This is a genomic window from Amycolatopsis sp. NPDC005003 (assembly GCF_053600695.1).
Genome location: NZ_JBSGAI010000010.1, coordinates 170,858 through 226,500, shown reverse-complemented (window position 1 = coordinate 226,500; position 55,643 = coordinate 170,858). Strand labels below are relative to the sequence as shown.

Sequence of the window (55,643 nt, the reverse complement as noted above, 5' to 3'; positions counted from 1 at the left end):
GTGTCGCTGACGAAGGCGAGCAGGTCGGGCCCGATCCCGCAGAGGTTCAGCACCGTGGCGCTCTTCGCCGTGGCACCGTAGCCGACGACGCGCTTGCCCTCGTCGCGCAGCTTTTCCAGCAGACCGACCAGATCGGCGCAGTTCTGCCGGACGCGGTCGCCGAACCGCCGGAGCGTCTCGAAGTCCGCCAGCTTCCGCGCTTCTTCCTCGGCCCGCAGCGCCGCGACGGCGGGGGCCGGGGTCCGGGCGCCGGGAAGCGCGAGGGTGTAGCGCACTTCGCCGCCGTGCACCGGCAAGCGCTCGGCGTCGACCAGCTCGAGCCCGTGGTGTTCGGCCATCGCCTGCACCGACTGCACGGTGAAGAAGAAGAAATGCTCGTCGTAGATCTGGTCGAACGAGGTGCGCTCGACGATGTCGGCGAAGTACGGGTCCTCGAACACGAACACCCCGCCCGGCGCGAGCAACCTCGTGACGCCACGCAGGATCGACCCCATGTACGGGATGTGGCACAGCGTGTTCGCCGCGTAGATGACGTCCGCCCGGCCCTCGGTGGCGGCGATGTCCTCGGCCGTCGATTCCTCGAAGAAGGCGTTGCGGACGTTGATGCCCTTCGCCGCGGCCAGCTTGGCCACGCCGCCGGACGGCTCGACGCCGAGGTGCCGGATCCCGGCTTCGGCCAGCGCCTTGAGCATGACGCCGTCGTTGCAGCCGAGCTCCACCACGAACGGGTCCGCTCCGGTGAGCTCGGTGGTGCGGAAGCGCTCGGCCAGCTTGCCGAAGTGCTCGCGCATGAACGTCGACCCCGAGGACAGGTAGGGGTAGTCCTCGTGGAACATCTTGTCCCGCGGCACCTCCGCCATGAGCTGCACCATCGAGCACGACTCGCAGATCCCGGTCGCGAGCCGGAAGAAGAACTCCTCGCCGGGCCGGGCGGGATCGACGAACGCGTCGGACAGCGGCTGGCGCCCGAAGTCGAAAAACTCGTGGACTGTGCCGTCGCAGATACGGCACTGGGACGTGGCCGGCATTTCGTTCTCCTTGTCCTCGAACCCGGACTGCGTGGAAGACCACCGATTCTGCGGCAATAATCCACGAAGTCCACCCGGGTTTCAACAAGCGGCAATTGCCGTTCGCGGCACGGGTCGCCGATGATTGTCCACGGCTCGCCGACGGTGCTACCTTCGCAGCAAATCACCTGCGCGGCCGGCGGCGAACTGTCCCGCCGGCGGGACGCACCCGGAGCCGGATCGGCACTGACAAGGGGGTTGCCAGCTGTGTTGTTGCAGAAGGACGAAGTGACCAGGACGCTCATCGAGACGGCCAGGATGATTTACGAGGAGCAGGCCGACGACGGAAAGCCACCGGCCTCGATCCGGGACCTCGACTCTTTCAACCTGGTCCAGATCGTGCTCGAACTGGAGAACATCTACAACATCAAGCTGTTCGAGGACCTGCAGCCGTACCGGTCCGGCGAAGGCTATCGGAACGGCGATTTCGAGGAATTCGCCGAAATCATCGTCACCATCGCGGCGAAACAGAACACCGGCGCGATCGCGGCGGAAAACTGAAGGAGCGGCCGTGACGGACGGTGCCTCGAAGCCACTGGTGGTCGTGCTCGGCGCCTCCGGCCTGCTGGGGACGGCGGTGACCAGGGAACTGGCCGCCCGCCCGGTGCGGCTGCGGGCCGTCGCGAGGCGGCCGGCCACCGTGCCGCGCGACCCGGTGGCCGAGGTCGAGGTGCGGACCGCCGACCTCACCGAACCCGGCGAACTCGCCCGGGCCGTCGCCGGCGCGGACGCGGTGGTGCACCTGGTCGCCTACATCACCGGCGCCCGGACCTGGCGGGCGGCCGACGAAGACGACGCCGCGGAGCGGGTGAACACCGGCCTGGTGCGCGACCTGCTCGGCGTGTTCCGGCGGCACCGCCCCGCGCCGCCGCCGGTGGTGGTCTTCGCCGGGTCGACCTCGCAGGTGGGCACCGGCGGCTCCGGCCTGCTCGACGGCACCGAGCGGGACGCGCCGCAGACCACGTACGACCGCCACAAGGTCGCCGCCGAGCTCGCGCTCGAGGCCGCGACCGCCGCGGGCGTCGTGCGCGCCACCACCCTCCGGCTGCCCACGTTGCTGAGCCGGGGAACCGACGACCCCGCGCTCGACCGCGGGGTGGCGGCCACCATGATGCGGCGCGCGCTCGCCGGCGAACCGCTGACGCTCTGGTTCGGCGGGACGGCCCGGCGGGACCTCGTCTGCGTCGACGACGCCGCGCGCGCGTTCGTGGCGGCGCTGGAGCACGCGGACCGGCTCGCCGGGCGGCACTGGCTCCTCGGCAGCGGCACCGGGACCAGCATCGCCGAACTGTTCACGCTCATCGCCGACGTGACCGCCGGGCACACCGGAAAACCACCGGTGGAGATCGTGCCGGTCGGCGATCCCGGCGGCTCGGTCCCGACCGACGCGGTGGACTTCGTCGGCGATCCGGCGCCGTTCCACGACATCACCGGCTGGTCCGCCCGCGTTCCGCTGCGCGCGGCGCTGGCGGACCTGGCCGCCGCACTCACCCGCGATCCCGCCGCACCACTGCGCTGAGCGGTGCCGAGCCCGGGTCGTCCAGAGAGGAAAGCCATGCGTGTTCTGTTCACCTGCTACGCGGAGAAGACCCACTTCCTCGGCATGGTGCCGCTGGCGTGGGCGCTGCGCGCGGCCGGCCACGAAGTCCGGGTCGCCAGCCAGCCCAAGCTGACCGACGTGATCACCCAGGCCGGCCTCACCGCGGTGCCGGTCGGCACCGACCACAACCTCTGGACGGCGGCGAACCGGTTCCTCACGAAGCGGTTCGCCGAGTTGAACCCGGAGGGCTACGAACGCATCCGCCGCGGGGTGTTCCCGCCGTTCGACATGCCGGACGACCCGGCCGAGGTCACGTGGGAGTACCTGGACGGCGCCAACCCCGAGATCCTCAAGGCGGTCCGGAACGCCAACCACTCGATGATCGACGAGCTGGTGGACTTCGCCGGCTTCTGGCAGCCGGACCTCGTCCTGTGGGAGCAGGCCAGCTTCGCCGGCCCGATCGCGGCGAAGGCGTGCGGCGCGGCGCACGGCCGGTTCCTGTGGGGGCTGGACTTCTACGGCCGCTGGCGGACCCGGTACGTGCGGGAACGAGCCTTGCGCCCGGACGAGCGGAGCGCCGACGTGCTGGCCGACTGGCTCGGCGCGGAGGCCGCGAAGGTCGGCGCCGAGTTCTCCGAGGACATGACCACGGGCCAGTTCGGCGTCGAGCAGCTCCCCGTGTCCCAGCGGGTGGAGACCGGCCTGCACTCGGTGTCCGTCCGCTACGTCCCCTACGGCGGTCCCGCCGTCGTCCCGTCCTGGCTGTGGGAGCCGCCGGCCCGGCCGCGGGTCGCCATCACGCTCGGCCTGACCTCGTCCGAGAGCTTCGGCGGCTACATGGTCGACGTTCAGTCCATTTTGGACTCGCTGGCCGACCTCGACGTCGAGGTGGTGGCCACCGTGGCCGAGAACGAGCAGCACAAACTGTCCCGTGTCCCGGACAACGCGCGGGTGGTCGCCTACGCGCCGCTGCACGCGCTCGCCCCCACCTGCTCGGCGATCGTGCACCACGCCGGGGCGGGCACCATGGCGACCGCGACCGTTTCCGGGGTGCCGCAGCTGATCCTGCCGGACCAGCAGGACGGCTGGTACACCGCCCGCCGCCTCGCCGAACTGGGCGGGGGCCTGGTGATCGAGCCCGTCGACGCCACCGGGGCCGCGGTGCGCGAGGCGGTCGAGGCCCTGCTGACGGAACCGTCCTACCGGGACGGGATCGGACGGCTGCGCGCGGAGATCCTCGCCACACCGGCCCCGGCCGGCATCGTCGGCGAACTGGCCGAACTCACCGAAAAGTACCGCGGCTGACCACCGTTCCGACCATCGACCACAAAGGACACAACCCGTGCGCGTGCTCTTCGTGACCTATCCCGAGAAGATCATGTTCCTGGGCATGGTGCCGCTGGCCTGGGCCCTGCGTGCCGCGGGTCACGAGGTGCGGGTGGCCAGCCAGCCCGGGTTGAACGACGTCGTCACCGAGGCCGGGCTGACGGCGGTCCCGGTCGGCCGGGACCACGGCCTGTACCGCGTGCTCGGCATCGAGCCCGAGAAGCTCGCCGCCGCCCGCGCCGGGTTCCCGCGGCCCTACGACGTGGTCGACGTGCCCAGGAAGCGCATCTGGACGTACCTGAACAAGGGGTTCGACTTCGCGGTCACCTGGTGGCACAAGATGGAGAACGTGCCGATGGTCAACCCGCTGGTCAAGTTCGCCCGGCACTGGCAGCCGGACCTGGTGCTGTGGGAACCCACCAGCTTCGCGGGGGCGATCGCGGCCAAGGCCACCGGCGCCGCGCACGGCCGGATCAGCTGGGGGCTCGACGTCTTCGGCGTGGCCAGGCACCACTTCCTCGAGGTGATGCACCGGCAGCCGGCGGAGCACCGCGACGATCCGCTGGCGAACTGGCTCGGCGGGCAGGCCGAGCGGTTCGGTGCGGAGTTCTCCGAGGACATGATCACCGGCCAGTTCACCATCGAGCAGATCCCGCCGTCCCTGCGGATGCCCGCGCCCGGGCTCCGCTACGTCGACCTGCGGTACGTCCCGTACGGCGGGCGGGCGAGCGTGCCGGACTGGCTGCGGCGACCGCCCGAGCGTCCTCGCGTGCTGCTCACCCTCGGGTTGAGCGCCATCGAACGGTTCAGCGGCTACACCGTGGACCTCAAGGAGATCTTCGGGTCACTGTCCGATTTGGACATCGAAGTCGTCGCCACCATCGCCGACCGGGTGCGGGACGAGCTGGGCACCCTGCCGGGCAACGTCCGGGCGGTCCCGTTCGTGCCGCTGCCCGCGCTGCTGCCGACCTGCTCGGCCGTGATCAACCACGCCGGGTTCGGCACGCTGTGCACCACCGCGCTGAACGCGGTGCCCCAGCTGGCCCTGCCGGTGCACTTCGACGAACCGCGGCTGGCGGCCTCACTCGCCCGGCAGGGGGCCGGGCTGACGATCCATTCCGACGAGGCGACCGGGGACCGGGTCCGCGACCACCTCGTCCGGCTGCTGGACGAACCCGCCTTCCGCGAGGGCAGCGCCCAGCTGCGCGACGAAATGCTGGCCATGCCCGCCCCGAGCGACTTCGTCGGCGAGCTGGAAGACCTGGTGTCCGAGCACCGCGCCCGGACCTGAGCGGCGGAGGAGAACCGACGATGACCACCGGTAGCCAGGGAACCGGACCGCTGCCGGACGTCCGGCTCGGGGTGTCCCGCGGGCTCACCTACGGGATCCACACCGAGCCGGACGTCTTCATGCCGGTCGTGCGGGAGCTGGGAGCCCGCGCCATCCGCATGTACCTGTACTGGTCCCAGATCGAGCCGGAGCCGGGCCGGTTCGCCTGGGACGCCGTCGACGCGATGCTGGACCAGATGACGGACTCCGACGAGCTCTGGGTCACCGTGTACTCCACGTCGACCTGGGCGACCCGGGACCCGAACCCCACGCTCCCCGCTTCCCCCGCCCTGGACCTGGCCCAGTACCGGCGGTTCGTGCGCGAGCTGGTCACGCGGTGCCGCGGCCGGGTCCGGATGTGGCAGTGCGACAACGAGCCGTGCGTCGACTTCCTGTGGACCGGTTCCGCCGCGGACTATCTGGGTCATCTCGAGGTCTTCTGGCAGGTCGTGCGGGAGGTCGACCCGCAGGCGCTGGTGGTCGTCGGCGGCGTTCCGCCGGACGCGCTCCCCGTCGAAGGCGAGCAGGTCGACGAGGTGGCCGTCGCCTACGTCGAAGCGATCGTCGCCGGCGGCGGCGCCTGGTTCGACGTGTTCGACGTCCACCCCTACGGTGATCCCTACCTGACCCCGGTGATCGTCGAGGCCGCGCACCGGATGCTGGCGGAGCACGGCCTGGCCAAGCCGGTGGTGCTCGGTGAGTACAACGGTCCCTTCCCGTTCGCGCTCCCCCAGCTCAGGCCGCGCCTCTCGGGTCTGCTGGGTGGCGTCGGAGCGACGGAGGAGCCGGCCGGGCCCGACGACGGCACGGTCGAGCAGCAGTGGCGGGCGACGGCAGAGCCCGCGATGGTCGCGCTCTACCGGCGGATGTCGGTGATGCCGCCGTTGCTGCAGATGTTCATGGTCGGCTGTCCCGCGGAGCTGGAGGAGAAGCGCCACCGGTGGAACTGCCGCGACCTGGTGATGCGCAACCTGCTGGCGCTGTCCGCGGGAGTGCGCCGGACCGCCTGCTGGCAGCTGGGCCCGGACCGGCCCGGTCCGCGGAACCCGTACCAGGTGATGGAGCTGCTGTTCGGCAAGTTCGACCTGGTGGGCTACGAGGGCGAGAAGCTCGGCCCCCGGTACCCGGCCGGCGAGACGCTGGCCCTGCTGACCGAGCGGCTCGACGGCACCCGGCAGGTCGCCAGGATCGACGTGCCGGGCCGCGAAGACGTGTTCCTGTTCGAGGTGGACCGGGCCGGCCGCGGCCCCCTGCTGGTCGCCTGGCACCGACGGGACCCGTTCGACGGCGAGGACGAGCCGCCGGTCCCGTTCGACTGGGCCTGGTCCGCACCGGCCCCGGCGGCGACGGACGCCTTCGGCAAGCCGGTCGCGGTCGAGGTCCGCGCGGGCCGCGTCCACCTCCCCCTTTCGCTGACGCCGGTCTTCGTCGAGTAGCCCCGCCGCAACCCCCGACGCCGAGCCCCACCGGAGGTCCGCCCCGGTGGGGCTCGGCCGTGTTCGTTCTCGGAGGGCCCACCACGGTTCACGACCATCCGTTGCCGGCCGGGACGCACCGAAGCCCACCGGAGTGAAAGTCCGGTGGGCTTTCGGCCGTTTTCGGGGCCGGGCGAGGCGGCGAAGTACGCCCGCTCGTGCTTCCGGTTGCCGGTCCGGCATGGCTGCTCGCCCTTGACGCCGGTGCCGGTGGTTGCGGGGTGACCGAGGCGACGCCGGCGTCGGCCGCGAGGTATCGAGTTGGTGCTCGCCCGAGCGAGGCGCGTGGCCCTTCGCGATCGTGGTCGGCTTGCGGCGGCCGACCTTGACGAGACCGGCCGGGCCGCCGCAGCGGGAGAGGATTCCAGCACCGCCGGATGCGAGGTCCGCGGGCCGATGGCCTGTTCGAGGGCGCCGGTGTCGTGGCGAGCCGGCGACCACGGCTCCCTCGCCGGGAGCCGCGACCGGGCTCACCCCGCCGCGCGCTGCTCCGTGTCGTCGGACACCAGCAGCTGCGTGGTGGCCAGCTCGTTGTACAGCGGGTCCGACTTGATCAGCTCGTGGTGGGTGCCGACCGCCCGCACCTTTCCCGCGTCCAGCACCACGATCCGGTCGGCCTGGACCACAGTGGACAGCCGGTGGGCCACCACCACGACGGTGAGCTCGCGCGCCGCCTCGGCGACGGTTTCGCGCAGGGCCAGCTCGTTGACCGCGTCCAGCTGCGAAGTCACCTCGTCGAGCAGGAGCAGGCGTGGGCGCCGCAGCAGCGCCCGTGCCACCGCGACCCGCTGCCGCTCGCCGCCGGACAGCGTGTTGCCCCGGTGGCCGACCGCCGTGTCCACGCCGTCCGGGAGCTTCGCCACCAGCCGGTCGAGGCGGGTGCGCTGCAGCACCCGCTCGATGTCCGCCTCTTCGGCGTGCGGGACGCCGATCAGCAGGTTCTCCCGCAGCGTGCCGGCCAGCACCGGGGCGTCCTGCTCGACGTAACCGATGGACGCCCGCAGCAGGTACAGGGGCCAGTCGCGGACGTCGTGGCCGTCCAGGAGGATCCGGCCGCCGTCCGGTTCGTAGAACCGCTCCAGCAGCGCGAACACCGTGGACTTGCCCGCCCCCGATGGCCCCACCAGCGCGGTGATCCCGCCGGCCGGCACGTCGAAGGTCACCTCGTGGTGCACCAGCTGCTCGGTCCCCGGGTACCGGAAGGCGACCTCCTGGAAGCTGACCGACGCCGGCGCCTTGTCCGACGGCCCGCCGCCCGCGAAGCCGTTCCCGTTGGCGATCCGCGCCAGCTCCGCCTCCGGTTTCGGCTCGACCTCCAGCTGCTGCACCTCGCGGATGCGCCGCGTGGAAGCCAGCCCGGCGCTGAGGTTCGACGCCGCCTCGAGCACGGACCCGACCGGTTCGAGCAGGTAGAACAGGTACAGCAGGAACGCCACCAGCGTGCCGATCTCGATGTCCCCGGTCGCCACCCGGGCGCCGCCGATGCCCAGCACGACCAGGAACGACACGTGGATCGCCAGCGTGGCGCAGGCCCCGACCAGCCCGTGCAGCCAGGCGAGCCGCACGCCGTACTTCCACGCCGTGGTCGTCGCGTCGACGGCCCTGGCCTCTTCCCGCGGCTCCAGCCCGGCCGCCTTGATCATCCGGAAGGCGCCGAGCGAGCGTTCGAGGGTGCTGCTGATCTCGCCGACGGCCGTCTGGACCCGCTCGTTGTACCGCGCGAAGAACGGCACCACCAGCCCGATCAGGACGCCGGCGAAGGCCAGCACGCCCAGGGTCGCCAGCACCAGCACCGGGTCCATCAGGAACATCATCGTCACGATGCCGGCGAACATCAGCAGGCCCCGGCCCGAGTCCACGAGTGCCTGGCTCGCCACCTCCCGCAGGAGCGTCGTGTCCGCGGTGACCCTGGACATCAGGTCACCGGGCTGGAACTTGGCCGTCTGCGGCACGCGCAACCACAGGATCCGGCCGACCAGGCGGCGCCGGGAGTCGCGGACCACCGACTCGGCGCTGCGCCCGAGCAGGTACGAGCCGATCGTGGTGATCAGCGCGCCGAGCAGCACGGCTCCGGTCAGCAGGAGGATCGGCCCGGTCACCGCCCGGCCGTCGGAGAGCGAGTCGATGAGCTCCTTGGTCACCAGCGGCTGGACCAGCCCGATCAGGCTGCCGACCGTGCTGAGCACCCCGCCCGCCAGCACCAGCTTCCGGTACGGGCGGAGGTAGGAGAACAGCTCCCGCCACGCCGACGGTTCGAGCACCGAACCGCCCTCCGCCGTCTTGCTCGTTGTCACCTGGCACCTCCTGGCCTGGGTGTTGCCGACGTGTTCGTCCCGGGCAGCGCCGCCGCGGTCTCGGACAGCAGCCGGGCCGCGGCGCGCACCTCGGCCGCCATCGGCCGGTCGGCCGCCAGCGGCGGCGATATCTCCGCCAGTGCCGCCCAGGGATCGCCGGCCGCTTCCCGGCCCAGCGACGCGGTCAGCTGGGCGACGCCGACCGCGAGGGAGCCGACGGCCAGCCAGGCCAGCTCGGCCGCTTCGGCGACCGCGGTGGCGCCGTTGAGCGCCATCGGCACGTGGTCCTGGTTCCAGCCGTTGGTGGGCAGGCTCGTCAGCGAGGCCGGGTAGACGTGCTGCCGGATCCGGGCGATGAACGAGGTCGCGCTCAGCTGCACCCCGGCGAGGCCGCAGCCCCGGCCGGGGCGCGGGGTGAGCATCGGCGGCAGCCCGCCGTTGGTCGCCGGGTCGCAGAGCAGCGCGAGCTGCCGCTCGGCGAGGTAGGCCACCTGGTGCAGCACCAGCCCGGTCTGGTCGGAGCAGAACCCGACCGGCATCGCGTGGAAGTTGCCGCCGTGCAGGACGGCTCCCTCATGGGTGAGCGGGTTGTCGGTACAGCCTTCGGCCTCGCGCAGCAGCACCTCCCCGGCGAACCGGAGCTGGTCCAGCGCCGCGCCGAGCACCTGCGGGGCGCAGCGCAGGCTGTAGGGCTCCTGGAGCGGCCGGTGCGGTGACCGCTCCGCGTCGGCGGGGAGCTCGCGCCGCACCCAGCCGGCCACCTCGGCCTGCCCGCGTTGACCGCGGGCCGCGCCGACGCCGGGGTGGTACGCCTCGGGGTTCGCCCCGAGCAGGTCCGCCACCCGGCCGGTCAGCAGCGCCACGGCCCGCACGAGCCGCAGGGTCGTGTCCTGGTTGAGGATCGCGAGGGCGAGGCTGGCCCCGGTGCCGTTGACGAAGGCGAGCGCCTCGCGGACCGGCCACTCGACCGGCTCGGCGCCCAGCTCCGCCAGCACCAGCGCGGCCGGCTTCGTCGACCACCGCTCGTCGGCGTCCCGCACCCAGGCCTCGCCGATGCCGGCGAAGGTCTGCGCCGCGTAGGCGAGCGGCTGCAGGTCGCCACTCGCGCTCACGGTCCCTTCCCGCGGGATCGCCGGGACGAACCCGCGGTTCCACAGGTCCGCGAGCCGCTGCCAGAAGTCCGGCGAAACGGCGGAGTAGCCCTTGCGCATGCTCTCCAGCCGCAACCGGACGATCAGCCGGCAGGCCTCCGGCGCCAGCGGCCGCCCCTGGCTGGTGCCGAGGTGGGCGAGCAGGCTGCTGCCCTGCTCCGCCTCGGACTCCGCGTCGAACCACACCAGCGGCCCGAAACCCCGGGTCAGACCGTAGACGGGCCGGCCGGCCGCGAGCGCTTTGTCGACAGCGTCCGAACTCGTGCGCATCCGGTCGACGTCGGCCTCGTCGCACGCTTCGAGCACCACGCCGTGGTCCGCGCCGCGGACCAGCTCGGCCAGCCGCCGCTGCGCGCTCACCGTCCGGTGCCCGTGCCGTCGGTGCGGGCGGGCGGCACCCGGCGGGTCTTGCCGGTGTCCGTGCGGTCGATCCGGTCGAGCACGAGCACCTTCCTCGGCAGCACCCCGAGGTGCCGGCGCACCGCCTGGACGTCGACGTCGTGCCCGGCTTCCGGGACGACGAGCAAGTCGACGTGCTCCCCGGTCAGGTCGTCCGCCGCGGGGACCAGCGCCAGGTCCGCGCACGGCAGGACGGCGCGCAGGGACCGCTCCAGCTCGTCGAGGTTCAGCCGGCGGCCGTTGACCTTGACCAGGCTGCCGCGCCGGCCCACGAAGGAGAACCCGCGGGCGCCGACCGGGCGCACGAAGTCGTCCATGGTCAGCTCCGCCGGCCGTGGCCGGCCCGGGACGGCGGCCAGCCGGGGACCGGCGATCCGGAGCGGCACCTCCGCACCGGTGTCCTTTTCGGACAACAGGCGGACGTCGTCGAACAGTTCCCACGGCGGGTTCCCGCCCGTCCACTCCCGTTTCGCCACCCCGCCCGTCTCGGTGGACCCGAACACTTCGGTGACGCTGACCCGGCCGGGGCCCGCCGCGGCGAGGAGGCCGGCGGCGGAGGCGGGCAGCGTCGCCGTGCTGTGCAGGACGGCCACGTGGTCCTTCGAACGCACCCAGGAGATGTTCCGGCGCAGCAGGGAAAACACCCACGGGATCGCCACCACCGCCCACCGCGCGCCGCCCTCCGCCGGCATCGGCCCGAACAGGTCCGGCCGGTACCACCCGGGAACGCCCAGCCGGGCCGGCACGAGCACGGTCGCCAGCAGGCCGAAGATGTGGCGGGGCGGGGCGAAGGACAGCACCGCGTCCGGCTTCCGCGGCCGCAGCAGGTCCGCCAGCAGTCCCGCCTCCGCCCACAGCTGGTCGAACGTGCGCCGCCAGACGCGGCCGGGGCCGGTGGTGCCGGAGGTGCTCAGGTCCACCGGGTCCGGGAACACCCGCCGCGCGAGTGCTTCGGCGTCGAGGGCGGAGGAGTCCCAGCGGACGAGCCACGCGCGGTCCGTGATCCGCGGCGCGGCCAGGTCCGCCGAAAGCAGCTCGGCCGGCGTCAGTTCGGTCCACATACTGGCACTCCTCGTGCGGAGGGGATGATTCGGGAAACGCGGATCCGGCGCGGGAATCGCCGTCTCGCCGGCGGGACGGCGTCCTAGGGGCGGCCGCCGGACGACCTCGCGACGTCCATCACGTAGCGACCATACTGGGATTTCCGCATTCTGCGCCCCAGCTCGTGACACTCGTCGGCGGTGATGAAACCCATGCGCAGCGCGATTTCCTCGAGGCAGGCGACCCGGACACCCTGGCGGTTTTCCAGTACCTGCACGTACTGCCCCGCCTCGAGCAGCGACTGGTGCGTGCCCGCGTCGAGCCAGGTGAAGCCGCGGCCCAGCGTGGCCATCCGCGCCCGCCCGGCGTCCAGGTAGACCCGGTTGACGTCGGTGATCTCCAGTTCGCCGCGGGCCGACGGCCGGATCGTCCGCGCGATTTCGACGACGTCGGAATCGTAGAAGTACAACCCGGTGACCGCGTTGTTCGACCGCGGCCGCGCGGGTTTCTCCTCGATCGAAACGAGGTTCCCGCGCTCGTCGACTTCAGCGATCCCGTAGCGCTCGGGGTCGGAAACGGGATAGCCGAAGAGCGTGCAGCCGTCCAGGTTCTTGCGCGTGTCCCGCAGCAGGCTGCCGAACCCGGCGCCGTGGAAGATGTTGTCGCCCAGCACGAGCGCGCAGTCCTCGCCGCCGACGTGGCCGGCACCGACGAGGAACGCGTCGGCGATGCCCCGCGGCTCCGGCTGCTCGGCGTAGCTCACGTCGAGGCCGAGCTGCGTGCCGTCGCCGAACAGGGCGTGCAGCGACGGCAGGCTGGCCGGGGTCGAGATGATCAGGATGTCCTGGATCCCGGCCAGCATCAGCACCGACAGCGGGTAGTACGCCATCGGTTTGTCGTAAACCGGGAGCAGCTGCTTCGACGTGGCGAGGGTGAGCGGGTGCAGGCGGGTGCCACTGCCGCCTGCCAGCACGATGCCTTTCATCGGCATTCCATTCAGTAGGAGTTTCCGGCGACGGCCTTTTCCAGGTCCGGCACCAGTTCGGCGGGCGAGGGCAGCGCGAGCATCTCGGCGCGCAGCTGCCGGGCACCCCGGGAGAAGGACGGCTCGGCCAGCAGCCTCGTCACCAGGTCTCGCACCTGGTCGCCGGTGGCCCCGGCCATCGGCAACGCGAGCCCGGCACCCCGGTCGGCGATCCGGCGGGCGAACGGCGGTTCGTCGAACCGCTCGGGAACCGACAGCGGCGGGACGCCGTAGTACAGCGTCGTGCAGAGCGTGCCGAACCCGGCGTGGTGGACGGCCGCCGCGCAGCCCGGCAACAGTGCGTGCAGCGGTACCGAGGGCACCACCCTGGTGTTCGGCGGCACCCGGCGGAGGCTTCCTTCTTCGCCCACCGTCGCGACCAGCTCGATGTCGAGGCCGGCGAGCGCGTCGACGACCTCCGGCACGCCGAGCGCGTGTCCCCCGAAGTGCTCGCCCGCGGTCACCCCGAGGGTGAGCGCCACCCGCGGCCGCTCCGGCTCGCGCCGCAGCCACGGCGGCACGACCGCGTGGCCGTTGTAGGGCAGGAAACGCATGCGCAGGTAGTGCAGGCCGGCGGTCATCCGCAGGGTGTCGGGCAGCTGGTCGATGGTGAACTGGCCGACGGCGAGGTCTTCGGTGAACCGGCCGCCGTGCCGGCCGATCCGCGCGTCGAGCCACTCGGCGAGCGGATCGGCGCGCTCGCCGGGTGACCGCGTCTCCAGCAGGTCCAGGTAGCGCTCGCGGGTGACGCCGAAGATGTCCATTCCGGACAGGAGCCGCCCGTGCGCCGCGCCGCACAGCTTCGCCGCGACGGCGCCCGCGTAGCTGTTGGGTTCCCAGACGACCAGGTCCGGCCGCCACCACCCGGCGAACGCCACCAGGTCGTCGACCATGGTGTTGTTGACGAGTTTGTACCAGGTGCGCACGAGGTTGTCGTACATGGTGTTGAGGTGCGCCCACCCGAGCTGCTCCGGCGCCTGCTCGGCCAGGTCGAAGGGCAGGATCCGGGTGCCGCGAACGGCTTCGTGGGTTTCCGGGTCGAGCTCGGCGAACCGCTTGCCGAGAAACCGGTTCACGCTGCGCCACAACCGGTGGTCCCGGCCGGCCGGAACGGCGGTCAACCCGGCGCCGGCGATGACGGAGGCCAGCTCGGGCTGGCTGGCGACGCGAACCTCGTGCCCGGCCGAACGCAGGGCCCAGGCCAGCGGAACCATCGGGTAGAAATGCGACCTCGCCGCATAGGTGACAAAAAGAACCCGCATGGATTTCCTCTCACGGATATACCCGTCGGAAAGGTCCCACCTGGAAGACCGGTTCTTTATATCCCGGCTTCGCGCGCCGTTTCAAGGAAGTGGTTGCCCGCTTCGGAAAACGGCGGTGTTCGTGTCTCGCCGGCGAGACACGAACGCCGCTTTCGCCCACCGCGGACCGGAACCGCGGGCCGGCGAGGCGGCCAGGCAAAGCCGCGGCCGCCGTTGTCCCGGCGGCTGTCATGGGGTATGGGGACGGGGGAATCCGACGCGGAGAGGCAGCTCTCCGGCTACGCCGGCACCGCACTACTGGCCATTCTGGCGATCTTCGGCGCACTGTTGCCGGCGGGCGGCATCCGCGAAGTCGTCCGCCAGAACGGGGCGGCGGGAGTGTTTTCCGCCCAGGTGCCGACGCGGAAGGCATCGGTGTACGAGCCCCGACCGGCGCGCGGTACGTCATCGTGTTCGGCGCCCTGCTGGTGCTGATCGGCGCGCCCGGAGCGAGCTACCGGATCGTCCGGGCCCGGCGGCGGAAACCGGGGCCGCGAGGCGGCGCGGCTACTGCCTCGCGAGCGCCCACGGCATGAGCTTTTCGGCGAGCGCCCGGCTGAACGGGCGGACCAGTGCCTGCAGTTCGGCGCAGGCGGATTCGCCGATGTGCGCGTAAGGGGTCACGCTGTTCTCGTCGGTCGCCCGCTCGATTTCCGCCCGGCGGGCCGCACCCTCGGGCGTGAACACCGGCTCGGCGTCGCCGGTGAGCCAGTCGCGCTCGCGCAGGCCTGCGACGGCCCCATTCCAGTCCTCTTCGGACCACGACCGGGAGGTGCGCAGCGTTTCGGCGGGGACGGCACCGGAGGCGGCGTGGGTGACGAGGGCTTCGATGCCGCTCAGGCCCGCCGTCAGCAGGGCGGCGACGTGGGCGTCGCCGCGGTACTCCCGGAGCAGGGTCTGCGCGTGCCACAGCACCAGATGCGGCTCGGTGGGCCACGGGAGGGCCGCGTGGCCGGCGAACAGGGGGCGGCCGGTGACGTCGTCGGCGACGACCTCGGCGGCGTCCCGCAGGAGAGCGGCGGCCCTGCGCATCTCCGGCGAGCCGATCGCGTCACCCAGGACGCCGCGCAACGCCTGGTCGGCCGCGGCGTACCGCGCGGCCAGCACGGCCGCCGGGTCGGTGGCGGACCAGGCGGTGGTGATCGACTCCCGGACGAGGGCCGGGTTGAAGTTGTAGAAGGTCGCGATCACGACCGGGGCCGGCACCGCGCCCAGCGCCGCCGACCTCGACGCGAAGTAGCCCGCCCGGCCGGTGAGACCGAGTTCCCGGTAGGCGGCCGCGGCTTCCGGGGCGAAGTAGATCATGCCGTGGTAGGGCTCGATGAGTCGCCAGGTCCGGCGCGCCGCTTCGATCACGCGGGCCAACATACCATCCGGTCGGTACGGCGTGCGGAGGAAATGATCACGGCTCGCATGATCAACACCCTGGGTGACCGGCTGCGGGGAACTCCTCACCCGGACAGGAGGTCGACAGGCCGGAACCGCCGGGCCGGATCACCGTCGTCGGTGCCGGCCTCGTCCGGACGGCGGAACTCCCGGACGGCGTGGTAGCCGACGGCGATGAGCATGGCGAGCTCGAGCGCGGCGAGAACGCGGAAGTCGACCGGACCGACGGCGCGTTCGCCGCCCGGGGATTCGAAGATCCCCGGAATCGCGCTGAGGAGCGAAACGAACTGCACGCCGATCGGCACGTACCACAGGCGCCGGGGGAAGTAGAAGGCCAGGACGACCGTGAGGAGGTCGGCGAGGTAGAAGTACCGCTCGTGCATGGAAGGCAGCACGTACGGCACCAGGATGACGAACACGGTGCCGATCAGCACGATCCGTGGGCCCGTCGGTTCGACCCTCGCGAGCAGGAGCAGCAGGCAGACCGTCAGCACGAGCAGGGCGGTGACCAGGACCCCGGCGTTGTGCATGACGCCGGTGTCCCGGACGCCGCGGAAGAACTGCCAGACCGACGGCGCGTTGAGCGTCATCTCGGGGTAGAGGCCGGACTGACGCGGGTAGATGGTCAGCAACCGGATCGGGTCGGCCCCGAGCAGGATCGCCGGGAGGTCGAGGGCCAGGTAGACCGCGGGAATGGCCAGCAGGGCGCGCCAGGGCACCTGACCGAGCAGGACCACCGCCAGCAGCAGCGGCAGGATGAAGATCGCCTGCAGCTTGAAGGACACCGCGAACCCGATGAAGGTGCACGCCCACCACGGCTGCCGCCGGAGGAGGTGGTAGACGCCGCCGAGCGTGAACGAGGCGTAGATCGAATCGCACTGCGCCCACATGGCACCGTTGAGCACCACGGTCGGCAGCAGGAAAACCACCAGCGCGGCGACCGCGGGCGTCCAGCGGGAACGGTACTTCAAGGCGACGATCCGGTAGGTGAAAGACGCGGCCACGACGTCGAACAACACCGACAGCGCCTTGACCCCGCCCTGGAGTGGCAACGGGAGGTAGGTCAGCACCGCCAGGAGATAGCGGTAGGGGGCGTTGTAATCACTGAAATCCTCCCGCAACGCGCGGAAACCGCCGTGTTGGACGATGAATTCGTACCAGGGGCGGAGGAAATCGCGGTAATCGGAAGTGTCGTACCGGACCAGCGACCACCGCACGGCGAACGCGAGCAGCACGACAGCCGTGCCGAGACCGATCAGGTACAGCCGCCGCACCCGGTCGCGCACCACCTGCACCGGCCACACCGGTTCCGTTGCCGCACGCTCGGATATTGCCGTCGAACCGGTCATGATCCCCCACCGATTACTTTTGTCACGTCAAATGTTGCGACCCACGCACCGACCCACCGGAGCGAACCACCCGGTATTCACGCGACATCGATCCCCGCAGTCGATCCGCGTTCGGCGCCGAGCCGGCTGCCGACCAGGTGAAACCCCTGCCGGGCCGGATAGCGCAAATGCCGCCTGCCATTGAAGCGCTTTCCGGCGAATCTGCGGGTTTATCGCGGAACCGGCGCACACCCTTACAGCGAAATCATGTGACCTACCTCACAACGACCGAGTGGGCGTGCGCCACCGCGATCACTTCGCCGATCCGGGTTTCCTGGCGTTGAAGCGCGCCTTCTTCTGCCGGTTCCCGCACGTGTTCATGTCGCACCACCGGCGGGTGCGGCTCTGGCTGGTGTCGAAGAAGGCGGCCCGGCAGGTCGGCGAGGCGCACAGGGCCAGCTTCCCGTCCCGTTCGCCGGCGATGATGTCGATGGCGTCGGCGGCGATCACCCCGAGGGCGTCCTCCACGCAGGAAGCCGAGGCGAGCTGCCACCGCCGCTCGCCATCGGGGGTCAGGACGGCCGCGGCCCGCCCCTGGGCGCTGCGGTCGTTGATGACCCGGACCGCGGCCGCGGGCAGCGGGTCCCGCACCGCGGCCGCCGTCGCGACCGCGTGGATCGCTTCCCTCAGCTCCCGGGCGAGGTCGAACTGGGCGGCAGTGCACGAATCCACGGCGAGGCCGCTCACGGCCAGCCAGTCGACCAGCCGCTGCGGCGTCGGAATGCGCTCCACCGCGTCGCCACAGCGCTCCGTCAGCGTCGCCGTGAAGCTCGTCGCCAGCACGGAACCGAGGCGGAAGTCGGGGAACCCAGCACGCATGGAACCACCTTAGCCGGTTGCCCGTCACCGTGGACCGTGTTAGAACCGTCTTAGCCGGTTCCGCGATGGCCGAGGAGGTCTCATGCCCCGATCCACCAGCGAAGTGCACCCGTTCGAAGCCCACGCGACGGACGCCGACCTCGACGAGCTGCGCGCGCGGCTGGCCGCGGCGAGGCTGCCGGAAGCCGAGACCGTCCGCGGCGCCGCACCCGGCCCCCGCCGGTGGGACCAGGGTGTTCCGCTCGCCGACCTGGTCGACGTCGTGGCCTACTGGCGCACCGGCTACGACTGGCGGTCGTTCGAAGACCGCCTCGACCGGATCGGCCAGTTCCGCACGACCATCGACGGCCTGGGCATCCACTTCCTGCACCGCCGATCCGCGCGGGCGGACGCCACTCCCCTGCTCCTGACGCACGGCTGGCCGGGCAGCATCGCCGAGTTCGTCGACGTGGTGGCCGAGCTGGCCGATCCGGCGGACGCCGCCACGCCGGCGTTCCACGTCGTGGTCCCCTCGCTGCCGGGCTTCGGCTACAGCGACAAGCCGGCCACCACCGGGTGGGGCACCGAAAAGATCGCGGCCGCCTGGGTGGAGCTGATGGACCGGCTCGGCTACCCGGAGTTCACCGCCCACGGCGGCGACTGGGGCGGCAACGTCACCACGGTGCTCGCCGGCCGCTTCCCGGACCACGTCCTCGGCATCCACACGACGTTCGCCGAAGGACCGCCCGGGCTGAGCACGGACGGGCTGATGACGGCCGAGCGCCGGTGGGCCGAGGAAACCCGCGGCTTCTGGCAGCACCGTGCGGCGTACGCGAAGCAGCAGGCAACCCGGCCGCAGACCATCGGCTACTCGCTCGTCGACTCACCGGTCGGGCTGCTCGCCTGGATCCTCGACAAGTTCGCCGAGTGGTCGGACACCGGGGACAGCCCGTTCGAGACGATCTCCCGCGACCGCATCCTGGACGACGTCACCCTGTACTGGCTGACCCGGACCGGCGCGTCCGCGGCCCGGATCTACCACGAAAGCCACCAGTCGCTCGACCCCGCCCTCCGGGTCGACGTCCCGGCGGCGATCACCATGTACCCCCGCGACATCGAGAAGTGCCCGCGTCCGTGGGCTCAGGAGCGGTACCGGCGGATCGTCCGGTGGAACGCGCCGGAAGCCGGGGGCCATTTCCCGTCGCTGGAGGTGCCCGGGTACTTCGTCAAGGACCTGCAGGAGGGCCTCGCGGCCGTGCTGACGGCGGGCCGTCACCCCAGCCGCGCGGCCCGCGCCAGCAGGTGACGCCGCTCCGGCTCGCCGAGGGCGCGCCGCGCCGCCTCTCGATAGCCGGCGCGGGCGGCGTCGTGGTCGCCGGCCAGCTCCAGCAGGTGGGCCCGGACCGACAGCAGGTGGTGGGACGCCGACACGCGCTCGTCGGACGACAGGGTGTCCAGCAGGGCCAGCCCGGCCGCCGGCCCGCGGACCTCGGCCAGCGCCACCGCCCGGTTGAGCGTCACCGCCGGGTTGGGGGCCACGTGCTCGAGGACCGTGTAGAGGGCCAGGATCTGCGGCCAGTCCGTGGTGCCGGCCGTCGGTGCCTCGTCGTGGACGGCGGCGATCGCGGCCTGGAGCTGGTACGGGCCGACCGGGCCCTTCGCCAGGGCGCCCGTCACCAGTGCCACGCCCTCGGCGATGGCTTCGGCGTCCCAGCGCGTCCGGTCCTGCTCGCTCAGCGGCACCAGCGACCCGTCCGGTGCGGTCCGGGCCGGGCGGCGGGCGTCGGTCAGCAGCAACAGGGCCAGCAGCCCGGCCACCTCGCCGTCGCCGGGGACCAGCCGGTGGAGCTCGCGGGCCAGCCGGATCGCCTCGGCCGTCAGCTCGGCCCGCACCAGCCGGGTCCCCGACGTGGCCGTGTAGCCCTCGTTGAAGACGAGGTAGACCACCTGGAGCACGACGCCGAGCCGAGCCGCCTGCTCGGCGGGCGGCGGGAGCGCGAAACCGGCTCCGGCCGCCTTGATGCGGTGCTTGGCCCGGCTGATGCGCTGGGCCATGGTCGCCTCGGGCACGAGGAAGGCCCGGGCGATTTCGGCGGTCGTCAGGCCGCCGACGGCCCGCAGCGTCAGCGCGATCTGCGACGAGGGTGTCAGCACCGGGTGGCAGCACAGGAACAGCAGCGTCAACGTGTCGTCACCGGCTTCGGCCTCGCCGCCGGCGGGAGGAGCCCGCAAGGCATCGGCCTCCTCCCGCCGTCGGCGGGCGACGTCGCCGCGCACCTGGTCGGCGAGGCGGCGCGAGGCCACCGTCACCAGCCACGCCCGGGGGTTCTCCGGCCACCCCCGCACCGGCCACTGGGCGACGGCCGCCGCCAGCGCCTCCTGGACGGCGTCCTCGCAGGCGTCGAACCGGCCGTAGCGGCGCACCAGCACGCCGAGCACCTCCGGGACCAGGGGCCGGACGGCCTGCCAGCCGGTCACGGCTGGACGGTCGCCTCGTGCATCAGCGGCCGGACCTCGATGCCCCAGTAGCGCGCCGACGGGGCACGGGCGGCGATCTCCAGTGCCCGGTCCATGCCGTCGCAGTCGATGATCATGAAGCTGCCGAGGAACTCCTTGGCCTCGGCGTACGGACCGTCGGTCACCACCGGCGTCCCGCCGGTGACCCGGACCATCTTCGTGTTCAGCTCGTCGGCGACGCCGTAGGCGCCGATCAGCTCGCCCGACTCGAACAGCTCCTGGTTGAGCGCGTCGGTCTCGCGGATGATCTCCGCCAGGGTCTCCGCGCCCACCGAAGTGAACGATTCCTCGTTGCCGTAGATCAGCAGCATGTACTTCACGGATCGGTCCTCTCTCAGCGCTGCGCCGGTCCGACCAGCTCGCCGCTCGCGCCGCGGTCGTCCAGCACCAGCTTCGCCCGCCCGGTGACGGTGTAGCGGAGGTGGGTGACGCCGGGCGTGTCGACCACCCTGGTCGGGACCAGCTCGATGCCCTCGCCGTCGCCGAGGCCGAGGCCGGGGCCGAACAGGTGCTGGCCGTCGCCGAGCAGCACCGGGACGACGTGCAGGTCGAGCTGGTCGAGCAGCCCGGCGGCCAGCACCTGGCGCAGGATCTCCCCGCCGCCGGCGATCGCCACATCCTTGGCACCGGCGGCGGCCCTGGCCAGCTCGACGGCCCGTTCGGGTCCCTCGGTCACGAAGGTGAACGAGGTGCCGCCCGCGCGTTCGACCACCTCCCGCGGGCGGTGGGTGACGACGAACACCGGAGCCCGGAACGGCGGCTCGTCGCCCCAGGGCACCTCGCCGGCGTCGAACATGCGCCGCCCCATGACGTAGGCCCCGGCCGCGGCGAAGGTCTCCGCGACGATCTCCGAGCTGATCGACGGCTCGCCGCCGGCGAAGCCCTGCCGCTCGCGCCAGGCCATGGCGTCGACGGCCCATCGGGTGACCCGGAAGAACCCGGGTGCTTCCGCGCCCTGCATCCAGTCCGTGTCCCGGGCGGCCCGCGGGCCGGTGTAGCAGCCGTCGAGGGACACCGACAGCTGAGCGGTCACCTTGGTCATCGTTCCTGCTCCACTCGTGGTGGCGGCCCCGTCGGCCGCCGATGCCCCTCAGTCGGAGCCGGCCGTCCATTCTCGACACGCGCCGCGGAGAAAATCCAGCCGGCCGGTCCGGTTGCGATTTCCGGGGTGGTCCCCGGTCCGCACCTCCCCCGGCCGCCGGATTCACCGGGTTCTCCCAGGACTTCCCAGGAACCGGCCAGGCGGGTCCGCCACGCTCGCGGCATGACGATCGAAATCCGGGGCCTGACCAAGCGGTACGGGCCCGACACCGTGGTGGACGACCTGTCGTTCACCGTCGAACCCGGGCAGGTGACCGGCTTCCTCGGTCCCAACGGCGCCGGGAAGTCCACGACCATGAAGATGATCGTGGGCCTGGCCGCGCCGACCCTCGGCTCGGTCACCATCGGCGGGCGCCGCTACCGGGACCTCCCCGTGCCGCTCACCGAGGTGGGCGCGCTGCTCGACGCCGGAGCCGTCCACGGCGGCCGGAAGGCCCACGACCACCTGCTGGCCCTCGCGGCGAGCAACGGTCTCCCCCGCCGCCGGGTCGGCGAGGTGCTCGCCCGGACCGGGCTGGAGGGCGTGGCCGGCAAGCGTGCGGGCGGGTTCTCCCTCGGCATGCGGCAGCGCCTCGGCATCGCGGCGGCGTTGCTCGGCGACCCGGCGGTGCTCATCTTCGACGAACCGGTGAACGGGCTCGATCCCGAGGGGATCCGCTGGATCCGGGGCTTCCTGCGCGCGCTGGCGGCCGAGGGCCGGGCGGTGCTGGTGTCCAGCCACCTGATGAGCGAGATGGCGCAGACCGCCGACCACCTGGTCGTCATCGGCCGGGGGAAGCTCGTCGCCGACACCGCCGTGAGCGAGCTCGTGCGCGGCGAGGGCACCGTGCTCGTCCGCACGCCCGAGCCGGGCTTCGCGCGGCTGCTGGCCACCGCCGGGGCCGCCGTGCGGGCGGGGACCGAGGCCTCGCTCGTCGTGTCCGGCCTGACCAGCGCCGAGATCGGGAAGCTCGCGGCCTACCACGGCGTCGCGCTCGCCGAGCTCACCCCCCAGCAGGTCTCGCTGGAGGACGCCTTCATGGAGCTCACCGAGGACAGCACCGACTACCAAGGGGCCACCGCATGAGCGAGCCGGCGAGCGAATCGTTCAACACTGCGCGGCCGGCCGGCTCAGGCCGCACCGGGCGTCGGCGAGGTGTGCGCACGAGCGTGTCGTTCACCCGCTCCGTCCGCGCGGAGTGGATCAAGTTCCGCAGCCTGCGCTCCACCTGGTACACCCTGGCGTGCCTGTTCGCGGTCGGGCTCGGCATCACCGGCCTCGCCATGAACGCGGCGGCGAAGCAGTACCCGGGCGACGAGCCGTGGGATCCGACCGCCCGCAGCCTGATGTCGTACATCGTCGCGCAGCTCGTCATCGGCGTGCTCGGCATCCTCGTCGTCACCTCCGAGCACGCGACCGGCCTGATCCGGACGTCCCTGGCCGCGACGCCACGGCGGCACCGGCTGCTGGCCGCCAAGGTGGCCGTGGCGGTCGCGGTCGCCGTGGTGGCGGGCCAGGTGCTGATGTTCGCCGCCTTCTTCCTCGGCCAGGCCGTCCTCGGCGCGCACGGCGTGCCGCACGCGCGGCTCGGCGATCCCGGCGTGCTCTCCGCGGTGGCCGGCGGCGGGCTCTACCTCGCGGCGATCGCGCTGCTCGCGGTCGGGCTGGGCACGATCATGCGCGCGACGGCGGGCGCGCTCGCCACCCTGGTCGGGATCGTCTTCCTCGTCCCCGGCTTCGCGGGGCTCCTCCCGTCGTGGCTGCACGGCCTGCTCTTCTACTGGCCGACGCTCGGCGCGGCCGCGGTCTTCAAGACGGTGCCCGATCCGGACTTCCCGCACCCGTGGCTGAACCTGGCCGGGATGTGCGCCGGGGTCGCCGCCGTGCTGGCCGTGGCGTTCGTGGTCTTCCGGCGCCGGGACGTGTGATGCGGGAGGTGGGCCGGGGCCTGGTGGCGGCCGCCGCCGCAGTGCTCGCCATGGTGGTGGTCGCCGCCGCCGGGCTGGCGCTGCTGGGGGCCGGCCGCGTCGGGCACCTCGGCGCGCTGACGGCGGCGGCCGTCGCCTCGGCCGCGGGCGGCTCGGCCGAGGCCGGCGCCCACCCGGCGGGCGGGTTCCCGGTCGCGGTGCGGGGCAGCCTCGACGTGGTGCCCCTGGGGATCTCCCTGGTGGGTGCCGTGGTGCTGGGGTCGCTGCTGCTGCGGCCGCGCGGGGACGGGTTGCTCGTCCGCGGGGCCGTGGCGACGGTGGCACTGCCGGCGGGACTCGCCGTGCTCGCGCTGCTGGCCCGGGGAACCCTGACGATGCCGGACGGCCTCCCGGCGGGCGGTGCCGGAGCTTGCGGGCGAGCCGCCGGTCCCGCGCGCCTGCCCCTGGCCGGCCGGTTCGACGCCGGCTTCTCCGTCCCCGTGGGGCCGACGGTGCTCGGCGCGGTGGCCGGCTCGCTCGCGGTCGTCGGAATCTGCCTGCTCGTGACCCGGTTCCCGGCGGTGGCAACGGGGTTGCGTGCCGCACGGGGGCCGGCCGCCGGGCTGGCCGGGCTGGGCCTGGCCGCGGCCTGGATCTTCGGCGGCACCGCGGCGGCCGGGGGTGTGCTGCTCGCGCTCCCCCAGCTGGTGTGCGCGGTCGTGCTGCTGGGGCTCGGCGTGCCGTGGACGATGGGCTCCTCGGGCGTGTTCTCGTGCGCGCTGCCCGCCGTGCCCCTCTCGCCGGGCGGGCCGCTGCTCGGGCTGTCGGCCGTGGTGCTGCTGGTCTGGAGCGTCACGTTCGCGACCCGGAACCGCCGGCCCGGCGGACCGCTGCGCCGGGCGGCGGGCCTCGCCCGGTGGTTCGCTCCGGCGACCGGTGCCGTGCTCGGAGTGGTGGCGCTGCTGTCGCGGATTTCCCTCGACGTCACCGTCGGCGCGTTCGGCTTGTCGCTGCCCGTCGCCGCCGTGCGGGTGGCGGCGGACCCGCTGCTCGCGTCGGTGGCCGGGCTCGCGGGCGGCGCGGTGGCGGCCTTCGCGGGATCCCTGCTGGCCGACGGGATCTCCGTATCCTCGCGGGTATGGAAGCGATGACGTCCCGGCTGCTGGTGGTGGACGACGAGGACACCGTCCGCGAGCTGCTCTCCGCCGCGCTGCGGTTCGCCGGCTTCCGGGTGACGTCGGCGGCGACCGCGGGGGAAGCCGTCGCCGCGGCCACCGCGGAGCCGCCCGATCTGGTGCTGCTGGACGTCATGCTGCCGGACGCCGACGGCTTCGAGGTGGTCCGGCGGCTGCGCGAGCGGCACCCGGGCCACGGCGCGCCGGTGCCCGTGCTGTTCCTCACCGCGCGGGACCGCCAGTCCGACAAGGTCCGCGGCCTCTCCCTCGGCGCCGACGACTACGTGACGAAGCCGTTCGACCTGGCGGAGCTGATCGCGCGGATCCGCGCGATCCTCCGCCGGACCGGGGGCCCGCCGGCGGGCGTGCTGACGGTGGGCGCGCTCGCGCTCGACCCCGAGGGCCACCAGGTGACCCGCGCGGGGCAGGCGATCCGCTTGTCCGCCACGGAGTTCCGGCTGCTGCACTACCTCATGGAGAACGCCGGGCGCGTGGTGTCGAAGGCCCAGATCCTCGACCGGGTGTGGCGCGAGGACTTCGGCGGCGACGCCGGCATCGTCGACACCTACATCTCCTACCTGCGGCGCAAGGCCGACACCGGCGAACCCAAGCTGATCCACACCGTGCACGGCGTCGGCTACGTGCTGCGGGAGCCCCGCCGGTGAAGCGGCTTTCGCTGCGGGCCCGGCTCCTGCTGCTGACCTCGGGCCTGCTGCTCGCCGGCCTGACCCTCATCGGCACGCTGGTTTCCGGCCGGCTGGAACGGTTCCAGCTCGACCGGCTCGACGGCCAGCTGCGCTCGATGACCGAGCTCATCTCCCTGGCGGCCGGGCCGCCGCCCGCCGCGAACCCGGCCGTGCGGCCCGACCTCGTCGACCCCGCGCTCGAGTTGTTCGGCACCCCCTACGTCGTGTACCTCGACGCGAGCGGCGCGGTGGCGGGCGGCCTGCACTCGTCCCGGGTGGACCGTGCGACGCTGCCGCCGATCGACGCGCTGCGCACAGTCCCGGCCGACGGAACGGCCGTCGACCTGGTGGCCGCCGACTCGTCGCAGCGCTGGCGGGCCGTCGCGCGGCCGGCCGTCCGCTGGGGCGGGACGGTCGTTTCGGCCGCGCCACTCGCCGAAGCCGACGCCACGATCGCCCAGCTGCGGACGAGCAGCCTGGTCACCGGCGCCGCGCTGCTCGTCGTGCTGACCGCGGCCGGCTGGCTCGCCCTCGGCCGGGGCCTGCGGCCGCTGCGCCGGATCGAGCACACGGCCGCCGCGATCGCCGGCGGCGACCTCACCCGGCGCGTCCCGGACCTCGCGTCGCCCGGCACGGAGCTCGGGCACCTGGCGGCGTCGCTCAACACCATGCTCGGCCAGCTGGAGCGGGCTTTCGCCGACCGGGCCGCGTCGGAAGCGCGGATGCGCACGTTCGTCTCCGACGTCAGCCACGAACTGCGCACCCCGCTGTTCGGCATCAAGGGTTCCACCGAGCTCTACCGGATGGGCGCCCTGCCCACACCGTCCGATGTGGACGAAACGATGCACCGCATCGACCGCGAAGCCACCCGCCTCACCGCGCTGACCGAAGACCTGCTGCTGCTCGCCCAGCTCGACGAGGCCCCCGAAGAGCAGCTCGACCGGACCCCGATGGACCTGCGCACCCTGGCCGGCGACGCCCGCCACGACCTGCGGGCCCTCGACCCGGCCCGCGCCGTGTCCCTGACCGGCCCGGGCGGCACCGGCCCACCGGGCCCGGCTCCGGTCGACGCCGACGAGGCCCGGCTGCGGCAGGTCGTCACCAACCTGGTGGGCAACGCCGCCGCCCACACACCTCCGGGCACACACGTGCGGATCGGGGTCGGCACGGTGGCCGGCCGCGCCGTGCTCGAAGTGGCCGACGACGGCCCGGGCATGCCGGCCGAGCAGGCGAGCCGCGTCTTCAACCGCTTCTACCGGGCCGACCGCTCGCGGACGCGCACACCCGGGGCCGACGCCGGCCTGGGACTCGCCATCGCCCGCTCGCTGGCCCGCGCCCACGGCGGCGACGTCGAACTGGAGACCGCGGTCGGGGAAGGCGCCTGCTTCCGGCTCGCGTTGCCGTTGGCGGAGAACGGGTTCGCCGACATCGCGAAAGCCGCTCCACCCGGCTAGGCTCGGAGTTCTCCGGCAGTTACGGTCAAAGCGGCCCCAGGGAGCTACCGACGTGGTCGAGACGCCCGACATCGTTCGCCCGCCCGCCGAACTCAGCGCCGCCCTCGCGGCCATCGGCAGCGCGACCGCCAGCGGTGAACTCAGCCGCATGGGCATTCGCAGCGCCTTCATCAGCGGCCCGGTTTCGGTGACGCCCGGTGTGCGCGTCGCCGGACCCGCGCTGACGCTGCAGTTCCTGCCCAAGCGGGAAGACCTCTACCCCGTCGACGAGTACGAGGAACCGGAGAAACAACTGCACCGCCACGTCATGTACCACACCCGACCGGGCGACATGATCGTCGTCGACGCGCGGGGCGACATGAACAGCGGCGTGTTCGGCGAGATGATGCTGACCTACTTCAAGGGCCGCGGCGGTGCCGGCGTCGTCGTCGACGGGTGCCTGCGCGACACCGGCGAAGCCAAGAAGCTCGGCCTCGGGCTGTGGATCCGCGGCGCCACCCCGAACTTCCACGCCCAGACCGGCATCGTCCCGGCCGCGGTCAACGTACCGGTGGCCTGCGGCGGCACGCTCGTCGAGCCGGGCGACATCGTCGTCGCCGACGACGATGGGGCGGTCGTGGTACCGGTCAAGCTCGCCCCCGCCCTGGTGGCCCACGCCCAGGAGCACGCGGAGTGGGAGGAGTTCTCCCGCATCCGGCTGTCCGAAGGCGGCGACCTGCGGCGGTACTACCCGCTTTCGGACGAAGCCCGGCCCGAGTACGAAAAGTGGCGCGCCGAACAGGGTCGCCGGCCCTAGCTCCACAGCCGGTCGTGGCTCGACTCGGTGTCCCAGTGCGTCGTCTCGGCGAAGAACACCGGGTCGCGGGGGTCGAGGTGGCGGCGCAGCAGGTCCTCGTTGAGGTCGCCGAAGCCCAGCCCAGGGGTGTCCGGCACCGTGATGTGGCCGTTCGCGATCAGCGGGCCGGTGACGAGGTCGCTCCAGAACTCGACGTCGGCCGCGTGGTGTTCGAGGGCGAGGAAGTTCTCCGTGGCGGCGGCCAGGTGCACGCACGCCATCGTCGCGATCGGCGACGCCGCCAGGTGCAGCGCCATCGCGATCCCGCGCTCCTGTGCGTGGTCGCCGATCCGCTTGGTCTCCGCGATCCCGCCCGCCGTGGCCGGGTCGGGGTGCACGACGCGGATGGCGCCGGTGTCCAGCAGCGGCCGGAAGCCGTCGAGCAGGTAGATGTCCTCCCCCGTGCACGTCGGGACGGCCACCGCTTCGGTCAGCCGTCGCCACTGGTCGGTCAGCTGCCACGGGATCAGGTCCTCGATCCACGCCAGGGTGAACGGCTCGAGCGCGCGGCCGATCCGGATGCCCGAGTCGAGGGCGATGTGGCCGAAGTGGTCGGCGGCGAGCGCGACGTCGTAGCCGACCACCGACCGCACGATGTCCACATAGGACACCAGGTGGTCGATGCCCTTCGCGGTGACCTGGATGCCGGTGAACGGGTGCATCGTCGTGACGTCCGCGCGGGCGCCCGGCGGCGCGATCAGCGCCCCCGGCACGTCCCACAGCAGGTCGACCCCCACGTCCATCTTCAGCATCGTGAACCCGCGCTGCTTGCGGTCGGCCAGCCGGGCGCCCATCGCGTGCGGGTCCGGCAGCGACGGCGTGTCCGCGTAGCAGCGGACCTCGTCCCGGAACCGGCCCCCGATCAGCGCGTACGCGGGCACTCCGTACGCCTTTCCCGCCAGGTCCATCAGCGCCATCTCGACGCCGGACACCCCGCCGCCCTGGCGGCCGTGGAACCCGAACTGCTTGATCTTGCGGAAGATCTTGTCGACGTTGCACGGGTTCTCGCCGATCAGCCTGCTCTTCAGCACCAGCGCATAGGTGGCGCTGGCCTGGTCGCGCACCTCGCCGTAGCCGGCCAGCCCCTGGTTGGTGTCGATCCGGATGATCGACGAGCGGAACGGCACCCCGGTCAGGTTGGCCACCCGCAGGTCGGTGATCCGCAGGTCGCTCGGCCGGGACGCCGTCGGGACGTGCTCCTCGGTGATCATCCCTTCACGGCTCCCGCGGTGAGGCCCTCGGTCAGGAAGCGCTGCCCGAACCCGTACATGAGCACGACCGGGATGCTGACCAGCAGCGAAGCCGCGGCCAGCTGCCCCTGCGGCACGACGTCACCGAAGATCATCGACTGCATGCCGACGGGCAGGGTCTTGTTCTCGTTCTTGGTGATGAACACGAAGGCGAACAGGAACTCGTTCCACGCGTTGGTGAGCGTGAACAGCGCGACCGCCAGCAGCCCCGGTTTGGCCAGCGGCAGCACGATCCGCACGAACGCCCCGAACCGCGTGCAGCCGTCGACCAGCGCGGCCTCCTCGAGGTCGGCCGGGATCGACTTGAAGTAGCCGACGAGCAGCCACGTCGCGAACGGCAGGGTGAACGTCGGGTAGGCGAGCACGAGCGACCACAGCGAATCGTTGAGCCCGATCCCGCTCATCAGCTGGTAGAGCGGGATGAACAGCAGCGCGCCCGGCATCACGTAGGTGAGCAGGATCGTCACCGTGAAGCTCTCCGAACCCCGGAACTTCAGCCGGGCCAGTGCATAACCCGCCAGCGCCGCGCAAACCAGCGCGATCACCGTGGACGCGACCGACACCAGGATCGTGTTGACGTACCAGGTGCCGAACGCCCCGGTGAACAGGTTGGTGAACTGCTGGGTGGTCCACGGGGTCGGCCAGAGGTCGTCGGTGCGCGCGACGATCTGGTCGTCGGACTTGAACGCCGTGACCGTCATCCAGTAGAGCGGGGCGAGCACGAAGGCCAGCAGCGCCACCAGCGCGACCCCCGAGCCGGTGCCCCCGACCAGGCGTGCGGCCAGCCGGTTGCCCCGCGTGGCGAGCACGGACACGATCCGGCCGACGACGGCCGCGAGCGCCACGAACACGCCCAGCACGACGGCGGCCTTCCAGACGATGTGCGGCGATGCCCAGACCAGCACGAGCACCGACGCCGCGACGATCGCCCACGGCAGCGCGCGGCGCTGGCCGTCGGTCAGCCGCCGTCGCCCCAGGTCGGCGGCGCCGGGCTGGTCGCTGCGCCGCATCATCCGCACGAGGATCACCACGAGGACCGCGATGACCGGCAGCATCACCAGCGTGACCGCGGCGCCCGCGCCCAGCTGCAGCTGCTGGATGGCCTTCGAGTAGGCCACCATCACGTACGGGGCGGTGGCGTCCCCCGGCCCGCCCTGGGTCATCAGCCAGATCAGGTCGAAGTTGTTGAACGTCCAGATCGACGACAGCAGCACCGTCACGATCATCACCGGTCGTAACCCCGGCAGCGTGATGTGCACGAACCGCTGCCACGGCGAGGCGCCGTCCACCATCGCCGCCTCGTGCAGACCGCTGTCGATGGCCTTGAGCCCGGCCAGGAACGTCACCGTGAAGAACGGGATGCCCTTCCAGACGTTCACCAGGATGACCGCCGGCATCGCCAGCGCCGGATCGGACAGCCACTCCGCGGGCCACTTGTCGACCAGGCCGATCGCGGCGAGGCCGGGCCCGATCCCCGAATCGGTGAGCAGGACGTTGACGCTGCCGAAGATCGGGTCGAGCAGCGACCGCCAGGTGAAGGCCGTGACGACCGTCGGGATCACCCACGGCAGCAGGATCACCCCGGCGATGATCGCCTTGCCGCGGCGCATGTGGTGCAGCATCAACGCCGCGATCAGGCCGAAGGTCACCTTGAAGATTTCGGCGTAGGCGGTGAAGACGAACGAGTTCAGCACGCCCCGGTGGAACAGGCCGTCGCCGGCGAGGGCGGTGTAGTTGTCCAGCCCGACGAAGACCGTCTCCGCGCCGTGGCGTTCGGTGGCACTGGTGAAGACCGAACTGACGATCGGGACCAGGATCAGGCCGGCGACCAGCACCAGCGTCGGCCCGACGAACACCGCGGCCAGGCGCCAGTCGCGGCCGAACAGCCGCTGCGTCCGGGTGAGCGAGGACGACCCGCCCGGCGCCCGGCGGGCCGGCGCCGGACGGGTCGTCTTCGTCCGCAGGACGGTCATTGCTTGTAGCCCTGTTGCTCGAAGATCTGCACGATCCGGCCGTGGGTCGTGGCGACGGCCTCGGCCGGCCGGGTGCCCTGGATGACCGACTGCATCATGTCGGTCAGCAGGTAGGCGGCGGTGGCGGCCTGCTCGCCGGGGCTCGGGGCCTGCGGGAAGGCGTAGCCGGTGCTGGTCTTCACCGGCAGCGGCGCGCGCGTCTGCTCCCGCAGCGCGGCGAAGGCGGGATCACCGGTGGTGTAGTACGGGTCGGAGTCCCACACCTTGGTCCACGAGGGGTTGACCAGGCACGGTGCTTCCTTCGCGACGCCGAGCAGGGCGCTCCCGCCCACCATGAACTTCGCGACGAGCTTGGCGAGGTCGGGGTTCTTCGCGCCCTTGAACACGACGAACGAGTTGGACTCGCCGTACGCGAGCGGCCGGTCGAGCGCCGGTCCGGTGGCGCCGTTGAACACGTGCGTGTTGCCGTAGACCGGGTTCTTCTTGGTCTTCGAGTCGGCGTAGACGCTGAACTGGTTGAGCGTCAGCCCCAGGATCTGGGCCAGCCAGTTCTCGTTGTTGCTCGAGTCGGTCCAGCTCCCGATCCCGGGTGGCAGCATCGGCGCGTACTTCGGGTTCGTGTAGATGTCGCCGATGAAGCTGACGGCGGCGACGGTCTCCGGCGAGTTGAACACGACCTTGGTGCCGGTGTTGTCCGCGATCGCCCCGCCGTAGCAGTTGATGACGTTCGCGATGAAGCCGTTGGCGTCGCCGGAGCGGTTCACCGTGAGCCCCCAGCCGAAGCGCCGCTTCGCCGGGTCGGAGACCGCCAACGCGTTGTCGCGCAGCTCTTCCCACGTGTAGTAGGGCTTGAGCGGCAGCCCCTTCTCCTGGTACCAGTCCTTGCGCAGGTACATCCCGGACGCGATGAAGTGGTACGGGATCGCGTACCAGCGGCCGTCGAACACGCAGTAGTTGTTCGCCTCGGTGGCGGGTTCCCCGTAGAGCGCTTTCATTTCCGTGACCACGTCGGTGACGTCGGTGAGGGCGCCGAGGTTGTGCAGCTGGCCGACGAACCGCCGGTCGCTCACGAACGCCAGATCGCGGTTGGTGCCCGCCTTCACCTCGGCGTCCATCTTGGCGACCATGTCGCCGGCGTCGCCGGACACCAGGTCGTTGCGGATGGTGGTGCCGGTGGCCTGCGCGAACACCTGCAGCGACTTGTCCAGCGCCTTGTTGGCGGCCTCCGCGTACAGCTTCTGCGAGAGCATCCCCACCGACCCGCCGCGCAACGCGGCTGCCTGGTCGAGCAGCGCCTTGGGCACTTGGACGTCGACCTGCGGCGCGGGGGCGGGACTGCTGCCGCACCCGGCGAGCCCGAGCACGCCCAGCGCGCTCAGCCCGAGGAAGCTGCGTCTCGACCAGTCCGTTTTCTCTTCCATGACCACTCCTCTCGCGTCCGATCGGGCGGACGCGTACCGACGGGGCGACGGTGCAACCGGCGGAACAGCGAGGCGAGCGCCACGCTGCGGGTCGTTCATGCGGTGAGTGATGCCGAACTACTGGTGCGGAGGTCGAGCACGAGGGCCGGCGAGGCGCCGACGGCCGGCACGCGGCGCCGGCCGGTGCAGCTTCCCGGCCGCGAGCCCGGTGCCCATCGGTCCCCGCCGGATCGGCGGGATCGCCGGTGCTGCCATGCCTCGTCCGTCCTCGTCAACGGTTGGCGGAACTCGGTCGTGCCGTGTGCTAACGCCGCCGGGCGGCCCGCTTGCTTCGCTGCTCCTTCTCCGCGAGGAGCGTGGAATAGTTGTTGCTGAGGTGCCGGCGCATCGCCGCGCGGGCCGCTGCCGGATCGCGCGCCACGAGCGCCTCGTAGATCTCGGTGTGCTGGGCGGTGGCGCGGTGCAGCCCGGCCGGCGCCTCGTTGGTGAGACGACGGCTGGCCGTGCCGAGCCAGCGGGCGGAATACATGATCCGGTCGAGGATGCGGTTGTCGGCCGCCCGGCAGATCTCCATGTGGAATTCGTGGTCGACCTCGAGGTAGGCGTCGGGATCCGCTTCGAGTGCCGCCATGCGGCCGATCTCGTCGGAGAGCCGCGCCAACGTCTCGTCGGTGATGCTGGCCGCGGCCATCGCGGCGAGTTCGGGCTCGAGCAGTGCGCGCATCTGGTGCAGTTCCTGCAGCAGCTCGTCGACGATCTCCGTGGGCAGCCACTCGATCAGCAACGGGCTCAGGTAGTCCCACTCCGCGCGGGGGCGCACGACGACGCGGCGGCCCTGGGCGACGTCGACGATGTCGAGCGAGGCGAGGATCTTGAGCGTCTCTCGCGCGACCACCCGGGAGACGCCGAACTCCTGGGAGATTTCGAGCTCCGACGGCGCCCGGCCGCCCTCGATTTCGCCGCGGACGATCCGCCGGGTCAGGTGGGCCGCCACCTGCACCGGGAGAGTCCGGACCTTGACAGCGTCCGGAGACTCTTGTCTCCTTGGCATGTCATCAGCTTATAGGACAAGTTGGACCTCGCGACAGTCCGTTCTTCGGCGTTACCCGGCGGCGGGAGAGCAATGCGGATCGTGAACGTCACGACGGCGGTGGTCGCCTACCACGGTCAGGCCACCCTGGTGCGGATCGACACCGACGAGGGCCTCAGCGGGTTCGGCGAGGCCAATCCCGACGCCGGCGCGGCCGCCGTCGTGGGCATGATCGAGACCCTGACACCACTCCTGCTCGGCGAGGACCCGCGCAACGTCGAGCGGTGCTGGGAAAAACTCCGCCGCAGCAACGTGTTCGCCGGATCGCAGGGCGGGGTGTTCGTGATCGCGCTGTCCGGGATCGAGATCGCGCTGTGGGACCTCGCGGGCAAGGCCGCGGGCCAGCCGGTCCACCGGCTGCTCGGCGGCAAGTTCCGCGACCGGATCCGGCTCTACGCCGACTGCGGCGACGGCGACGACCCCGCGGGCTCGGTCGCCGGGTGCGTCGACCGGGCCCAGCGGATGGTCGCCGAAGGCTTCACCGCCCTCAAGTTCGACATCGACAACCTGCGCCACCCGGCCAAGTTCGACGCCTTCAACCACACGGTGAACGCGGCCGAGCTGCGCTCGATGACCGAGCGCGTGACCGCGGTCCGGGAGGCGATCGGGCCGGACGTCGACCTGGCCATCGACCTGCACGCCCGCTACGACGTGCCGAGCGCGTGCCGGATCTCGTGGGAGCTCGAGCCGTTCGGGCTGATGTGGCTCGAGGAGCCGCTGCCGGCGGAGAACGTCGACGCGCTGGTGCGGGTGCGCGCGCAGACCCGCACCCCGATCTGCGCGGGTGAAAACCTGTACCTGCGCTGGGGGTTCCGCGAACTCCTCGAGCGGGGTGCCGTGGACGTCATCGAGCCCGACGTGCCGAAGTGCGGCGGCCTCGCCGAAGCGAAGAAGATCGCCAACCTCGCGGAGCTGCACTACATCCCGTTCGCGCCCCACCTGGTGTCGACCCCGCTGGGCACGATGGCGACGTCGCACCAGTGCGCGGCGATCCCGAACTTCTTCGTCCAGGAATGGCACGCCCTCGAGGAGCGCGCGGCGTGGGACAGCTACGTCCACGCCCCCGACGGGAGCGGCTCGATCGTCAAGGACGGCTACATCACGCTTCCGGACGCTCCCGGCATCGGTGTGGAGCTCGACATGGACGGGGTCCGCGCCCACGCCGTCGCGGGCTACGGGGTGTTCGAGTAGCGGCGGCGGTCAGCGCCCGACGATCCGCAGCGCCAGGTCGCCGTACTGGTAGGCGAGCTGGTCGACCGAGAACTCGCCGCTGTCGTGGAACCAGTTCGCCACGCCCATGCCCATGTCGAGGATCGAGTACGACGCCAGCCGGGCCGAGTGGACCGTGAAGACACCGTCGGCCAAGCCGCGCTCGATGAGCTCACGGAAGCCGCGCTCGTAGGTGCTGCGCAGCCGGAGCACCCGGCCGGGCTGCTCGAGGCTGCCGATCTCGCGGTTGCCGACGAACGCTTCGAGGCGGTGCCGGGCGTGGTAGCGGACGTGCGCCTCGACCGCGCGGCGCAGGCGTTCGGTCACGTCGGTGACGCCGTCGACCGCCTCGGCGTGCATCGCCAGCAGCGTGTCCATCGTGCCGAGCATGATCTCCGCCAGCAGCACCTGCTTGCCGGACACGTGCTTGTACAGGCTGGGGCCGCGGATGCCGACCGCGGCGCCGATGTCCGCCATCGTCGTCGCCCGGTAGCCCTGCGCGGCGAACAGCCGCAACGCCGCCAGGCGGATGGCCGCGGCCCGGTCGGCCGGGAGCCCGGCCGCGACGTCGCCGGGGCGATGGGGGCGTTCCACCTTCATACCGGACAGGCTAGCGCTGATTAGCCACATTGTCTTGACTTCGGTCGACGTCATGCGCTCTCCTGGCTAACAGTCATTAGCCAATGGAGGCGCCGATGCCGATCGAGTTCACCGCGGACGAGCACGTCGCCCGGCTCGCCGAACGCGTGCGGGAGTTCGTCCGGGACGTCGTCATCCCCGAGGAACAGGCCTGCGACGGCGTGCTGCACGACGGGCCGGAACCGCTCCGGCACCGGCTTCAGCAGGCCGCGCGCGACGCCGGGGTCTTCGCGCCACACCTGGAGCTCGACCTGCGCGGCCAGGCTGTGGTGTTCGAGGCCGCCGGCTACTCCCTGCTCGGCCCGCTCGCCCTGAACATCGCGGCGCCCGACGAAGGGAACATGCACCTGCTGGCGAAGGTCGCCCGCGAGGACCAGCGGAAGCGCTACCTCGCGCCGCTCGCCGCCGGCGAAGTGCGCTCCTGCTTCGCCATGACCGAGCCGGCGCCGGGGGCGGGCTCGGATCCGCGCGCGCTCGCCACGACGGCGAGCCGGGTGCCCGGCGGCTGGCGGATCGACGGCCGGAAGTGGTTCATCAGCGGCGCCGACGGGGCCGCGTTCGCGATCTGCATGGCCCGCACCAGCGGCGCGCCCGGCGATCCCGGCGGCGCGACGATGTTCCTCGTCGACGCCGGCAACCCGGGGATGAAGATCGTCCGGAACATCGCGACCCTCGACGAGGGGCTCTTCGGCGGCCACAGCGAAGTACTCTTCGACGGCTGCGAGGTCGGCGACGACGCCGTGCTCGGCGAGGTCGACCGCGGGTTCGAGTACGCCCAGGTCCGGCTCGGGCCGGCGCGGCTCACCCACTGCATGCGGTGGCTGGGGATCGCGCGCCGGGCGCAGGACGTCGCCCTCGACCGCGCGGCGAGCCGCTCGGCGTTCGGCCGCCCGCTCGACGAGCTCGGCATGGTGCAGCAGCTGATCGCCGATTCGGAAATCGACATCGAGGCGGCGCGGGCGCTGCTGTGGCGGGCCTGCTGGGAGCTCGACCAGGGGCGCCCCGGTGCCCAGCACACCTCGATGGCCAAGACGTTCGTGTCCGAGGCGGTGCACCGGGTGGTCGACCGCGCGGTCCAGATCTGCGGCGCGCTCGGGATCTCGGCGGACGCGCCGCTGTCCCGGCTCTACCGCGAGGTCCGGCCGTTCCGCATCTACGACGGCCCGTCGGAGACGCACCGGTGGGCGATCGCCCGGCGCGCGTCCAAGGCCCGCGCGGCCGTCCGATGACCGGCGTCGACGTCGGCGCCTTGCGTGCCTACTTCGAGCGCGAGGTTCCCGGGTTCGGCGGCGAACTGGCCGTCGAGCTGATCCACGGCGGCCGGTCCAACCTGACCTACGCCGTCACCGACGGGACGCACCGGTGGGTGCTGCGCCGCCCGCCGCTCGGGCACCTCACGCCGACCGCGCACGACGTCGGCCGCGAGTTCCGCGTGATGGCCGCGCTCGGCCCGACCGGTGTCCCGGTGCCCCGCACCGTCGTCTCGTGCGAAGACCCCGCCGTGCTCGGAGTCCCCTTCACCGTGGTGTCGCACGTGGACGGACCGGTGCTGCGCGACGGCGCCGCCCTGCCGGACCTCGACTTCCGCCGGTACTCCACCGTGCTCGTCGACGAGCTGGTGAAGCTGCACGCGCTCGTCCCCGAGGAGATCGGGCTCGGCGCGTTCGGGCGCCCCGCGGGCTTCCTCGGCCGCCAGCTCCGGCGCTGGCGCGGCCAGTGGGACCGGGTCGCCACCCGCGAGCCGGCCACGGTCGACGACCTGCACGAACGGCTCGTCAAGGCGGCGCCCCCGGAGAGCGGGGCCGCGCTGGTGCACGGCGACTACCGCTGGGACAACACGATCCTCGGCCCGGACGCGGGGATCGCGGCGATCGTCGACTGGGAGATGGCCGCGCTCGGCGACCCGCTCACCGACCTCGGGCTGCTGCTCGTGTACTGGGACCCGAGGGTGGCGCCCGTGCTCGGCGTCCAGCACGTCCCGACCGCCCACCCCGGCTTCCCGGCCGCCGCGGACGTCGCCGAGCGCTACGCCCGGCGCAGCGGCCGCGACCTCGCGGACCTGGCGTTCTACCAGGCGCTCGGCTGGTTCAAGCTCGCCGTCATCGCCGAAGGCATCCACGCCCGCCACCGCGCCGGGCAGTCCGTCGGCACCGGCTTCGACGACGTCGGCGCGGCCGTGCCCGACCTGCTCGCCGCCGGGCTCGATCTGCTCACGTAGGAGGATTCATGCGGTTGTCCGGAAAGGTCGCGCTGGTCACCGGGGCGACGGGTGGCATCGGCGAGGCCATCACGCGCCGGCTGGCGGGGGAAGGCGCGCGGGTCGTCGTCACCGACGTCGACGCTTCGCGGTGTGAGGCACTGGCGGCCGAGCTGCCCGACGCCCTCCCGCTCGCTCTCGACGTCACGTCGGAGGAGGCCTGGCAGGCGACGGTCGCCCGGCTGGACCGGCTGACGATCCTGGTGAACAACGCGGGTATCGGCGAACCCGCGACGGTCGAGACGGAAACCCTCGAGGGCTGGGAGAAGGTCATTGCCGTCAGCCAGCGCGGGGTCTGGCTGGGCATGAAGCACGCGGGCGCGGCGATCGAACGCGCCGGCGGCGGCTCGATCGTCAACATCGCGTCGATCTTCGGCACGGTCGGTGGCTTCGGGACGCACTTCTCCTACCACGCCGCGAAGGGCGCGGTCCGGCTGATGACCAAGAACGCGGCCCTGCACTGGGGCAGGCGCGGCGTGCGGGTGAACTCGGTCCACCCCGGCTTCATCGAGACACCGCTCTCCCGGAAGCTGTGGGAAGAAGGATCGCCGCGCCGCACGGCGATGGTCGACGGCACCCCGCTCGGCCGACTGGGCCGCACCGAGGAGGTGGCGGGCGCGGTGGCGTTCCTGGCGTCGGAGGACGCGAGCTTCGTGACCGGTTCCGAGCTGTACGTCGACGGCGGCTGGACCGCCCGCTGACGCCTCCGGCATGATGATCGGATGCCCCGCCGAGAGCTCCGCCCCGACCAGGTCTGGCTGATCGGCGTTCCGCTCAACCTCCTGCTGGCCATTCCCTGCGCCTTCCCGGTCGCGCTGGGGATGTTCGGCCTGCAGATCCTCGCGGGTGAGCTCGGCCTGGCCGAGGCCATCGGGGCCGGTGAAGCGGACGTCAAGATCATCTTCGGCCTGGTCGCGTTCCTGGTGGCCGCGCTGGTGGTGTTCGGCCTGAACGCCCTGTTCGCCTTCCGCGCACCCCAGCTGAAAGCCGGCCCTTACTGGCTCGCGGTGGCCCTGCTGATCATCGTTCCCGACGTTTTCTACTTGACCGTCATCCGGTGAGCGCGTACCGCGCCACACCCTCCACTTCGGACACCGTGGCCCGGCCCCGCGCCACCAGCACGTCCAGGTGCGCGACCGTCTCGTTGACCGCCAGCATCCGGTTGAAGTCGTTCAGGTCGTCGAACGGGACCGACCGCCGCGTCCACGTCAGGCGCCCGGCCACGGCGTAGCCGGTCCGCGCGCCCGAACCGAGCGCGTCCTCGGTCTCGGCGAGCCGCTTGTCGTGGTGGTCCAGGAGTTCTTCGACGCGCGTGTGCGTGCTCGCCGCGACCGGGCCGTGCGCCGGGAGCAGCCGGGTGTCCGGGAACGCCGTCATCAGCTCGAGGGAGTCCAGGTAGTCGCCCAGCGGCAGGCCCGGCTCCCCCAGCTCGAAGCCGATCGACGGGGTGATGTGCGGCAGCACGTGGTCGCCGGAGAACAGCAGCCCGCGGCTTTCGTCCCGGTACACCACGTGCCCGCGCGTGTGGCCCGGCGTCGGGAGCACTTCCAGCGGGTGCCGCAGGGCCAGCGTGCCCGCGTCGAGCCAGCGGTCCGGCGGCTCCCAGCCGGACGGGTCGAACTCGCCGTACCCCTCCGCCATCCGCGCGGCCAGCTCGGGCGCGCCGCCGCGGCGGAGGACGTCCAGCGAGGTCACCGGAACGTCGGTGCGGAGGGCGAGCAGCAGGTCCAGCCCGGGCTGCTCCCCCGCACCGAGGTGCACCCGCGTCCCGAACCGGCGCCGGAGCTCGACGGCCTGCGTGTAGTGGTCGCGGTGGCTGTGGGTGACGTAGACGTCGGTGATGTCGTCGAGCCGGTGCCCCAGCCCGATCAGCGACGCCTCCAGCACGGTCAGGGACTCCGGGATCGACCAGCCCGCGTCGATGAGGACCAGGCCGTCCGGCTGTTCGAGGGCGTAGACGTTGATCGCGCGCAGGCCGTCGTTCGGCAGCGGCAGCGGGATCCGGTGGACGCCCGGCGCCACCGTCTCCGGGCCGGCGGTGGCCCACTTGCCGCGGTCCAGGCTCATGAAACCCCCGTGTGCCGGCCTTCGGCGAGCTCGCGCGCGCCCGCGCGGTCGAGCTTGCCCACCTTCGTCTGCGGCAGCGCGTCCACCAGGTACACGAACTCCGGCCACTTGGTCTTGGACAGCCCGGCGGCGTGCAGGTAGCCGGTGACGTCCTCGAGCCCGACGGGCACGCCGTCGCGCGGGACGGCCAGCAGCGCCACCCGCTCCCCCAGTACGTCGTCGCGGACCGGCACCACGCAGGCCTGTTCCAGCCGCTCGTAGCCGGCGACGGCCCGCTCTACCTCGGTGACGTCGATGTTGCGGCCGCCCCGGATGATGACGTCCTTCTCCCGGCCCATGATCGTGATCAGGCCGTCCACCCCGGACACCACGAGGTCGCCGGTCGGGAAGAACCCGTCCGCGGTCAGTGCCGGCGGCTCGACGCGGCCACCGCGGGCGTACCCGAGGAACAGCGACGGCCCCACGACCTGCGCCCGGCCGGTCTCGCCCGGCCCGAGCACGGTGCCGTCCGGCGACACGGCTCGCACCTCGGTGCCGGGGAACGGCCGTCCGTCGTGGCCCAGCCGGATCTCCGCGGGCTCCTCCGGCAGCGGCGAGGTGTGGCCGAGGCACTCGGACATCCCGAACACGCGCAGGATCTTCGTGCCCAGCGCGGTCTCGGCCCGCTCGAGTGCGACGCGGTCCATCGGCCCGCCACCCACCGTGATCGACCGGACGCCCGGCAGCGTACCCGCGGCCGCCAGCTGGAGGGCCATCGTCGGGACGCACATCGTCCACCGGGCCTGCGTCTCGGCCAGCCGGGCGACCACGGCCGGTGGATCCCACTTCGCCGTCAGGACCAGCGGGCCGCCGAGCAGCAGCGAACAGTAGACGCCGAAGCAGAACGCCGCGGTCGAGGACAGCGGCACGATGGCCGCCACGGCGTCGCCCGGCCGCAGCCCGTTGATCTCGATCGTGCAGGTACAGGCGTAGTGCAGCGCCGCTTCGGACTGCACGACCCCCTTCGCGCGGCCGGTCGACCCGGAGGTGAGGCCGATGAACACCCCGCCGTTCCACCGCGCCGGGTCCTCGCGACCCGCGGCCGACACCGCGGACCAGCTGTCGAGCGCGGGCCGGGTGCCGCCGGGCCGCACGGCCGCGACCTCCCATTCGTCCATTGCGGACGGTTCGGCGACGACGACGTCGGGCCGGATGTCGTCGCACGCGGCCGCGAACTCGGCCCGGGTCGTGTGCCGGTTCACCACGGCGAGCACGCCGCCGGTCAGGCCGGTGGCCAGCGCGGCGGCCACCGTGCGCCAGGTGTTGCCGGCTTGGACCAGCGCCGTGGCCTTCGGCCCGAGGACGTCGGCGAGGACCTCGGCGTGGGCCAGCAGTTCGCGGGCCGTGTGCTCGCCGTCGTCGTCGATGACGGCGACGAAGTCCGCCTGCTCGGCGCGTTTGCGGAAGTTCTGGACGGCTTCCTTCATCCGGCGAACATCTCCCGTTCGGTGCCGAGGACGGCGATCCGGCGGCCGCGCATGTCGCCGACCTGGGCGACCGCGGCCGCCCATTCCGGGCTGGCGAGGGCCTTGCGCAGGTCCTCCTCGGTGTCGAAGCCGAGGATCGAGACGCCGTCCCAGCCCTCCGAGCGCGGTTCGAGCGCCGACTCGACCTCGGTGTGGCGCCACGAGCGCAGGCCCGGCAGCCGGTAGGTGAGCTCGGCGTGGTCGGTCCGCCACCAGGTGATGAACCGCTCGTGGGTCCAGTCCGGCGGCTTGGCGGCCAGCAGCACCAGGTTAAACATCGGCACCTCCTTCGAAGCGGACGGCGGGCGAGCGGCCGATGATCAGGCGTTCCAGCCGGCCGGACGCGCCGACCTGCCCGGCGGCCACGTAGTTGGCGACGACCTGCCCGGCGCGGCGGACCTCGCCGAGGTAGAACTCCGCGCGCCCGGCCGAGCTCACCTGGAGCGGGTGGTGGGTGAGCGTGCCCTTCTCGCGCTGGGCCAGGTAGCCCTCCATCGCCTCGCGGCCACCCGCGAAGTCGGTGGCCCGTCCGTCGGTGGAGAACAGGATGGAGAACGTGAAGCCGTCGTCGATCAGGTCGAGGATCCGCGACGGCGTGTCGCTGTCCATGATCTCGAACCACTTGGTCAGGAACGGTGCTTCAGACACGGTGGGCCTCCTTGCCGGTTCGGAGGGCCGCCAGCCGCCCGGCCCGGCGGCCGGACACGACGGCGAGGCAGAGACCGCCGCCATAACCCTCGTTATACACATCGGACAGGTCGGCGCCGGCCGGGTAGAGGCCGTCGATGGGGGTGCCGGTCGGGTCCAGGGCGGTGCCGTCGGGGCCGGCTTCGATGCCGCCGAAGGTGAAGGTGATCGCCGGGACGACATCGGCGTGGAACACGCGGCCGTCGCCGAGGCGGGCGCGGGCGGCGGGGTCGAGGGGCACCGGGAGTGCGTCGGCGCTGTCCGCGACGCCGACGCGGCCGCCGCGGTCGCGGGAGAACGCCCAGCGGTCGAGGCACGGGCTGCCGGGGACGAACGGGGTTTCGGCGGCCGCGCGCTGGACGGCTTCGGACCACAGGAGCAGGCCGCGGCCGCCGTGGGCGGCGAGCGCCATGGCGTTGTTGTGGTCGCCGCGGGTTTCGTCGGTGAACCGGTGGCCGGCCGGGTCGAGCAGGACGCCGTGGTCGCTGTGGTAGAGCGCGAAGGCGATGTGGTCGACCGGGCTGAGCGGTTCGGCGCCGTCGGCGAACAGGTGGCCGTAGAACCCGGTGTTCGCGGTGTTGACCGAGGCGCCGAGCCCGGCCGCGAGGGCCGCGCCGGTGCCGCGGGACCACGGGTTGCCGCGCAGCGGCGGGACGAATCCGCCGCCGACCAGCCCGGCCCGGACGGCCGGGTCGGCCTGCCGCCCGCCGGTCGCGAACACGACCGAGCGGGCGGTGATCCGCCGTGGCCCGGCCGGGGTCGTCACGTCGGCCAGGTAGCCGCCGCCTTCGCGGGCGAGTTGCCCGGTCTGCGCGTCGACGACGACCCGGCCGCCGGCCGCGGTCAGCGCCCGGGTGAGGTGGGCCAGCAGCACCGGCAGGTCGAACTTGTGCCCGCGCCCGGCCAGTGCCCGTTCGACGCCGGTGAGCGGCGGGGCGAACGACGACAGCCACGCGATCGCGTCGTGGTAGCCCTCGACGACCAGCATTCCGTGGCGTTGGTGGGGGCCGGGGTCCTCCCGGCGCAGCGCGGCCTCGTCCTCGATGGCCCAGACGTACCCGCCGGAGATCGCCGCCGAGCCGCCGATCACCGGCGCGCGTTCCACCACCAGCGTGCGGGCGCCGCCGGTGGCCGCCGTGACGGCCGCCGACAGCCCCGCGAGGCCGGCGCCGAGCACGACGACGTCGAAGTCCTCCGTCATCGGCCCGGCCGATCGATCAGCGCGAACGTCGTGCTGAAGAACGACTGGTAGCGGGACAGGAGGCCGTTCGGCGAGACGACCGCGGCCGAATGGAAGGCACCGACGGGTTCACCCGCTTCGGTGACGACACCGTAGACCATCTCGGTGTCGCCGTCGGCGCAGTAGCGGAGGATCTCGTGCACCCGGTCCACCGGGTTGCGGCCGGCGATGTAGGCCACGAAGTCCGCTTTGGACGTTCCGGCGACGTCACCGGACGGCAACGCGATCAGGAACCGCAGGTCCGGTTCCATGAGCTCGAGGGCCTTCGCCGGGTCCTCGTCCATACAGGACAGATATTCTCGCAACGCCACGGTCACTCTCCCTCGAGTGGTGGTTCAGCGGGCGGGCGGGGTGTAGAAGTCCCCTTCGGAGGTCCACTTGCCGTTCTTGACGACGACCCTCTGCACGTCACGCGTGCCCATGTGCCGGTCCGGGCCGAAGCTCATCACGGGAGCGACGCCGGGGTCGACATTCTTCGCCTGTTCGTAGGCCTTCGCCAGCGCGTCCGAGGTGACCGGCCCGTCGATGGTCTGCGCGATCTGGGCGAAGACCTTCGCCCCTGCCCAGCCCCAGAGGGCGATGAAGTCGGCAGGCTGGCCGGGTTCGTACTTCGCCATGGCGTCCCGGAACTCCTGCACGGCCGGGTCGGTGTCGTTGGGCGACTTGACCAGCTGCACGGCCCGGGCGCCCTCGGCGGCAGGGCCGGCCAGGGTGAGCGTGGACTGCGCGGCGACCGGCGCATAGCTGTAGGTCGGCGCGGCGAGCCCCTGCAGCTTGGCCTCCTTCATGAAGGCGGCGGCCTCGGGCGAGGCGAGGATCAGGACGACCGCGTCCGGGGCCTTCCCCTTCACCTGGCTGACGACCGGGCTGTAGTCGGTGGACTGGAACTTCACCGGCTGCAGGCCGACGTTCATCGCCGGGTCGGACTTCTTGGCGACGCTCTGGGCGGCCTGGGCGACCTTGACGAAGGCGGCCGGGTCGCTGTGCACGACGACGACGTTCTTGCGGCCGTCCTTGGCGACCCAGTCGCCGAGCGCGGCGGCCTGGTCCTCGTACAGGGTCTGGGTGCCGAAGAGGTTCGCGCGCGGTGGGTTGTACCAGGAGTCGAGGCCGCCGAGCTCGTTGAGGATCGGCACCTTCGACTGCTGGAGCACGAACGGGAACGCGGCTTCGGCCTGCGAAGTACCGTTGGCCGCGACGATGGCGGAGACCTTGTCCTGGCCGATCAGCTCGCGGGCGATCTGGACGGTCTGCTGCGGGTCGAACGCGTTGTCCTTGACGATCCAGTTCACCTTGCGGCCCTTGATGCCGCCGCGGTCGTTGATCATCTTGAAGTAGGCGTCCGCGCCGGCGCGCTGGGGGACGCCGGAGGCGCTCACCGCGCCGGAAAGGGGGTACCAGGCCCCGATCGTGATCTCCTTGTCGTTCGCTCCGGCCGAGTTCGCGCTCGCACAGGCGGTGGCGGCGAGAACCAGGGTCGCGGCGACGGCGGCAACTTTGACGGGCGTCGAGCGGAGGCGCATGACTGCTCCTAGCAACCTGAGTTCAGTTCAGTTTGACTGTAACCGGCGACCCCGGGGCGGACAAGGGACGCGGGCAACTATCCGAATGGGACGACGGCGGGAAACCCGTTCCCGGGTCCTCTGTGGACAACCAGCGCCGCCGGCGCCCAAGCACATCCGGTGCGTCAGACGCGACGAAGCCGCCTTGGGGCGCTTGCGGGGAAGGGTGCGGGGTTATTCGGTGACCATGCGGATGCAGCAGCCCTCGATGAGCTCCCGCACCTCGGTCAGCGGCGTCGACCCGGTCGGCCGGTACCACCGCCAGACGCTGATGATCATGCCCAGCAGGGCCAGCGCCAGCGTGTGCGCGTCCCGCACCGGGAACGCGCCCTGCGACATGCCCTGGGTGAGCAGCCGGGTCCAGTCGCGTTCGATGCTCTGCACCAGTTCGCGGGCCGCGCGGCGCTCGGTCTCCTCGCGTTTGGACGCCCGGGGGCCGGCCAGCAGCACCATGTTGTTCTGCAGGATCCGCATCTGGAGGATCTCGGCCTCGGACACCGCGAACGCGGCGCGCACCGCGGCCCGCAGCGCCGCCACCGGGTCGGTCTCGCCCTCGGTGGCCTCCAGGAACTGGTCGCGCGAGCGCTGCAGCTCCAGCCGCATGATGGTGAGCAGGCAGTGCGCCTTGGACTCGAAGTAGTGGTAAAGCGCGGTCTGGCCGATCCCGACGCGACCGGCCACGGCCGACCACTTGGTGGCCTCGTAGCCCGTCTCCCCGAAGTACTCGATCGCCGCGGCCAGGATGGCGCCGCGCTTGGACCGGGGTCCTTCGTCCGGTTCCACGAGCCTCGCGCCCGCCATGGCCTGTCCTCCCGTTCACGTCACCGTGCGAACCCCGAGCGTAGTCCTCACCTGAATTCATGTCACAACCGCCGCGCGAGGAAGGCCGAGACGCCGTCCCGGCCGGCCGGCGAGACCGCCGCCTCGCCGATGGCCAGGGCCTCGGCATCGAGGTGGCGGCCGAACGACTCGGCCGCGCCGGTGCGGACCAGCCGTTTGGTGACGCCGAACGGGGCTCCGGCCAGCCGCTGCGCCTGCGCGGCGGCGGCCTGTTCCGGGTCCGCGGCGACGCTCGTGACCAGCCCGGCGGCCAGCGCCTCCGCGGCGGTGAGGCGACGGTTGGTCAACAGCAGGTCGAGGGCCAGCCGGGGGCCGACCAGCCGGGGCAGCGTCCACGAGACACCCGCGTCGGGCGTGTAGCCGATCGCGGTGTAGGCCGCCGTGAAGGTGGCGTCTTCCGCCGCGACGACGAGGTCGGCGACGCCGAGCAGCCCGAGCCCCGCGCCCGCCACAGCGCCCCGCACGGCGGCGACCACCGGGACATCGAGCGCGGCGAAGGTGCGGAGGGCCTCGTGCAGGGCGCCGGTGACCCGGCCCAGGTGGGCCCGCAGGTCACCGGCCGCGGCGAACTCCCGCAGGTCACCGCCGACGCAGAAGGCCGGCCCGGCGGCCGTGAGCAGCACCGCCTGGGCGCGGTCGCAGCGGCGGGCCGCGTCCAGCAGGCCTTCCGCGGTCGCGAGGTCGATGGGGTTGCCCCGGCCGCGGGTAAGCCGGACGTGGGTCACACCGTGCTCGACGGCCACCGACACGCGCATCGCCTCGGCCGGGAGGCCATCCGCCGCTTCGCTCACGACCACCACCGGCCCCTCATCGCGCGGTCCAGCCGCCGTCGACCACCAGGACCTGGCCGGTGTAGTACGAGGACGCGTCCGAGGCCAGGAACAGCAGCGCCCCGTCGAGTTCTCCGGGGTCGCCGCCTCGGCCCAGCATCGTGTTGCGCTCCACCCAGCGGCGGGAGCGCTCGTCGGCGAACAGGTCGCCGGTCATCTCCGAGCGGAACCAGCCGGGCGCCAGCGCGTTCACCCGGATCCCGGCGGCACCCCACTGGCCCGCCAGTTCCCGGGTCAGCCCGATCAGCCCGGCTTTCGACGCCGCGTAACTCGCCCCGCCCAGCGGCGCCGTCGAAACCAGCCCGAGGATCGACGCGACGTTGACGATGCTGCCGCCACCGGCCCCCTCCGCCATCAGCCGGGACAGGTGGAACGGCGCCACCAGGTTCACCGCCAGGACGTCCGCGAAGTCCGCGGCGCTCTCCTTCGCAGCCTGCTGCTCCCCCGGCACGCCCGCGTTGTTGACCAGGATGTCGATCCGGCCCGCCGTCTCGACCAGCCGCTCGCGGTCCGCCGGCACCGAAACATCGCAGGTCACCGGCCGGATGTCCGGGCCGAGCGCGGCGAGCCGGCCGGTCCGGCGCGCGGCCGCGAACACCGTCGCCCCCGCCGAAGCCAGCACCGTCGCGAACCGGGCGCCCAGGCCCGAAGACGCTCCGGTCACCACCGCCGTCTTCCCGGCCAGGGAGAACATCACGCGTCCACGGCGATCGGGAGGGCGGTCGCGCCGCCGTCCAGGACCAGGGCCTGCCCGGTCATCCACGACGACGCCTCGCTCGCGAGGAACAGCGCCGCGTTGGCGACGTCCTCGGTGGTGCCGAGCCGGCGCAGCGGCAGCTTGGCGGTGAGGACGGGCTCGCGCGCTTCCCACACCGCCCGCGCCAGCTCGGTCTTGATCACGCCGGGGGCGATCGCGTTGACCCGGACCTTCGGGCCGAGTTCGTAGGCGAGCTGGCGGGTCATCAGCAGCATGGCGGCCTTCGTGGCGTTGTAGTAGCCGATCTGCGGGTCGACGATCAGCCCGCCCACCGACGCGATGTTGACGATCGTGCCGCCGTGCTCGCTCATCCACGCGTGCCAGGCCGCGCGGCTCCAGGCGATCATGCCGTACTGGTTGACGCGCACGGTCTTTTCCGCGCGCGGCAGGTCCAGCTCCAGCAGGTCGCCCATGTACGGGTTGGTCGCCGCGTTGTTCACGAGGATGTCGACCCGGCCGAAGTGGACCATCGTGTCGGCGACGCAGCGTTGCGCCTGCTCCGGTTCGCCGGCGTTGGCCACGACGTCCAGGACGTCGCCGGCGCCTTCCCCCCGGAGCAGCTCGGCACGGGCGTCCCGGAGCCCTTCGGCCTTGCGGGCCGCGATGACGATGTGCGCGCCGGCGGCGCGGAACGCGCGGGCGATGCCGAGCCCGATGCCGCGCGAGCCGCCGGTGATCACGGCGACCTGTCCGTCGAGAACCTTCATGGCGTCTTCTCCTTGTACCGGGCCAGTTCCTGCCGGGCGACCGTGCGCAGGTGGACCTCGTCGGGGCCGTCGGCGATCTTCAGCGCCCGGGTGATCGAGAACAGCCGGGCCAGCACGGTGTCGTCGCTGACCCCGGCCGCGCCGTGCGCCTGCACCGCGCGGTCGACGACGCGGTGGGCGACGTCGAGGGCGGCGACCTTGATCGCGGCGACCTCCAGCCGGGCGGCCGCGTTGCCGACGGTGTCCATCAGCCACGCCGACTTGAGCACCAGCAGCCGCAGCTGCTCGATCTCGATCCGGCTGCGCGCGATCCACTCCCGCACGACGCCCTGGTCGGCGAGCGGCCCGCCGAACGCGACGCGCGAAAGCGTCCGCTCGCACATCAGCCGCAACGCGCGTTCGGCGAACCCGACCGCGCGCATCGCGTAGTGCATGCGGCCGGGGCCGAGCCGGCCCTGGGCGAGCGCGAAGCCCTCGCCTTCGCCGCCGAGCAGGTTCGATGCGGGCACGCGGACGTTCTCGAACAACACTTCGCCGTGGCCGAGCCGGTCGGTGTAGCCGAACATCGGCAGGTCGCGCAGCACGGTGACGCCGGGGGTGTCCCGCGGGATCAGGATCATGCTCTGCTGCCGGTAGGCCGGCGCCGAAGGATCGCTGACGCCCATCAGGATGATGAGCTCGCAGTCGGGGTCGAGGATGCCGGAGGTGTACCACTTGCGGCCGTCGACGACGTAGTGGCCGCCGTCGCGGGTGATGCGGGTGCGGATGTTGCGGGCGTCGGAGCTGGCGACGTCGGGTTCGGTCATCGCGAAGCACGACCGGATCCGGGCCTCCAGCAGCGGTTTCAGCCACCGTTCCTGCTGCTCGGCGGTGCCGAACAGGGACAGCAGCTCCATGTTGCCGGTGTCCGGGGCGGAGCAGTTGAAGACCTCGTTGCCGATGATCGACCGGCCCATCAGCTCGGCCAGCGGGGCGTACTCGAGGTTCGTCAGCCCGGCGCCCCGGCCGCCGTGGGTGAGGAACAGGTTCCACAGCCCCTCGGCGCGGGCCTTCTCCTTGAGCTCGACCATGACCGGCGGCAGCGCGTGCGGGTCGGCGGCCTCGGCGAGCTGCCGGTCGTACACCGGCTCGGCCGGGAGGACGTGCGTGTCCATGAAGGACCTGACACGATCCTGCAGTTCGGTGGCGCGGGCCGAAAACGCGAAATCCATGCTCAGCTCCTCAGAATGTCCGCGGCGGAGGAGATCATCGCGGCGATGGTCGGGGGCAGCCGCTCCTGATCCGGGTCGTGGTGCTTGCCCTCGCGGTGCCGGCGCAGGTTGTGGCCCATGATCGCGGCCATCTTCATCCGCCCGAGCGCGCGGAACCACGCCATGTCCGGCAACGGTTCGCCGTAGCCTTCGAGGAGTTCCGCTTCGGCCGGCAGGCCGGGCACCGGCGTGCCCAGCGCCGGGAAGTTGCGGTGGTCGGCGAACAGCAGGAACCAGCCGAGGTCGGTGCGTGGGTCGCCGGTGCTCCAGATCTCCCAGTCGACGACGGCGGTGGCCCGCAGCCCGTCGAACAGGACGTTCCCGAGCCGGAAGTCCCCGTGCACCAGCACCGGCGGCAGGTCGGCGGGCACGTCTTCGGCGAGCAGCCGCAGCAGCTCCTCCGCGCCCGGCCGGAGTTCCGCCGGGACCGCGTGCATCGTGCGGCTCCACCGCTCCAGCTCCCCGGCGGCGGTGCCGGGTGGCTCGCCGGGCACCGGCCCGGTGTCGTGGAGGAGCCGCAGCAGCCGGGCCGCCTCGAGCATCCGCGTGCGGCACAGTTCCGGAGCCAGGGTGTGCTCGTCGAGGACGGGTTCGATCGCCTCGCCGACGGCGAACTCCATGGCGAACCACGTCTCGTCGGTCGTGATCACCCGCGGCACCGGCACGGCCGAACCTTCGAGCGCGCGCAGCACCCGTGCCTGCCGGAGCACGTCGTTGCGGCCCACCGCTTTCTGCCCGGGCGGCACGGCCTTGACGACGTACTTGCCGTCGACCGTGTAGGTCAGCCCCGAGTGCCCGCCCGGCAGGACCTCCAGCTCGCCGCCGAGGCGTTCGCGGACCTGGTCGGCGAGGCTCATCGCGACGGCTCCTTCGGCAGGCCGAGCACGCGCTCGGCGAGGATGGTCCGCTGGATCTCGTCGGAGCCGCCGGCGATGCTGTAGCCGGGGGCGCCGAGCAGGTGCTCGGTCCAGGCGAACGTGCCCCACTCCCCCGTGTCGGCCACCAGCCGCGGCCCGAGCAGCTGGACCACCAGGTCGCTGGTCCGCCGCATGGTCTCGGTCGCGTACAGCTTCCCGACCGACGCTTCCGCGCCCGGCTCCCGCCCGGCCGCCAGTGCCGCGGTGACCCGCAGGCCGATGAGCCGCTGGACGAGCGTCCGCACGTACAGGTCGGCCGTCTGCTGCCGCTCGACGTCGGACAAGGCACGGTGCCGGGCCAGCTCGATCGCGCGGTCCGCGTTGTCGAGGCCGAGCGACCCGGAGTCCAGGCGTTCGGCGGCCAGGACGCTGAGCGTGACCTTCCAGCCCTGGCCGACCGGGCCGAGCCGGTCGGTGTCGGGCACCACCACGCCGTCGAGGTACACCTCGTTGAAGCTCGCCCCGCCGGTCATCTGCCGGATCGGGCGCACGGTCACGCCCGGGGCGTCCATCCGCACCAGGAACACCGTGATCCCGGCGTGCTTGGGCGCCTCGGGATCGGTGCGGCACACCGCGACGCCCCAGGTGGCGACCCGGGCGCCGGACGTCCACACCTTGTGCCCGTCGAGCACCCATTCGTCGCCGCGGCGGACCGCGCGCGTGCGGACGGCGGCGAGGTCGGAGCCGGCTTCGGTCTCGGAGAACAGCTGGCAGGCCAGCTCGTCGGTGCGCAGCATCGGCCGCAGCCAGCGCTGTTTCTGCTCGCCGGTGCCCCAGATCTCGATCGCCGGGGCGACCAGGTGCTGGGTGACGGGGAAGAGCTCGCTGCGACGCGGGACGTCGAACGCGGCTTCCTCGGTCCGGTAGAGCTGCTCGTAGAAGGCGGGCAGCCCACGCCCTCCCGAAGAAGGTGCGCGACTGAGCGCGCCCCAGCCCGCGTCGAAGCGGGTGCGCTCCCACTCCTGGCCGCGGGCGGTGTGCGAACGCTCCTCTTCCTCGGTCCAGTTGTCGAAGACGGCGACCGAGTCGTCGCCGGTGCCCCAGGCGGCCTCGGTGCGCGGCCGCGCCACGGTGGACAGCCAGTCCCGGACCTGGGCGCGGAACTCCGCCGGGCCGGTCATCGGGCGAGCACCGTGCACGCGCTGACCCCGGGCGCGCCGTAGACGTGGGTGAACCCGGTCCGGGGTTCGCCGGGCACCTGTCGGGCGCCCGCCCGGCCGCGCAGCTGCTGGACGACCTCGTAGACCTGCCGCAGCCCGGACGCGCCGATCGGCTCGCCGTTGGCGAGGCAGCCGCCGTCGGTGTTGACCGGCAGCGTCCCGCCGATCCCGGTGGCCCCGGAAGCGATCAGCTTCTCCTGCTCGCCGTCCTCGCAGAAGCCGCATTCGGCCAGGTGCATCACCTCGGCGCCGCTTTCGGTGTCCTGCAGCTGCGCGACGTCCACATCGGACGGTCCGACGCCGGCCGCTTCGAACGCCGCCGCGGCCGCGTCCCGGCTGACGCTGGTCGGCTCGCCCGCCTCCAGCACGGGGCTGAACACCTCGAACGAGCCACGGCGGCGCGTCCGCACGACCGCCGAGCGCAGCGTGACGGCGTCGCGGGTGGGAACCGAAGGAGAGCACAGGACCAGTGCCGCCGCGCCCTCCCCCGGAGAACAGAACATGAAGCGGGTCAGCGGGTCGTTGACCATGCCGGAGGCGAGGATCTCGTCGGCGCCGATCTCCTTGCGGCGCCAGGCTTCCGGTGTCAGGCTGCCGTTGCGGTACGCCTTTTCCGCAACCAGGGCCAGCGTCCGCGGCGTGATGCCGAAGTCGTGGGCGTACCGCTGGATCTTCATGCCGAAGAACTGGGTGGTCACCATCAGGCCGTCGCGGCCGTAGGCGTCGTCGAGGCCCCAGTCCGCGGGACGCGGGTCGAACGCGCCCCGCGGGTGCTTGTCGAAGCCGACGACGAGGACCACGTCGGCCATCCCGCCGCGGATCGCGTTGACCGCGGAGACGAGCGCGCTGCCGCCGGTCGCGCAGCCGTTCTTGACGTTGACGAACGGCAGGCCGGTCAGCCCGAGGTCGGCGACCAGCGTGTCGGCCAGGCCGGCGGCGTCGCTGCCGCCGAACGCGGCCCCGACCCGGGACCACGGGATCCCGGCGTCGGCCAGCGCCGCCGTCGCCGCTTCGACGGCGTGGTCGCGCCCGGACCGCTCGGAGCGGCCGAACGCGGTGCGGGCGGCCCCGCAGATCAGGACATCGTCGGTCACGAACCCTCCTCGACCGGCTTCGCGTGCGGCACCCCGGTCGTTTCCTCGACGCGGAACCGCATTCCGATGTGGACACCCGCCGGGTCGGGGACGTCGAGCACGGCGGCCACGCGCGGGCCGCCGTCCAGCTCGACGTACCCGAGCGCGAACGGCCGGAAGCCCCCGGCAGGCGGGACGAACGGGGGCGACTTCGGTGCGAATCGCTGAACCGTCCACGTCCACAACGTGCCCTCGGCGGGCAGGGTCACCCCCAGTCCGGCCACACTCGTCATCGCTCAGCGCCCCGTCCACTTGGGTTCACGCTTCTCCAGGAACGCCGCGACACCTTCCGCCGCGTCGTCCGAGTTCAGCGTCACGCCCACCGCGAGGTGCTCCATGACCATCAGCGACTGCGTGTCGGCGTCGAGGCTGCGGTCGATGGTCATCTTGGTGATGCGCATCTGGAACGGGCTCTTGTCGGTGAGGTGGCTGATGAACTCGTCCACCGTCTCGTCCAGCTTGTCGGCCGGCGCGGACTTGTTGATCAGGTCGAAGTCGGCCGCCTCGACGCCGGAGAGCAGCTTGCCGGTGAGCATCAGCTCCTTCGTCTTGCGGATGCCGATCATCCGCGGCACCCGGTAGATCGGGCCCGCCCCGCCGAACAGCCCGCGGCGCATGTGGAAGTCGCCGATCTTGGCGTCGTCCGAGGCGATCGCGAAGTCGCAGGAGATCATCAGCTCGAAGCCGCCCGCGGTGACGTAACCCTCGAGGACCGCGACCGACGGCGTGTTCATCGAGTACAGGCGGTCGCAGATCTTCGCGGAGATGACGGCCACCTCCATCGCCGTCGAGCTGCCGATGTACTCGGCCTGCAGGCTGTCGAGGTCGAAGCCGGAGCAGAACGTGCCGCCGCGGCCGCGCAGGACCAGCACCCTCAGGTCCGGGTCCTTGTCGACCTCGGTGATGATCTCGTCGAGCCGCTCCAGGATCGGCACGGTGACGCAGTTCTTCTTCCAGGGCCGGTTCAGCCACACCCGGGCCACGTGCCCGTCGCGCTCGAACTGGATCTCGTCTTCCACGGCCATCTCGTTCTCCTAACTGAACTGACTTCAGTTTGATTGAATAGGTCGGACGCCGCCGCTGTCAACCGGCGTCCGGGTGGCTAAAGTCGCAATGCGACGGCGATTCGGGCGCGGTGGTCCTGCGGGGTGCCGAAGAGGACCTCGTCCGCCCGGGCGCGCCGGACGTACCGGTGGGCCGGGTGTTCCCAGGTGAAGCCCGTTCCCCCGTGCAGCTGGACGTATTCCGCGACGGCCAGCCGGTACGCGCCGGTGCACACGGTCGCCGCTGCCGCGGCCGCCACCGGCAGCTCCGGAGCATCCGTGGCGACGCAGGCGATGGCGTACGCCGCGGCCGAGCGCGCGGCCTCGTACTCCACCAGGAGCGCCGCGAGCCGGTGCTTGACGGCCTGGAACGACCCGATCGGCCGCCCGAACTGCCGTCGTTGCCGCACATAGGACACCGTGGCGTCGAGGGCGTGCCCGATGCCGCCGAGCTGTTCGGCCGCCAGCGCCGCCCGGCCGATGTCGTGCACCCGCGGCACGACGTCCGCGGACCCGATCGGCGTGGCCGGGGTGTCGCGGAACTCGAGCCGCGCCTGCGAGCGGGTTTCGTCGAGCACCCGCAACGGAGTTCCGGACCCGGCCTCGCACGCGAACAGCCGGTCGCCCGCCCGCACGAGGACCAGGTCCGCGTCCGCGCCGTCGAGGACGAAGTCCGCCGTGCCCGACAGCGTTCCGTCGCGGGCCTGGACGTCGCCCTCGAAGGCGACAGAAGCTCTCAGGGTGCCGTCGGCAATGCGCGGCAGATAGTGCTCATCACCGCAGAGCAGCAGGGTGTGGGCGGCCAGGACGACGGTCGGCAGCAGCGGGCCGGCGCACAACGCGCGGCCCGCTTCCTCCAGCACCACCGCCAGTTCCGCGAACGAGTACCCGGCCCCGCCGTGCTCCTCGGGGATCGCCAGGCCCTGGACGCCCAGCTCGGCGGCCATCCGCTTCCAGTCTCCCCCGTGGGTGGCGAAGAAGTCCCTTGTCACGCTCCGGAGTTCGCGCTGTTCCGGAGTCTCGGTGAGCAGGGCCGGATCGATCGGCATCACGCCTCCAACGTCGTCACGTCACGCACGCCCAGCGCCACCGCGTGCTCACCGCCGAAGTAGGCGGACTCGGCCCGCGTGGCGAACGCGGGGTCGGCCGCCGCCCCCTGCGCGGCCACCACGCCTTCGTGCAGCACCACCACGTCGTGACAGGTCGCCATGGCCCGGCTGAGCAGCTGTTCCAGCAGGACGACGGTCAGGCCGCCCGCCGCCAGCTCGCCCAGCCGGCCGTACACCTCGTCGACCAGCGCCGGGGCGAGCCCGAGGGCCGGCTCGTCGACGATCAGGACGTCCGGTCCGGCCATCAGGGCGCGGGCGATGGCGAGCATCTGCTGCTCGCCGCCGCTCAGCCCGGCGGCCGGCACCGACAGGCGATCACGCAGCCGCGGTGGCAGCCACTCCGCCGTCTCGTCCAGCCTCGCGCGCAGAGCGGCCCCCTTGAGCCCCACGGAGTACGCGGCGACTTCGAGGTTTTCCCGCAGGGACAGCGTCTTGAACAGCGCCCGGCCTTCCGGGACCAGGCTCGTGCGCACGGTCCGGACGCCGGTGTCGCTCGCCTCGCGCGTCCCGGCCGACGGCCGCAGCGAGCCGTGCAGGACGCGCCCGAGAGTGCTCTTCCCCGCGCCGTTCGCGCCGACCACACCGAGGACGCTGCCCTCGTGGACGTCCAGGTCGATGCCCCGCAGCGCGGCGACCCCGCCGTAGTGGTGCTCGACACCGGTCAGCCGGAGCACCACCGGGCTGTCCCCGGCCCGCGCGGGCAGCGCGGCGCGGGTGGTCGTCGTGCCGAGGTAGGACGCCTGCACAGCGCTGTCGCGCAGGACCTCGTCCGGCGCTCCTTCGCCGACGGGCTTGCCGAAGTCGAAGGCGACGACCCGGTCGGCCACGGCGAACAGGTCGTCCAGCACGTGGTCGATGACCAGCACGGCGGCACCGCCGTCGCGCAGGCGCTCGATCTGCCGGGCCGCGGTCGCGCGCTCGTCGGCGTCGAGACCGCCGAAGGGCTCGTCCAGCACGAGCAGCGCGGGTTCCTCGGCCATCGCCCGGGCGAGGTCGAGGCGCTTCTGCAGCCCGAACGGCAGCTCGGCCGGGTACCGGTCGGCGACGTCGCCCAGGCCGACGCGGGCGAGCAGCTCGCCGGCGACCCGCCGGTGCCGGGGCGTGATCCGGCGGTGCGTGCACAGGACGTTCTCCGCGACGGTGAGCTCGCCGAACGTCTCCGCGTGCTGGAAGGTGCGGCCGATCCCGAGCCGCCGCCGGGCGGTGGCTCGGGTTTTGAGCAGCTCTTTTCCTTCGTAGCCGGCGTTCCCGTCGACTCGGCCACCGCCGATCAGTCCGGAAAGGACGTTCATCAGCGTGGTCTTGCCGGCGCCGTTCGGGCCGATGACGGCCAGGACCTCGCCCCGGCGGACCGAGAGCGACGCCCCTTCCAGTGCCTTCAGCCCGCCGAAGCGCACGGACACGTCCGTCAAGGTCAGCAACGGCGGTCCGGCGGGCACGCGGCGCACGACGTCGGCTTCCGGCACGGTCACCGGGCCGGGCCGCGCCGGCCGGACGAACCTCCGGGCGAGCTTGCCGAGCGACGGCACCACCCCGCTCGGCAGGAAGATGAGCGCGGCGATCAGCACCAGGCCCTGCACCACCGGCTGGGGCAGCCCGACGGACGAGGCCAGCGTGGGCGACCAGGCGAGGTAGCCGCCGCCGACCACGGCGCCGAGCACGCTGCCGACCCCGCCGAGCACGCAGGACGCGATGAGCGAGATGCCCAGGTTGAGCGAAAACGGGTCGGGGCTGACGAACCCGCTCAGCAGGCCCAGCAGCACCCCGGCGAACCCGGTGAACGCCGCGCTCACCGCGAAGGCGAGGGCCGACTGCGCCTCGG

At 72.3% G+C, this 55,643-nt stretch carries 53 protein-coding genes and 1 pseudogene (2 of these 54 running past the window's edge); 17 read left to right on the top strand and 37 right to left on the bottom strand.

Translation table 11 applies throughout. The features are described 5' to 3' along the window. Positions 1–1,028: the 5' portion of a methyltransferase domain-containing protein gene (locus tag ACWED2_RS14885; protein ID WP_449691011.1), read on the bottom strand. Its footprint begins 199 nt before the window's first position; only the first 1,028 of its 1,227 coding nucleotides appear in the window; the start codon lies at positions 1,026–1,028; the stop codon falls past the left edge of the window. Between the two features lie 120 nt (positions 1,029–1,148). Here ACWED2_RS14885 and ACWED2_RS14880 point away from each other — a divergent pair, with 120 nt between their 5' ends. The 5 genes from ACWED2_RS14880 to ACWED2_RS14860 are packed head-to-tail and all read left to right on the top strand — an operon-like array spanning position 1,149 to position 6,699. Continuing rightward, the gene (locus ACWED2_RS14880) at positions 1,149–1,568 is read left to right on the top strand and encodes a hypothetical protein (protein WP_449691010.1); all 420 of its coding nucleotides are present in this window, start codon (positions 1,149–1,151) and stop codon (positions 1,566–1,568) included. Positions 1,569–1,578: 10 nt separating this feature from the next. Continuing rightward, complete coding sequence (locus ACWED2_RS14875; protein ID WP_449691009.1) at positions 1,579–2,586, top strand: NAD-dependent epimerase/dehydratase family protein; 1,008 nt, start codon at positions 1,579–1,581, stop codon at positions 2,584–2,586. Between the two features lie 36 nt (positions 2,587–2,622). Continuing rightward, positions 2,623–3,912, top strand: coding sequence for an activator-dependent family glycosyltransferase (locus tag ACWED2_RS14870; RefSeq protein WP_449691008.1), 1,290 nt, complete (start codon positions 2,623–2,625; stop codon positions 3,910–3,912). 37 nt (positions 3,913–3,949) lie between these two features. After that, entirely contained in the window at positions 3,950–5,224 is a 1,275-nt protein-coding gene (locus ACWED2_RS14865) for an activator-dependent family glycosyltransferase (protein ID WP_449691007.1), read from the top strand. A gap of 20 nt (positions 5,225–5,244) precedes the next feature. Then, positions 5,245–6,699, top strand: coding sequence for a hypothetical protein (locus tag ACWED2_RS14860; RefSeq protein WP_449691006.1), 1,455 nt, complete (start codon positions 5,245–5,247; stop codon positions 6,697–6,699). Positions 6,700–7,008: 309 nt separating this feature from the next. Here ACWED2_RS14860 and ACWED2_RS14855 read toward each other — a convergent pair. The 9 genes and pseudogenes from ACWED2_RS14855 to ACWED2_RS14815 form a co-directional block, all read right to left on the bottom strand. Further along, positions 7,009–7,151, bottom strand: a pseudogene (locus tag ACWED2_RS14855) (IS110 family transposase); the annotation flags it as partial. 57 nt (positions 7,152–7,208) lie between these two features. Continuing rightward, positions 7,209–9,032, bottom strand: a complete 1,824-nt coding sequence (locus tag ACWED2_RS14850; RefSeq protein WP_449691005.1) for an ABC transporter ATP-binding protein — start codon at positions 9,030–9,032, stop codon at positions 7,209–7,211. Next, a complete protein-coding gene (locus tag ACWED2_RS14845) occupies positions 9,029–10,543 on the bottom strand; it encodes an aromatic amino acid lyase (RefSeq protein WP_449691004.1) in 1,515 nt (504 codons plus the stop codon). Before ACWED2_RS14845 ends, ACWED2_RS14850 begins: the two co-directional genes overlap by 4 nt. Beyond that, positions 10,540–11,643, bottom strand: a complete 1,104-nt coding sequence (locus ACWED2_RS14840; RefSeq protein WP_449691003.1) for a long-chain fatty acid--CoA ligase — start codon at positions 11,641–11,643, stop codon at positions 10,540–10,542. The genes ACWED2_RS14845 and ACWED2_RS14840 overlap by 4 nt, the downstream gene beginning before the upstream one ends. Before the next feature lie 83 nt (positions 11,644–11,726). Beyond that, positions 11,727–12,608 carry a glucose-1-phosphate thymidylyltransferase RfbA gene (gene rfbA / locus ACWED2_RS14835; protein ID WP_449691002.1) on the bottom strand — a complete coding sequence of 294 codons (882 nt, stop codon included), beginning with the start codon at positions 12,606–12,608 and terminating at the stop codon, positions 11,727–11,729. Between the two features lie 11 nt (positions 12,609–12,619). Continuing rightward, a complete protein-coding gene (locus ACWED2_RS14830; RefSeq protein ID WP_449691001.1) occupies positions 12,620–13,909 on the bottom strand; it encodes an activator-dependent family glycosyltransferase in 1,290 nt (429 codons plus the stop codon). A 546-nt stretch (positions 13,910–14,455) separates the two neighbouring features. Beyond that, positions 14,456–15,304, bottom strand: coding sequence for an SCO6745 family protein (locus ACWED2_RS14825; protein WP_449691000.1), 849 nt, complete (start codon positions 15,302–15,304; stop codon positions 14,456–14,458). 95 nt (positions 15,305–15,399) lie between these two features. Continuing rightward, on the bottom strand, positions 15,400–16,683 hold the full coding sequence (locus tag ACWED2_RS14820) for a hypothetical protein (protein WP_449690999.1): 1,284 nt from the start codon (positions 16,681–16,683) through the stop codon (positions 15,400–15,402). A gap of 291 nt (positions 16,684–16,974) precedes the next feature. Further along, positions 16,975–17,541 (bottom strand): CGNR zinc finger domain-containing protein, encoded by a 567-nt coding sequence (locus ACWED2_RS14815; RefSeq protein WP_449690998.1) that lies wholly within the window; start codon positions 17,539–17,541, stop codon positions 16,975–16,977. Positions 17,542–17,623: 82 nt separating this feature from the next. On the opposite strand from ACWED2_RS14815, the gene ACWED2_RS14810 reads away from it, so the two are divergent. Then, the gene (locus ACWED2_RS14810) at positions 17,624–18,826 is read left to right on the top strand and encodes an epoxide hydrolase family protein (RefSeq protein WP_449690997.1); all 1,203 of its coding nucleotides are present in this window, start codon (positions 17,624–17,626) and stop codon (positions 18,824–18,826) included. Here ACWED2_RS14810 and ACWED2_RS14805 read toward each other — a convergent pair. From ACWED2_RS14805 to ACWED2_RS14795, 3 genes are read right to left on the bottom strand one after another with little or no spacing between them, the layout of a single operon-like run. Further along, entirely contained in the window at positions 18,793–19,998 is a 1,206-nt protein-coding gene (locus ACWED2_RS14805) for an RNA polymerase sigma factor (protein WP_449690996.1), read from the bottom strand. The genes ACWED2_RS14810 and ACWED2_RS14805 overlap by 34 nt on opposite strands. Continuing rightward, a complete protein-coding gene (locus tag ACWED2_RS14800) occupies positions 19,995–20,348 on the bottom strand; it encodes a YciI family protein (RefSeq protein WP_449691021.1) in 354 nt (117 codons plus the stop codon). The genes ACWED2_RS14805 and ACWED2_RS14800 overlap by 4 nt, the downstream gene beginning before the upstream one ends. Before the next feature lie 23 nt (positions 20,349–20,371). Beyond that, the gene (locus tag ACWED2_RS14795) at positions 20,372–21,079 is read right to left on the bottom strand and encodes a dihydrofolate reductase family protein (RefSeq protein WP_449690995.1); all 708 of its coding nucleotides are present in this window, start codon (positions 21,077–21,079) and stop codon (positions 20,372–20,374) included. Positions 21,080–21,301: 222 nt separating this feature from the next. Here ACWED2_RS14795 and ACWED2_RS14790 point away from each other — a divergent pair, with 222 nt between their 5' ends. The 6 genes from ACWED2_RS14790 to ACWED2_RS14765 all read left to right on the top strand — a co-directional run bounded on the left by ACWED2_RS14790 (position 21,302) and on the right by ACWED2_RS14765 (position 27,136). Continuing rightward, on the top strand, positions 21,302–22,204 hold the full coding sequence (locus tag ACWED2_RS14790; protein ID WP_449690994.1) for an ABC transporter ATP-binding protein: 903 nt from the start codon (positions 21,302–21,304) through the stop codon (positions 22,202–22,204). Positions 22,205–22,287: 83 nt separating this feature from the next. Beyond that, entirely contained in the window at positions 22,288–23,046 is a 759-nt protein-coding gene (locus tag ACWED2_RS14785) for an ABC transporter permease (RefSeq protein WP_449690993.1), read from the top strand. Then, the gene (locus tag ACWED2_RS14780; protein WP_449690992.1) at positions 23,046–24,176 is read left to right on the top strand and encodes a streptophobe family protein; all 1,131 of its coding nucleotides are present in this window, start codon (positions 23,046–23,048) and stop codon (positions 24,174–24,176) included. The genes ACWED2_RS14785 and ACWED2_RS14780 overlap by 1 nt, the downstream gene beginning before the upstream one ends. Then, complete coding sequence (locus ACWED2_RS14775) at positions 24,173–24,865, top strand: response regulator transcription factor (RefSeq protein ID WP_449691020.1); 693 nt, start codon at positions 24,173–24,175, stop codon at positions 24,863–24,865. The genes ACWED2_RS14780 and ACWED2_RS14775 overlap by 4 nt, the downstream gene beginning before the upstream one ends. Continuing rightward, positions 24,862–26,340 carry an ATP-binding protein gene (locus ACWED2_RS14770; protein ID WP_449690991.1) on the top strand — a complete coding sequence of 493 codons (1,479 nt, stop codon included), beginning with the start codon at positions 24,862–24,864 and terminating at the stop codon, positions 26,338–26,340. Before ACWED2_RS14775 ends, ACWED2_RS14770 begins: the two co-directional genes overlap by 4 nt. A gap of 52 nt (positions 26,341–26,392) precedes the next feature. Further along, positions 26,393–27,136 carry a ribonuclease activity regulator RraA gene (locus ACWED2_RS14765; protein ID WP_449690990.1) on the top strand — a complete coding sequence of 248 codons (744 nt, stop codon included), beginning with the start codon at positions 26,393–26,395 and terminating at the stop codon, positions 27,134–27,136. On the opposite strand, the gene ACWED2_RS14760 is transcribed toward ACWED2_RS14765, so the two are convergent. The 4 genes from ACWED2_RS14760 to ACWED2_RS14745 form a co-directional block, all read right to left on the bottom strand. Beyond that, positions 27,133–28,386: a mandelate racemase/muconate lactonizing enzyme family protein gene (locus tag ACWED2_RS14760; protein WP_449690989.1), complete on the bottom strand. Its 1,254-nt coding sequence runs from the start codon at positions 28,384–28,386 to the stop codon at positions 27,133–27,135. The two genes, ACWED2_RS14765 and ACWED2_RS14760, sit on opposite strands and share 4 nt — an antisense overlap. Beyond that, positions 28,383–30,398 carry an ABC transporter permease gene (locus ACWED2_RS14755; protein ID WP_449690988.1) on the bottom strand — a complete coding sequence of 672 codons (2,016 nt, stop codon included), beginning with the start codon at positions 30,396–30,398 and terminating at the stop codon, positions 28,383–28,385. The genes ACWED2_RS14760 and ACWED2_RS14755 overlap by 4 nt, the downstream gene beginning before the upstream one ends. Beyond that, positions 30,395–31,819 (bottom strand): ABC transporter substrate-binding protein, encoded by a 1,425-nt coding sequence (locus ACWED2_RS14750; protein WP_449690987.1) that lies wholly within the window; start codon positions 31,817–31,819, stop codon positions 30,395–30,397. The genes ACWED2_RS14755 and ACWED2_RS14750 overlap by 4 nt, the downstream gene beginning before the upstream one ends. Positions 31,820–32,123: 304 nt before the next feature. Continuing rightward, the gene (locus ACWED2_RS14745; protein WP_449690986.1) at positions 32,124–32,870 is read right to left on the bottom strand and encodes a FadR/GntR family transcriptional regulator; all 747 of its coding nucleotides are present in this window, start codon (positions 32,868–32,870) and stop codon (positions 32,124–32,126) included. A 72-nt stretch (positions 32,871–32,942) separates the two neighbouring features. On the opposite strand from ACWED2_RS14745, the gene ACWED2_RS14740 reads away from it, so the two are divergent. After that, positions 32,943–34,100 (top strand): mandelate racemase/muconate lactonizing enzyme family protein, encoded by a 1,158-nt coding sequence (locus tag ACWED2_RS14740; protein WP_449690985.1) that lies wholly within the window; start codon positions 32,943–32,945, stop codon positions 34,098–34,100. Between the two features lie 9 nt (positions 34,101–34,109). Here the strand turns inward: ACWED2_RS14740 and ACWED2_RS14735 are convergent, their stop codons facing one another. After that, a complete protein-coding gene (locus ACWED2_RS14735; protein ID WP_449690984.1) occupies positions 34,110–34,718 on the bottom strand; it encodes a TetR/AcrR family transcriptional regulator in 609 nt (202 codons plus the stop codon). Between the two features lie 95 nt (positions 34,719–34,813). On the opposite strand from ACWED2_RS14735, the gene ACWED2_RS14730 reads away from it, so the two are divergent. The 4 genes from ACWED2_RS14730 to ACWED2_RS14715 are packed head-to-tail and all read left to right on the top strand — an operon-like array spanning position 34,814 to position 38,075. Next, complete coding sequence (locus tag ACWED2_RS14730) at positions 34,814–35,986, top strand: acyl-CoA dehydrogenase family protein (RefSeq protein WP_449690983.1); 1,173 nt, start codon at positions 34,814–34,816, stop codon at positions 35,984–35,986. Continuing rightward, positions 35,983–36,975 carry a phosphotransferase family protein gene (locus tag ACWED2_RS14725; RefSeq protein ID WP_449690982.1) on the top strand — a complete coding sequence of 331 codons (993 nt, stop codon included), beginning with the start codon at positions 35,983–35,985 and terminating at the stop codon, positions 36,973–36,975. The genes ACWED2_RS14730 and ACWED2_RS14725 overlap by 4 nt, the downstream gene beginning before the upstream one ends. An 8-nt stretch (positions 36,976–36,983) precedes the next feature. After that, positions 36,984–37,715: an SDR family NAD(P)-dependent oxidoreductase gene (locus ACWED2_RS14720; protein WP_449690981.1), complete on the top strand. Its 732-nt coding sequence runs from the start codon at positions 36,984–36,986 to the stop codon at positions 37,713–37,715. Between the two features lie 21 nt (positions 37,716–37,736). After that, complete coding sequence (locus ACWED2_RS14715) at positions 37,737–38,075, top strand: hypothetical protein (protein ID WP_449690980.1); 339 nt, start codon at positions 37,737–37,739, stop codon at positions 38,073–38,075. On the opposite strand, the gene ACWED2_RS14710 is transcribed toward ACWED2_RS14715, so the two are convergent. From ACWED2_RS14710 to ACWED2_RS14620, 19 genes are all read right to left on the bottom strand, one after another. Further along, positions 38,065–39,081 (bottom strand): MBL fold metallo-hydrolase, encoded by a 1,017-nt coding sequence (locus tag ACWED2_RS14710; protein WP_449690979.1) that lies wholly within the window; start codon positions 39,079–39,081, stop codon positions 38,065–38,067. The two genes, ACWED2_RS14715 and ACWED2_RS14710, sit on opposite strands and share 11 nt — an antisense overlap. Next, positions 39,078–40,547, bottom strand: coding sequence for a class I adenylate-forming enzyme family protein (locus tag ACWED2_RS14705; protein WP_449690978.1), 1,470 nt, complete (start codon positions 40,545–40,547; stop codon positions 39,078–39,080). Before ACWED2_RS14705 ends, ACWED2_RS14710 begins: the two co-directional genes overlap by 4 nt. Further along, positions 40,544–40,864, bottom strand: a complete 321-nt coding sequence (locus ACWED2_RS14700) for an EthD family reductase (RefSeq protein WP_449690977.1) — start codon at positions 40,862–40,864, stop codon at positions 40,544–40,546. The genes ACWED2_RS14705 and ACWED2_RS14700 overlap by 4 nt, the downstream gene beginning before the upstream one ends. Continuing rightward, positions 40,857–41,234, bottom strand: a complete 378-nt coding sequence (locus ACWED2_RS14695; protein ID WP_449690976.1) for a hypothetical protein — start codon at positions 41,232–41,234, stop codon at positions 40,857–40,859. The genes ACWED2_RS14700 and ACWED2_RS14695 overlap by 8 nt, the downstream gene beginning before the upstream one ends. Next, positions 41,227–42,474, bottom strand: coding sequence for an FAD-binding protein (locus ACWED2_RS14690; protein ID WP_449690975.1), 1,248 nt, complete (start codon positions 42,472–42,474; stop codon positions 41,227–41,229). The genes ACWED2_RS14695 and ACWED2_RS14690 overlap by 8 nt, the downstream gene beginning before the upstream one ends. Further along, the gene (locus tag ACWED2_RS14685) at positions 42,471–42,824 is read right to left on the bottom strand and encodes a nuclear transport factor 2 family protein (RefSeq protein WP_449690974.1); all 354 of its coding nucleotides are present in this window, start codon (positions 42,822–42,824) and stop codon (positions 42,471–42,473) included. The genes ACWED2_RS14690 and ACWED2_RS14685 overlap by 4 nt, the downstream gene beginning before the upstream one ends. A 24-nt stretch (positions 42,825–42,848) precedes the next feature. Further along, the gene (locus tag ACWED2_RS14680; RefSeq protein WP_449690973.1) at positions 42,849–44,036 is read right to left on the bottom strand and encodes an ABC transporter substrate-binding protein; all 1,188 of its coding nucleotides are present in this window, start codon (positions 44,034–44,036) and stop codon (positions 42,849–42,851) included. Between the two features lie 213 nt (positions 44,037–44,249). Then, positions 44,250–44,876 (bottom strand): TetR/AcrR family transcriptional regulator, encoded by a 627-nt coding sequence (locus ACWED2_RS14675; RefSeq protein ID WP_449690972.1) that lies wholly within the window; start codon positions 44,874–44,876, stop codon positions 44,250–44,252. A 62-nt stretch (positions 44,877–44,938) separates the two neighbouring features. After that, a complete protein-coding gene (locus ACWED2_RS14670; protein WP_449690971.1) occupies positions 44,939–45,706 on the bottom strand; it encodes an enoyl-CoA hydratase/isomerase family protein in 768 nt (255 codons plus the stop codon). 16 nt (positions 45,707–45,722) lie between these two features. Next, positions 45,723–46,439: an SDR family NAD(P)-dependent oxidoreductase gene (locus ACWED2_RS14665; protein WP_449690970.1), complete on the bottom strand. Its 717-nt coding sequence runs from the start codon at positions 46,437–46,439 to the stop codon at positions 45,723–45,725. Continuing rightward, positions 46,439–47,209: an SDR family oxidoreductase gene (locus ACWED2_RS14660; RefSeq protein ID WP_449690969.1), complete on the bottom strand. Its 771-nt coding sequence runs from the start codon at positions 47,207–47,209 to the stop codon at positions 46,439–46,441. Before ACWED2_RS14660 ends, ACWED2_RS14665 begins: the two co-directional genes overlap by 1 nt. Next, positions 47,206–48,420, bottom strand: coding sequence for an acyl-CoA dehydrogenase family protein (locus tag ACWED2_RS14655; RefSeq protein ID WP_449690968.1), 1,215 nt, complete (start codon positions 48,418–48,420; stop codon positions 47,206–47,208). The genes ACWED2_RS14660 and ACWED2_RS14655 overlap by 4 nt, the downstream gene beginning before the upstream one ends. A gap of 2 nt (positions 48,421–48,422) precedes the next feature. Continuing rightward, positions 48,423–49,316, bottom strand: coding sequence for a phosphotransferase family protein (locus ACWED2_RS14650; protein WP_449690967.1), 894 nt, complete (start codon positions 49,314–49,316; stop codon positions 48,423–48,425). After that, positions 49,313–50,497: an acyl-CoA dehydrogenase family protein gene (locus tag ACWED2_RS14645; RefSeq protein WP_449690966.1), complete on the bottom strand. Its 1,185-nt coding sequence runs from the start codon at positions 50,495–50,497 to the stop codon at positions 49,313–49,315. The genes ACWED2_RS14650 and ACWED2_RS14645 overlap by 4 nt, the downstream gene beginning before the upstream one ends. Next, positions 50,494–51,630 carry a thiolase family protein gene (locus tag ACWED2_RS14640; RefSeq protein WP_449690965.1) on the bottom strand — a complete coding sequence of 379 codons (1,137 nt, stop codon included), beginning with the start codon at positions 51,628–51,630 and terminating at the stop codon, positions 50,494–50,496. Before ACWED2_RS14640 ends, ACWED2_RS14645 begins: the two co-directional genes overlap by 4 nt. Then, the gene (locus ACWED2_RS14635) at positions 51,627–51,902 is read right to left on the bottom strand and encodes a Zn-ribbon domain-containing OB-fold protein (protein WP_449690964.1); all 276 of its coding nucleotides are present in this window, start codon (positions 51,900–51,902) and stop codon (positions 51,627–51,629) included. The genes ACWED2_RS14640 and ACWED2_RS14635 overlap by 4 nt, the downstream gene beginning before the upstream one ends. A 3-nt stretch (positions 51,903–51,905) precedes the next feature. Then, positions 51,906–52,694 (bottom strand): enoyl-CoA hydratase/isomerase family protein, encoded by a 789-nt coding sequence (locus tag ACWED2_RS14630; protein ID WP_449690963.1) that lies wholly within the window; start codon positions 52,692–52,694, stop codon positions 51,906–51,908. Positions 52,695–52,771: 77 nt separating this feature from the next. Beyond that, a complete protein-coding gene (locus ACWED2_RS14625) occupies positions 52,772–53,761 on the bottom strand; it encodes an acyl-CoA dehydrogenase family protein (RefSeq protein WP_449690962.1) in 990 nt (329 codons plus the stop codon). Beyond that, positions 53,761–55,643, bottom strand: the 3' portion of a protein-coding gene (locus ACWED2_RS14620) for a branched-chain amino acid ABC transporter ATP-binding protein/permease (RefSeq protein ID WP_449690961.1). It continues 619 nt past the right edge of the window; 1,883 of the gene's 2,502 nt are visible here — the last part of the coding sequence; the start codon falls outside the window, past its right edge; it ends in the stop codon at positions 53,761–53,763. The genes ACWED2_RS14625 and ACWED2_RS14620 overlap by 1 nt, the downstream gene beginning before the upstream one ends.

Coding starts and splice junctions, on each gene's coding strand:
- ACWED2_RS14880 (WP_449691010.1), top strand. CDS start 1,149: ATGATTGTCCACGGCTCGCCGACGGTGCTACCTTCGCAGCAAATCACC.
- ACWED2_RS14870 (WP_449691008.1), top strand. CDS start 2,623: ATGCGTGTTCTGTTCACCTGCTACGCGGAGAAGACCCACTTCCTCGGC.
- ACWED2_RS14860 (WP_449691006.1), top strand. CDS start 5,245: ATGACCACCGGTAGCCAGGGAACCGGACCGCTGCCGGACGTCCGGCTC.
- ACWED2_RS14840 (WP_449691003.1), bottom strand. CDS start 11,643: ATGTGGACCGAACTGACGCCGGCCGAGCTGCTTTCGGCGGACCTGGCC.
- rfbA (WP_449691002.1), bottom strand. CDS start 12,608: ATGAAAGGCATCGTGCTGGCAGGCGGCAGTGGCACCCGCCTGCACCCG.
- ACWED2_RS14830 (WP_449691001.1), bottom strand. CDS start 13,909: ATGCGGGTTCTTTTTGTCACCTATGCGGCGAGGTCGCATTTCTACCCG.
- ACWED2_RS14820 (WP_449690999.1), bottom strand. CDS start 16,683: ATGACCGGTTCGACGGCAATATCCGAGCGTGCGGCAACGGAACCGGTG.
- ACWED2_RS14815 (WP_449690998.1), bottom strand. CDS start 17,541: ATGCGTGCTGGGTTCCCCGACTTCCGCCTCGGTTCCGTGCTGGCGACG.
- ACWED2_RS14810 (WP_449690997.1), top strand. CDS start 17,624: ATGCCCCGATCCACCAGCGAAGTGCACCCGTTCGAAGCCCACGCGACG.
- ACWED2_RS14800 (WP_449691021.1), bottom strand. CDS start 20,348: ATGCTGCTGATCTACGGCAACGAGGAATCGTTCACTTCGGTGGGCGCG.
- ACWED2_RS14795 (WP_449690995.1), bottom strand. CDS start 21,079: ATGACCAAGGTGACCGCTCAGCTGTCGGTGTCCCTCGACGGCTGCTAC.
- ACWED2_RS14790 (WP_449690994.1), top strand. CDS start 21,302: ATGACGATCGAAATCCGGGGCCTGACCAAGCGGTACGGGCCCGACACC.
- ACWED2_RS14780 (WP_449690992.1), top strand. CDS start 23,046: ATGCGGGAGGTGGGCCGGGGCCTGGTGGCGGCCGCCGCCGCAGTGCTC.
- ACWED2_RS14775 (WP_449691020.1), top strand. CDS start 24,173: ATGACGTCCCGGCTGCTGGTGGTGGACGACGAGGACACCGTCCGCGAG.
- ACWED2_RS14760 (WP_449690989.1), bottom strand. CDS start 28,386: ATGATCACCGAGGAGCACGTCCCGACGGCGTCCCGGCCGAGCGACCTG.
- ACWED2_RS14755 (WP_449690988.1), bottom strand. CDS start 30,398: ATGACCGTCCTGCGGACGAAGACGACCCGTCCGGCGCCGGCCCGCCGG.
- ACWED2_RS14750 (WP_449690987.1), bottom strand. CDS start 31,819: ATGGAAGAGAAAACGGACTGGTCGAGACGCAGCTTCCTCGGGCTGAGC.
- ACWED2_RS14745 (WP_449690986.1), bottom strand. CDS start 32,870: ATGCCAAGGAGACAAGAGTCTCCGGACGCTGTCAAGGTCCGGACTCTC.
- ACWED2_RS14740 (WP_449690985.1), top strand. CDS start 32,943: ATGCGGATCGTGAACGTCACGACGGCGGTGGTCGCCTACCACGGTCAG.
- ACWED2_RS14735 (WP_449690984.1), bottom strand. CDS start 34,718: ATGAAGGTGGAACGCCCCCATCGCCCCGGCGACGTCGCGGCCGGGCTC.
- ACWED2_RS14730 (WP_449690983.1), top strand. CDS start 34,814: ATGCCGATCGAGTTCACCGCGGACGAGCACGTCGCCCGGCTCGCCGAA.
- ACWED2_RS14725 (WP_449690982.1), top strand. CDS start 35,983: ATGACCGGCGTCGACGTCGGCGCCTTGCGTGCCTACTTCGAGCGCGAG.
- ACWED2_RS14720 (WP_449690981.1), top strand. CDS start 36,984: ATGCGGTTGTCCGGAAAGGTCGCGCTGGTCACCGGGGCGACGGGTGGC.
- ACWED2_RS14715 (WP_449690980.1), top strand. CDS start 37,737: ATGCCCCGCCGAGAGCTCCGCCCCGACCAGGTCTGGCTGATCGGCGTT.
- ACWED2_RS14710 (WP_449690979.1), bottom strand. CDS start 39,081: ATGAGCCTGGACCGCGGCAAGTGGGCCACCGCCGGCCCGGAGACGGTG.
- ACWED2_RS14705 (WP_449690978.1), bottom strand. CDS start 40,547: ATGAAGGAAGCCGTCCAGAACTTCCGCAAACGCGCCGAGCAGGCGGAC.
- ACWED2_RS14700 (WP_449690977.1), bottom strand. CDS start 40,864: ATGTTTAACCTGGTGCTGCTGGCCGCCAAGCCGCCGGACTGGACCCAC.
- ACWED2_RS14690 (WP_449690975.1), bottom strand. CDS start 42,474: ATGACGGAGGACTTCGACGTCGTCGTGCTCGGCGCCGGCCTCGCGGGG.
- ACWED2_RS14680 (WP_449690973.1), bottom strand. CDS start 44,036: ATGCGCCTCCGCTCGACGCCCGTCAAAGTTGCCGCCGTCGCCGCGACC.
- ACWED2_RS14675 (WP_449690972.1), bottom strand. CDS start 44,876: ATGGCGGGCGCGAGGCTCGTGGAACCGGACGAAGGACCCCGGTCCAAG.
- ACWED2_RS14665 (WP_449690970.1), bottom strand. CDS start 46,439: ATGTTCTCCCTGGCCGGGAAGACGGCGGTGGTGACCGGAGCGTCTTCG.
- ACWED2_RS14660 (WP_449690969.1), bottom strand. CDS start 47,209: ATGAAGGTTCTCGACGGACAGGTCGCCGTGATCACCGGCGGCTCGCGC.
- ACWED2_RS14655 (WP_449690968.1), bottom strand. CDS start 48,420: ATGGATTTCGCGTTTTCGGCCCGCGCCACCGAACTGCAGGATCGTGTC.
- ACWED2_RS14650 (WP_449690967.1), bottom strand. CDS start 49,316: ATGAGCCTCGCCGACCAGGTCCGCGAACGCCTCGGCGGCGAGCTGGAG.
- ACWED2_RS14645 (WP_449690966.1), bottom strand. CDS start 50,497: ATGACCGGCCCGGCGGAGTTCCGCGCCCAGGTCCGGGACTGGCTGTCC.
- ACWED2_RS14635 (WP_449690964.1), bottom strand. CDS start 51,902: ATGACGAGTGTGGCCGGACTGGGGGTGACCCTGCCCGCCGAGGGCACG.
- ACWED2_RS14630 (WP_449690963.1), bottom strand. CDS start 52,694: ATGGCCGTGGAAGACGAGATCCAGTTCGAGCGCGACGGGCACGTGGCC.
- ACWED2_RS14625 (WP_449690962.1), bottom strand. CDS start 53,761: ATGCCGATCGATCCGGCCCTGCTCACCGAGACTCCGGAACAGCGCGAA.